This is a genomic window from Meiothermus sp. (genome assembly GCF_037443965.1).
Classification (GTDB): Bacteria; Deinococcota; Deinococci; order Deinococcales; family Thermaceae; genus Meiothermus.
Genome location: NZ_JBBINI010000030.1, coordinates 1 through 42,888 on the forward strand (window position 1 = coordinate 1; position 42,888 = coordinate 42,888).

The window sequence follows — 42,888 nt, forward strand, 5'->3', positions numbered from 1 at the left end:
CATTCCGGCAGTATCGTTCACTTTTGAAAGCCTAAACGATACTGCCGAAATGCTTTTCTACTCCCTTCGGTCGGCTTGAACCCCTCACCTTTGATTACATCCAAAGGTGAGGGGTTCAAGCGGAACCGGTATAAAACGGCACGATAAACCCATAAAGCTCCTTTGTGGCTTTTCTGAGTTATTCCTAAAGGCCACCCTGGCGAAAAGTGGTTGTAAATGGGCGCCCGGTGTATCATCCTGCTTGGGACGCAGGGTTTGTGCATCACGTTACGAGGATTCTATGGAGCTAAATGTGGGCGTTGTGGGCGTGGGCGTCATGGGAACATACCACGCTCAAGTATATGCAGGGTTGCCAGGGGTTCATTTGGTGGGTGTGGCCGATCCCGATCCCTTCCGCCAGGCCGCTATCGAGCAGGATTTAGAAATTCCCGCCTGTACCAATCCCGAAGATCTGCTGGGTAAAGTGCAGGCGGTTTCGATTGCTTCCCCCACCTCCTATCACTTCGAACAAGCCCGCATGTTTTTAGAAGCAGGGGTGCATGTGTTGTTGGAAAAACCCATGACCCGCACCATGCAAGAGGCGCGGGAGCTGGTGCGGCTGGCCGAAAAACGCGGGGTGGTCTTGCAGGTGGGGCACATCGTGCGTTTTTACCGGGCTGTGAACGACCTGATGAGCATGGTCAAAACCCCCTGGGTGCTCGAGGCCCGTCGCATAGGCAACAACCGTCGGATACGCGATATTGGGGTGGTACTCGACCTGATGATTCACGACCTGGACCTGGTGCTACTGCTGTTGCGGGAAAAGCCGCTGCGCTACAGCGTGGTGGGCCGGCAGGTGGAGGGGCTGGATGAGTACGCCCAGGCCGTGGTGGACTTCCCCTCAGGGGCCCGGGCGCTGTTTACTGCGAGTCGAATTTCGCCCCAGGCCGAGCGCTCCCTGACCATTACCCAGCCGGGAGAGGTGCTACGACTGGATTTTAATAGTGAGTTCACCGAGCTTTCGTTGCACCGCTCACCACCCGTACAACCCGACCCCGACCGGGTGGAGCCCAACGGGCGTACCCAGGTACAGACTGAGCGCATCGCCATTCACAACGACAACCCCCTACGGCGCCAGCTCAAGCATTTTGTGGACCGGATTCAGAGGGGGGAGCCGACGCTGGTGACCCTCGAGGACGACCTGCAGGCCCTCGAGCTGGCCCTGGAGCTCTCGCATGCCCTCCAGCCCGTAATGGCCAAGTGAAGGGTGGTAGCAGCGGTTCCCGGTAACAATCCGCACAAGGCCACCCGTGGCGTTACCCGGTTTTATCCTGCTCGAGCGGCGGCTGATACCGTTTCCGCTTGAATCCTTCACCGCCATGCGTAGTCAAAGGTGAAGGATTCAAGCCGACCGAAGGGAGTAGGAGTGCATTCCGGCAGTATCGTTTAGACTTTCAAAAGTGAACGATACTGCCGGAATGCGTATTATTCTCTTGATGGGACTGAAGGACAAGAAAAGCCCATATGCTCATGCCCATGACACTGCTCGAACATAAGCCTGCGGGCAACAGCATAACAAACCCCTCCGACCTCCCCTATGCCGTAGGGAAGGCTTTTGGGACAATACAACTTGGGTGGAAATATCTCGTGCGCTCCGGCCAGTTAATACTTAGCTGAATGTTCCAGAAGGATTTCATATGAGGATTCGTACCCTAACTTTGCAATAATCTAGCCAGCTCCACATGCAGCCGATGGGAGCCGCGATGCACCACAAAACGACCCTGGTAGGGTCTTCCTGCCAAGTACAAATCTCCCAGAAAATCCAGAGCCTTGTGCCACACCGGCTCGTGCAACATCCGGGGGGTATTGGCAAAATCGTGCTCGCTAAACACCAGCGCATTGTCCAGAGAGGCCCCTTTGATGAGGCCTTTGGCCCGCATCGCTTCCACCTCACTCAAAAAACCAAAGGTACGGGCCGGGGCAAGCTCTTCAAGCCTGGTGGGGGGGCACTGCACTTGCTGATAGCCAATCTTGGGATGCGTAAAAAGAACCGTTGTGGTGAGTGAGAAGGTCCCGGCTGGCTGGGCCAGTACGTTGCTACGGCCTTCTTCAATTCGGGTAGTTCCACTCAAGGGCTGGGGTTGGGGACCGCTTGCGGGAAAGCCCTGCAAAGCCGCCAGCCATTCCTGTGCGCTGCCATCCAGGATTGGAATCTCCGGGCCTGATACTTCGATCACCAGACCTTCCCAGATACCCCGAATATGGAGTGCTGCCAACAGATGTTCGACCGTCATCAGTCTGAGGCCTTGATGGCCAATGACCGTGCAGCGGGTGGTGTCTACCACTGTAGAAGCCAAAGGGCGAAGCTCGAGCGAACCCACCCGAAAGCGCACTGGGCCATCGGCTGGATGAAACCGTACCGTACCCTGTTCACCACTGTGGAGGCCAATTCCGCGAATCGTCATGGGTGCTTGCTGTTAAAAAGTCGTTTGAGGCTTATTTTTCCGGTTGCGTTCCTTTGAGAAGTTGCCGCAGCGTGCGCTCGGCACCCGCCAACCAGTCCAGTACGGCCAAGCGCCGCCAATGCTTGCGGATGGGCTGGGCAGGAATTCCACTGGCCCAGGTTTCGCCAGGAGGAACATGCTTGGAAATCCCACTACCACCCGTCAGGCGGGCTCCTTTACCTACCCGCACATGGTCGGAAAGCACCACCCAGCCTCCCATCAGCACCCCATCCTCCACCACCGAACTCCCACCGATGGCACTGCTACCCACCATCATCACACCCTTGCCAATCTGTACATTGTGGCCGATGTTGGTAAGATCCCCAATTTTGCTATGTGCCCCGATCCGGGTCTCCCCCACCACACTGCGCTGCACCACGCAGTTGGCTCCCAGTTCCACGCCATCTTCCAACACCACCCTGCCGGTGTGGGGAAGGCGCTGGTGATCCTGAAACCCGAACCCCATGGCACCCAGTACGGTACCGCCCCCTATTCGGCAATCCGCTCCAAGCCTGGTATGGCGGTGGAGCGTTACCCTGGGCTCTAAAACCGTTCGGGGACCAATTTCCACCTCCTCCCCCACGTAGCAGAAAGGGGCAATCACGGCATTTGCCGCAACGCTGGCACCTTTTCGCACCAACACATAGGCGCCAATCGAAGCAGTAGGATCTACGGTAGCCCCAGCTTCGACGGTGGCAGTGGGGTGAATTCCAGCCCTGGCCCAGGTCTCGGGCGCATCAAAAAGGGCCAGAACCGCAGGCCAGGCTTTTTGCATCACCGGGACTCGAATTCGACTCACCGTATCCGGACAAAAGCTGGTTTCGTCCAGCAGCAAGGCGGCCCTGCTCTGCAAGGCTGCCTCGAGAAACTTTGCCTCCCGCACCACCACGAGTTCACCGGCTCGAGCCTCCTCGGGTGGGGCTAGGCGAGCAATTTCTTGGTCAGCGCCCTCGAGGCGACCACCAATCTGACGGGCAATCTCAGAAAGCAGCATGGGGATTTATTGCCTTTGGTACTTGATTCAGGGTCATTTTGAGGCCCCTACAGTACGCCAACAGTCAACTAGCTGCTTCGCTTTACGGCCCTTGACCCTCGAGCCTCGACACACTGACCGCATGGGATAACCCATCAGCGCTTGAGCACGTTGTCCGAAGTGACCAACGCATCCCGCAGCACATGCAGCATGTCCAGTGCCTTGCCGGTACCCAGTGCAACGGCCTCCACTGCATTTTCCGCTACCACCACCGGTACCCCGGTGGCTTCTTGCAGCAGTAAGTCCAGGTTTCGCAGCAGAGCACCCCCGCCCGTGAGCAGGATGCCCCGGTCAATGATGTCGGCTACCAATTCGGGAGGGGTGGTTTCCAGAACGCTCTTCACACCCTGAACAATTTTTTCCAGGGGTTCTTTAAGGGCTTCCACCACGTCCTCGGTGGTCACCTCGATGCTCTTGGGCAGGCCCGAAATCAGGTCGCGTCCGCGCACCTCGGCTACTGCATCTTGTTCCCCAGGGGTACGCTTGGCGGCGCCAATTTTGATCTTGAGTTCCTCGGCCGTGCGCTCCCCAATCAAGAGGTTGTACTTGCCCCGAATGTAGCGGATGATGGATTCATCTAATTCGTTGCCGGCAATACGCAGGCTGGTCGAACGCACGATACCACCCAACGAGATCACTGCAATATCGCTGGAGCCCCCTCCAATATCCACCACCATGCTGCCGGTAGGTTCGGCAATCTTGATACCAGCCCCAATTGCAGCCGCCAGGGGTTCATCAATTAGGTAAGCCCGTTTGGCACCGGCCTCCACAATCGCTTGCACCACCGCCCGGCGTTCGACCTCGGTCACCCCGGAGGGCACCCCCACCATTACCTGGGGCCGAAAAAAGCGCAAGGGGGGCAAAACTTTCTTGATGAAGAGGGTGAGCATCCGCTCGGTCAGGGTGTAATCGGCAATCACGCCATCTTTGAGTGGTCGGGCCGCCACAATGTTGCCCGGCGTACGTCCCAGCATACGGTAGGCTTCGGCCCCCACAGCCTTAACTTCTTTGGTATCGCTGACCATCGCAATAACCGAGGGCTCCCGCAGCACAATACCTTTGCCGCGCATGTAAATCAGCACCGAAGCGGTGCCCAGGTCAATACCCACATCTTCGCCGCGAAACGAGAACATCCCAGCCATAGCGCTTCATTGTACAGGTTTGGATGAGAAGCACAAAGACCAAGCCATAAAGCTTCCGGACAAACGCAGAATCGCGTTCCTGACCAGACCTCGGGGAATAAGCGGACTGGAATCAATTCCAGTCCAACGGTGTAAAAATCTATGGCTAGCGGATGTAGAAGAAGGTCTCGGCTACGTCCCGCACCCTCGAGCCGCTGCGCTCGATATAGATCGAGGTCTGTTGATCCCATCCTGCCGAGCTATAGGTGCCGCGAAAGACGAAGCCCGAGGGATGGGGTGTGTCGGTGTAGATGGCCCGCACGCGCTGGATACCCAGGGGAGGACGCAACTCGTAGCGGAATCCGGGAGGGCCGGAGAGCAGGTGCGTACCCGGATTGAGAAAGACCCGGTCAAACTCGTACGTCACCCCATCTGGGTCAATGCCAACCAGGGTCACGTAGCCGGGGCGGGTTAGGCTGACCACAAAGCGCACACTATCGCCCACCCGGTAGCTGGCGGCCCGCCCACGGTCGGGCTCGAAACGGGTAATGATGGGGTTGAGTTCGAAGCCAAAGCGCAACCCCACCGTCACACCGGGGCGCACCACGGGAAAACAACTGGCGAGGAATAGGGCCACCAAGGCCAGCAAAACCATTTTGCGCATAGCAATCACCTTTCAAATTCTAGCGCACCTATTCGCAAAACCATCCCAGGCTCAAGAAAGCCTAAAACAACGTCAGTTCGAAGTTGTCCAACAAGCTGAAAAAGTTGAGCCGAAGGTTGAAAGCCCGTCAATCAGCCGAACGGCATCGTAAAGTCCACCCCTACCGCCTAGGGGTGGGTAGGCGGGGTTTGTTCCGCACCAGTCCACGCCATCACAGATTGCATGAACGACCTCGGAACCCACCCCTCCTAGCTGGCCGAAGGACAGCCAGTACCTCCCCTACCGCGTAGGGGAGGCTTTAGCGTGAGTCTGCCGTGCCGACAGGCTTATTCTGTTTTTCTATCTCCGAACTGACGCTAAAACAGAGAGCTTTGAGCTACCGGCGCAAAGGTACGGCGGTGTTGGGCGCACGGCCCAAGGTGTTGTAGTGCGCGCAGGTGCGAGGGCGTGCCATAGCCCTTGTGCTGGGCAAAGCCGTAGCCCGGATACCAAAGGTCGAGCTCCTGCATATGCCGGTCTCTGGCCACTTTGGCCAGAATGCTGGCTGCTGCGACGGTAGGGCTGTCGCGGTCGGCTTTGGGCGGACAGCGGAACAGGACGCGGGCCTCGAGAGGAGGGGTGTTGGGGTATTGGGCCTCGAGCGGCCTCTCGAGGTAGGCCCGCCATTCTCGCTCTATACGCAAATAGTCGGTCAGGAGCGCCTGGGGGCGGACGCGGAGTTGCTCGAGGGCCCGCAGAGCGGCCAGGTGGGTGGCCTTGAGAATGCCCAGCCGGTCTATTTCCTCCACTTCCGCAAACCCCGCCCCCCAGGCCAGGGCTGTCGCCTTTATTTGAGGTTCCAGCTCCTCTCGCACCGGGGCGCTCAGGGTTTTGGAATCGTTGAAGGGATACCCGGGCCGGCCCCCCTCGAGGGGCGGCAAAATCACGGCGGCTGCCACCACAGGCCCTGCCAGCGCACCCCGTCCGGCTTCATCTATGCCCGCAACCCTCAAGCCAAGCTGCCACCAGGCCGCTTCCAAGACCGGTCTCACCGCCCCAGCCTACCAAGCCAGGCTTTCGTCGCCCCAACACTACCAGCGTTACGGTAGCTACAAGCCGATTGACGAAACGGCCCCAAAGCCCGATTCTTTGGGGAATGGAAGGCACGGAGGTACTGATTGTAGGTGCGGGCCTGGCCGGTCTGGCAGCCGGGCGGGACTTGTCCCGAGCGGGGCTCTCCGCTCACATTCTAGACAAGTCTCGAGGGGTTTCGGGCCGGGCTGCGACCCGGGTGCTCGAGCTCGATGGCAAAGTGGTGCGCGTGGACCACGGCGCCCAGTATTTCACCGCCAAGAACGACCAGTTGCGCATCCTGATTCCCGATCTGGTACAGCTTGGCCTGGTGCGGGAGTGGACCCAGGGTTTTCCGATTCTGAATACACAGGGCATCAAGTCACGCACCGCCGGGCATCCCCGCTACATCTGTCCCGACGGCATGAGCACCCTGGGCAAGGTATTTTTGCAAGGGCTGGAGTCCAAAGACCAACCGCTGGCGCTGGAAACCCACGCGCTGGTGACCGGTCTGTACAAAAGCGAGTCGGATGCAGGCTGGAAGGTGCTGCTGGAGGATGGTCGGGTTCGTGCAGGCCGGGTGTTGGTGCTGAACATGCCCGCCCCCCAAGCCCTCAAGCTGGCCAGTGAATTTCTCAAGCCCGAGGTGCGGATGGCCCTCGAGGCCGTGCGCTATGCCCCCTGCTGGGCAGCCGTACTGGTTCTCGAGCATATGCCCTACCTGGACTGGGTTGGGCTGGAAATTGAGCACCCGGTGCTGGCCTGGGCCGCCCTCGACCACACCAAGCGGGCTGTACAAGACCCCCCGGTGCTGGTGCTGCATGCCTCGGCGGCCTGGAGCCAGGAGAACCTCGAGCTCTCCCCAGCCGAGGCCCTGGGTAAGATGATTGGAGCTGCCCAGGAACTTTTTGGTGACTGGGTGGGGCAGTGCCGCACCGCCATGGCCCATCGCTGGCGCTATGCCCTGCCCACCCAGACCCACCCCTGGCCGTATCTGGCCCAGGATGACCTAATTTTCTGCGGTGACTGGTGCGTCGGCCCCCGGATCGAAGGCGCACTCGAGAGCGGCTGGGCCACCGCCGAATACCTGATCGAGTACCTCAAACCCTAGCAGGGTTAGCTACCCCCAGCACTCGCCCCCAAGAATCCCGTGCATAAATCCTCGAGCCTCAATCACTTAACTTTGATGAGGGAGAACGCCAATACTCCACCGACACAAGCGATTTTCCCACCTGCACCCTATCCGATTCCTTGGCAAGCTATGCGTAGGAATAACAGGGTTTTTGCATGATATTGCACCTTATGCGTGGTTTTGCAAAACGCTGCCCTAAAACTTTACCCGGTTAAGTGCTAGGCTAGAGACAATAGGGCATGGGCTGAGAAATACCCGTGAACAACCCCATCAACAAAGCGCCCTCAGTAATGGTAGATTGTTCTAATCTCTCTCACTATGCCGCCTCGCCGTAAACTCGACCCTTACGCCACAATAGAGGTTGCCGACCCCCTCGAGGGCATGCGTATTCGCCTCACCCTCTGGCTGCTCCCGCTGGGAGCTGTTGCCGCCCTGACAGCCTGGGGTTTGTCGGTGGTATCGGGCAAGCTGTCGCTTCCCGATCAGTTTCTGCTGCTGCCGATGACCTTGGTTTTTTTGCTTCTGGAAGCCTACCTCTTGCGCAATCCCCAGAACATTCGCTGGGTCTGGCAAATCGCCCTGGGCACGATCGCGGTCTACGAAATTTTCAGCCTCTACTACGAGGCCGCCTACAAGCTGTACCAGCGTGATGGCATCACCCCCGCCGTCTTGTGGTTTCCAATGGTCTATCTGATGGCCTTCAACCTGCTCAGCCGAAGGCAAGCCCTGCGGTTCTCCCTGACCTACCTGGTTTTGGGATTGATGGCCGGAACCATCGGCCTCCTTTCCAGCCCGTCCCTCAACGTGTCCTCTGTCAACACCGCGCTTCAGTTCACCCTCTCCAACATCGTCTATCTAAGCTTGCTCTACCTCTTCGCCTATCTGCGCCGTCACTATGCCCAGATGCACCAGATGGCCCATACCGATGCCCTCACCAGCCTGACCAACCGACGGGCCATGCAGATTAAGCTCGACAATGAACTGGATCGGGCCCGTCGCTACAACCGTCCCTTTGTCGTTCTGCTGGCCGACCTCGACCACTTCAAACGGGTCAACGACACCTACGGGCATTCGGTGGGCGATCAGGTTCTGCGCGAGGCTGCCGGACGGCTGCAACAACATCTGCGTGAAAGCGACAGCCTGGCCCGCTGGGGAGGCGAGGAGTTCCTGATTTTGGCTCCCGAGACCGACCTTCATCAGGCCCACCACCTGGCCCAGCGCCTGCTCGAGGCCATCCGCGAAACCCCCATGTCGGGCGTGCAGGTCACCCTCAGCCTGGGGGTGGCCTGCTACCGCCAGGGCGATACGGTTGCGGCCCTTTTGAGCCGCGCCGACGAGGCCATGTACCGGGCCAAGGCCGCTGGGCGCAACCAGGTGGTACTCGAGGAGCAACTCGAAGACGTCATCATCCCGGCGCACACCACCATGCCGGATATGCAGGGATGATATCAAGCCAGGTAAGTACCCCACGGGAAGCTTTGCCCCTGGCCCAGTGCGACAAACAGTGTTTTCCTGTTTGAAAAACCTATTTACGCTTCCTGCGGGGCCCCAGGATACGGCACAATCAGTGGTAGGGCACTCAACAGCAACCCGGCCATCAAACCCAAACCCCGAAGAGGTATCGCCCAGAAGTTGCAGCCGATAGACTGAGGGCATGCAACTCGACCACCTCACCCCCGCCCAACTGCGTGACTCCCACGGCTACAGCAGCAAATGGCACTTTTACCCCGAAGATGTGTTGCCGATGTGGGTGGCCGACATGGACTTTCCCATCTGTCCGGCCATCTCCCAGGCCATCGCGGAGCGGCTCCAGGAGCGGGTGGGCTACCCACAGATGCGGGGGGACGAGCAGCTATTGCATCGGATTATCGAGCAACAAAGCAAGCACGGACTCACCCACCTAGCCCCCGAGAACCTGTTGCTCACCACTTCGGTGGTACCCGCTATCTACGCCAGCGTGCTGGCCTTGAGCAGCCCTGGGGATGAGGTGATTACCCAGGTGCCGGTCTACCATCCTTTTCTGAACGTACTGGCCGAGCACCACCGCATTGCCAAGCACAACCCTTTACGCCGCACTCCGGACGGCTGGGAGATAGATTTTGAGCAGCTCGAGCGCCTGATAACCCCCCGCACCCGGCTGCTGATGCTGTGCAACCCGCAGAACCCCACCGGGCGGGTCTTCCGGCGGGACGAACTGGAAAAACTGGCCGACTTTGCCCTGCGCCACCGGCTTTGGGTGATGTCGGATGAACTCTGGGCCGAGCTAATTTACGAAGGAACGCACATCCCCATCGCTTCGCTTGGCTCCGAGATTGCCCAGCGCACCGTCACCCTGACCGGGCCCTGCAAAACCTACAACACCGCCGGGCTGGGGGGTGGCGTCGCCATCAGCCACAACAAGCAGATTCTGGCCGCAATGGCAGCGGTGAGCAAAGGTCTGGGCGGCCACCCCAACGTGCTCTCGATGACGGCCTGGCGGGCCGCCCTCGAGCACGGTCAGGACTGGCTTCAGGAGGTACGGGCCTACCTGAAGGGCAACCGCGACTTCATCACCTCATTTATGCGGCAACACCTGCCCCAGGTAGGCTACCTGCCCCCTGAGGGTACTTACCTGGCCTGGCTCGATTTCAGCGCGACGCCCTTTGGCAAAAAAGCCCACCAGGTCATGCTCGAGCAGGCCAAGGTGGGCCTCAACGACGGCAAAATTTTTGGGCCGCAGTTCGAGGGCTGGCTGCGCCTGAACTTTGCCACCAGCCGGAACCTTTTGCAAGAAGCGCTCGAGCGCATTACGCGGGTGACCCAGGCCATAGATTGAGTCCAGCGCAACGAATCCATTGTGCTACTCATGCAGGAAGGGTGGGTTTAGGCTACCATTAGAAAAGGGTGAGCTACCTACTCGAGTGGTACAACTTTATCTTCGCGCTACCCCTGGCGGTGGGGCTTTTGCTCAGTGTGGGCATCGTATTTAGCGGCCTGGGGGCCTCTGGAGAGGCCGATCAAAGCGCCGAAGCAGGCCAGGAAACCCCCGACCCGGCCCACCAGGGCGACGGCCACACCCATCCCAGCTCGTTGCTGGGAACCTTGGGGGGCTGGTTTGGGTTCGGAAAAGGGGCCTCGCTGACCCTGCTCCTACCCATCCTGCTGGCAACCTGGGGCCTGGTGGGGCTGCTGGTCAACACCGCCCTGGGCCCCTGGCTGCCCCCGGCTGTTTTCTTCCCCATCGCGGCAGTGCTGGGCCTGCTGGGGGCCGGGCTGGTGGGCAATGGGGTGGCCTCGGTGGTACAGAGCCTGGTGCGCTCTCGGGGCCGTAACGTGCGCCAACAAGACCTGGTGGGGTGCGGTGGACGGGCCGCTTTTCGCATAGATGCCCACGGCGGAGCCGCCAACGTCCGCGACAAAACCGGCAATATTCACCGGGTGGTCTGCAAAACCCTGCCAGGGGAAGCCCCCATCGAAACCGGCAGGGAGATTCTGGTTGTGGATTTTGACCCCAAGCAGGGCACCTATTATGTGCAAGCCCACCCCTTCCCGGAGGAAATCCCGGCCCGCTCCTAGCTACCCCGTAACCCTGAATAGGCCCTTGTAGCCCTTCTTCCTAAAGACCCAGCGCTTCTTGAGAGCCGTTGCGGAGGACACATGCTGAGCACGATTTTGGTTCTGGTCTCGTTGGTACTGATTGGCCTGAGCTTGTTTGGCGGCGAATTCATTCGCGGTTGGTCGGGCATCAACAGCGCAGTGAGTGGTGTTTTGGGCCTGGTGATGCTCTCGGCGGGGCTCCTGGCCTGGCTGATCCAGCAGTTTTACATCAAGCCCTCGGCCAACCTGGCCTATGTAATGACCGGCCTGGGGGGGCGGCGGGTTCTGATTGACCGTGGCGGCTTCTTCTTTCCCATTCTGCAGCGCTACGTGCCGGTCAGCCTGGAAACCATGAAGCTCGAGGTCGAGCGCAAAGGCCCCGACGCCCTGATCACCAAGGACAACCTGCGCCTGGATGTAAAGGCCGAGTTCTACATCAAGGTCGAGCCCAAAGAGGACTCGGTGGTGAATGCCAGCCGCAGCCTGGGCGAAAAATCGGTCACGCCCCAGGCGGTCTCGAGCCTGGTCTTCGAGAAGCTGGTCTCGGCGCTGCGCTCGGTCGCGGCGACACAAGACCTGGTAGAAATTCACTCCCAGCGCGACCAGTTCGCCATCTCGGTACAGCAGTTGGTGCGCTCCGATCTGGAGCCTAACGGTCTGACGTTGGAATCGGTGACGATCTCCTCGCTCGACCAGACCAGCCAGGAACTGCTCTCCGATACCAACATCTTCGACGCCCAGGGCAAGCGCAAGATTACCGAAATTACCCAGTCGGCCCTGGTGGAGCGCAACCGCCTCGAGCAGGAAGCCAAACGGGCCATCACCCTCAAAAACGTGGAAACCCGCAAGGAAATCCTCGAGCTCGAGCGCACCCAGGCCGAGGCCGAGGCCACCCAACAGGCCGAAGTCGCCAAGGTCTCGACCGCCAAGCAGCGCGAGGCCGACACCTACCGCATCGAGCAGGAGCGTCTGACCCGCGAGGCCGAGATTCTGCGCGAACAGGCTGTGCAGGCCGCGGCCATCGAGCGTGACAAACTGCTGCTGCTAAAAGAACAGGAGAAGCAAACCACCGACGTGGAACGCGAGAAGGCCGTCACGCTGGCCGAGCGCGAACGCGAGATCGCCATCACCGAGGCCGAGCGCCGTCGGGCCGAGGCTGAAAAGCAGGCTCTGGAGGCCCAGGCCGAACGCGAAAAGGCCAACCAGCAAGTCCTCACAGTGCAGCAACTGGCCCAGGCCGAACGCGAGGCCCAGACCAAACTCATCACCGCCAAGCAGGCCATCGAGCAAGAGCGCATCCGCAAACAGACCGACGCCGAGGTAGCGGCTTTTGCCGAGGTGAAGAAAGCCGAAGCCACCAAAACTGCCGCCCAGCTCGAGGCCGAAGCGGCCATCACCAAGGCCAAGGCCGAGGCCGAAGCCCAGGAGCTCATCGCCAAGGGCCTCACCGCCAACAAGATGGTTGAAGTGGATGTGGAACGCGAGAGGGTAAACGTGGAGCAGGCCCGCGTAGAGGTCGAGCGGCAAGCCCTGGAAAACCGCCAAACCTACAGCGCGGCGGCCCTCGAGTTCGAGCTACAAAAGCTCAAAGTCCAGGCCGCCCGCGACGTTCAGGCCGAGATGGCCCGCAGCATCGGCAACTTTATGAGCAAGGGCAACATGAACATCTACGGCGACCCCACCACCTTGGCCAAGATGACCGAGCAGTACACCCAGGGGCTGGGCGTGGGCCAGTTGCTCGACGGCCTGAGCCAGGGCTCCAACGGCAAAGCCGACGAGCTCCTCCAGCAGATGTTCGCCCTCCTGCAACAAATGGCCAACAAGGACACCGCGACCGATAAAAACCCGGTCAAAGAGAGCTGAGAAACGGAGGGGAGAAGCAACAAACGGCCATGAGGGCCTGTAAGGCCTGAGTTTTTACCCCTGGCTATCTCTTCAGAATCTCCCGCCCCACCATCACGTACTCCTCCCAAGCCCGCTGCGCCCTGGGATCGGGCACGTTGTGTACCACGGTTCCGGCCAGCACCGCTTTTTCGTAGGCAGCCAGGCGATGGATGACATTCTTGAAGTGGGGAATTTTGTGGGCCTTGAGGTAGCCCAAGGTGCGCAGCGCATCCAGCGAAGGAAAGGGCGGCACCAGCGTGACCAGGGCCTTGAGCGGGAGGCCTCTTAACTCCTTCGCAAACTGCTCCAGGCTCACCAACGAGAGCATTCCGGGTGAGGTGGGAACCACCACCAGATCGGCCTTGTCGGCGTACTCGCGCAGGGTTTTGCCCTTGGGATGCCCCGCGGTGTCAATCACCACGTGCTCAAAGCGTTTGGGCCTGGCCCCCTCGGGGCTGGCCACCTCGAAGGGCAGCCCCGCCCCCTGCCGCGCCCACACCAAAGCCCCCTCTGCCGGGTCGGCATCCACCAGCAGGGTGGGGCCGCGCAGTTGCAAAAAAGCCGCAAGGTGAATGGCCGTGGTGGTCTTGCCCACCCCGCCCTTGAGCGATGTCACCAGAATGCGCATGGCTGGCCTTAGTCTAATACCAGCTCGTGTGTAAACGACCTATGCGGCGCCCCTTGTTTACTGCACGCCCAAAGGACTTTTTCAAAACATGAATTGCGCAATGCGCAGATGGGTTGGAATGGGTTTCGGATGCGCTATGGGTCAACCATGTCTTTGTTGCCAAACAAAAAGCGCATCATGTCGGGAAAACGCCGCGCCCAGTGAGCTTCGTTGTGCACACCTTCCTTATCTTCTACATAGAGGTAGTTGTGGCCCGGCTGCCAGCCTTTTTGCAAGAGCAAGCGGTGCATGCGCCGCACCCCTTCCAGATAGCGGCGGCTGCTCACGTGCGAGAGGGTGAGTTCGCGGAAGCCCACATCCATGTAGAGCCTGCCGGGCACCTGAGGCGCTTTTTCCACAAAGCTGTAGATGGCCCCATCGGCGAACCAGAACGCGGGACTTACCACCCCAGCTTTGCCAAAGACCTCGGGGTGAAAGTAGTAGGCGCTCAGGCTGATGAAGCCGCCCATCGAAGAGCCCATCACGCCGGTGTGCTCGCGGCCCGGCAGGGTGCGAAACTCATCGTCTATAAAGGGCTTAACGGTCTCGATTAGGAATTTGAGGTATTTTTCGCCCTTGCCACCGCCGTGCTTGGGGTCGCGGAAGGGGCTGTATTCGTTGAGGCGTTCCACCCCCATGTTGGGAACGCCCACCACAATAGCTTCTATCCCCTCTCGAGCCAGCATTTCCATGCTCTCGTCCACCTGCCACTCACCCACATAGCTGGTGGCCTCGTCGAAGATGTTCTGTCCATCGTGCATATACAGCACCGGGTAGTGGCGGCTGCTCTTGCGGTAGGAAGGCGGCAGGTAGACCAGGATATCGCGCTTGTTGCCCAGTTGTGGGCTGTGCAAGTCCTCGTACACCAGCACCTCCCCCACCACCGTGTGGCCGGGGCCGGTGGGATGCGGTTTCCATACTTGTGCCTGAGCGGAATAGCCCATTGGCGTATTGTACGGGCTTACCGCCAAAAGTCGAGCCCGTGCAAACAGGCTTGTCCAAGGGGCTACCCAGATATGCCGACGGATAGCTATTTTCCAACCCTTCCTGACCGCGATATTTTACTCAGAACTTGCAGTTATACAAAACCGTGCGAGAGGTGGAACTTATGCAAAAAGAATCCGTCACTCCGGTGCGTAGTGGGCGAGGAATCTGCTAGGGTGCGGTCAAGGGAATTGCCTGTTTCCGTGACGTATCAGATTCCTCCTTCGTCGGAATGACAGATGTTCAGTGTTTGGAGTTTGAGGATTCCTGCAGGGAATTCTTAGTGCTCCGGTAGTTTAATTCCTGGGATGGATCTGGCTCCCTTAATATCTGGGTGCTGCTTTGAGCGCTTCATTTTGGGAACTTCACCGTATATCTATCTGTAACTTACCAAACCACTTAGGTGCAAGTTTTGAGTTAACAAACTCTTTAGCGAGGGGGTTTTTGTCAGATGATTCCACATTGCGCGGCCGCCCTTTATCCACACTTGGCCTATGAAAGCCTGGATCTTTTGCGCAGCGGTGTGGCTAGGTAGTCTGGCATGGGGCAGTGTTTGCTCCAGCACCTTTTATCCCACCGAGGCCGATCTGCGCTGGCGTTACCGCAACCTGGGAGACAACCAAGTCTATACCCAGTCGTTCACGCGAACCGGTGCGGACTCTCTCCTCGAGCAACGGCGCTACACCGACCGCACCGAAACCACCCAGTGGACCTGTACACCCGAGGGGCTGCGTATTCTGCCCGAGGGCGAGATTTCCTTTCCGGGCGGTAGCATGCGCTTTACCAAGCTCACCGGCGTTATTATTCCCAAGAGCGAAACCTGGAAGGTGGGGGGACGCTGGGTTTACCGCTACGAGCTTAAAGGCCGGGTTGCGGTGTTTGACCTCTCCGGCTTCCTCGAGGTCGAAAACCGCATTGTTACCAGGGAAACCATCACCGTAGCAGCCGGCCAGTTCGAGGCCCTTCGGGTCGAGGCCGTATTCCGAGGCGAGTTTGGCATCGGCCTTAGCGGCAAGGCCACCTACTGGTTTGCCGAGGGGGTGGGGGTGGTCAAGCAGGTCAGCGAGAGCAATTTTGGCGGGCAGAGCAGTGAACTTATAGCATTTGGGCGATAAAGTTACGCCAAGGTAGATTGGCAAAACCAGCGGAATCGGCAAGGCGTACCTGACGCAATTCCCCACTGATCTTTGGGGATCGGATCTTGCATTTCAACTATGGAGACACTTAACCATTTGTTCTCATGCCGAACCCGCCAGAGACTCCGTAAGCAGGAGTTCACTCGAGGCCCCGATCAACTCTCGAGCCAGATCTTCCAGGCCGATCCAAGTGCCCTGTGGAATTGCTCCGGCTTTGTGTTTGAGTCGCCCGAAGGTATCCTGGCTGACTGGCGAAAGATGGTTGCCTGGCTGGCTTTGCCAGCAGTCAATGGCCCATACGATTTTCAGGGCTTGCTCCATATAGCCGACCTGCTCGAGCAAATTGGCATAGGCCAGCAACGCACTGGCCAGACGAGCCGGAACCCCCAGCTCTAAAAAAAGCGACAAGGCCTCGATATAGCGTACCTGAGCCAGGGCGTAGTTTTTTTGTTGCAAATAGATTCCCCCTAGGTTGTGCAGCGAGTTGGCGATACCCTGGTGGTCGTTGATTTTGCGCTTGAGCATCAGGCTTTCTTCCTGAGCGGCAATTCGCTCTTCGGCAGAGCCGTGAAAATGCCCGGCATTGGCAATGGCGTAGGCCATTCCCTGGATATCGCCTACCTGCCGCTTGACCTCGAGGCTTTGTAAAAACAATTCTTTGGCTTCGGCGTCCTGACCCAGATAGGCCTGCACAATGGCTAGGTCGTTGAGCGAGGTTCCCACCCCCCACAAATCCCCCGCGGCCTTGCGCAGTTGCAGGCTTTCGTCTAGCAGATGCTGGGCCTCATGCTGCTGTCCCATTTCGCGGGCAATGACCCCCAACAGGTGCAGTGCCGCAGCCGTACCCTGTACGTCTGCGATCTTACGAAATAGCTGGAGGCTCTCTTGTAGTTGTTGCTTGCTCTGTTCTACCCTACCCAATTCCTTGTTGAGCGAAGCCAGAGCCCGCAAGCCCGAAGCCTGGGTCTGTGTGGATAGCGCCGTCCCCTGCAAAAATTCTTGGAGCCATCCCACCCCTTCGGCAAACAGCCCCCGCACATAAAAAAACCACTCGAGCGCCACCATCAGCCGCAAACCTCCCTCGGCATCGCCCCTCTGCTGGAAGGTATTCAAAGCCACCCGGAGGTTGTCGAGCTCGATGGCTACCCGCTCCAACCCTTCCGCTTGCTGGGCCCCTTTGAGTTCGGGCGCCATGGCCTCGGCAAAATCTAAATAAAACGCGGCATGGGCTTGTTGGGCGCTGGCATGTATCTCTGGCATCTCGGAGAGCTTGGCCAGGGCAAACTGGCGCAACAACTCGTGCATCTGGTAGCGCCCCTCGCGTTGTAGATCGCGCTTAAGCAACGACAGGCTAATCAGCGAAAGCAGCGACGAAACCGAAGCCCCCGCCACCGCTTGGGCGGCCTTGCGGTCAAAGCCTCCCCGAAACAGCGCTAGCTTGGCTAGGATCATCTGCTGGGCAGGCTCCAGAAAAGCCCAGGACGAGCTAAAAGCCGCCTCGAGGCTATGGTGCCGCTGGGGGCGATTAAGGCCTATTTCGGGCAGGCTCAAAAAACCCTGGTTAAGCCTTATCTCGCGGGCAATCTCGCTGAGCGGCAACACCTTTACCCAGGCCGCTGCCAATTCCAGTCCCAAGGGCATTCCCTCTACCAGGCTGCATATATGCTGAGCGGCTCTTAGCTCTGGCTCCCCTAGTTGCAGGGTTGGCTCGACCCGCCGCGCAGCCTGCAACAAAAGCCGCATGGCTCCCGAGGTCATCGGCTTGGTTTCGTCTAGAACGAGATTCAAGCCCTCCAACTCGTAAACCCACTCCTCGGGCAAGCGCAAGCGCTCCCTCGAGGTAGTCAGGATGGTCAGGCCGGGCAGGGTCAACAAGCGGGATAGAAACTCCACCCCCTCCAACAGGTGTTCCAGATTGTCGAGCACCAGCAGCATCTCCCGCTGCGCAAAATGCAGCTTTAGGGCTTCGACCTCGTCGCCCCTGGGCTTGAGGCCCACTTCCTGGGCCAGTCGCATGGCCAACCCGGCCCCATCGGCCAGCGAGGCCAGCGAAAGGAACCGCACCCCATCACGGTACAGATGCTCCACTTCCAGCGCGACCTGGCTCACCAGATGGGTCTTGCCCATGCCGCCCTGCCCCACCACACTAACCAGTCGGCGCTCTCGCAACAGGCGTTTGAGTGCCATCACTTCACGGTCGCGGCCAATCAGGCTGCTGCTGGGCCGGGGCAAGGCTGGGGGAATTTCTGGTGCCAGGCCCTCGTAGCGCTGGGCATAGTCGGGCATCAGGGCATAGCCCTCACTACCAGGAATCAGGGCTTTGGCTCGGCGCAAATCCTGCACGATCTGCACCATGCGACCCGGCAGACCTTCGGACTTTTGCCACAACCAAGCAATAAATTCTTCCGGCGCTTCCCAATGCAGTTGGGTACGTGCAAAAACCCTGGTTGCACCGAGGGAGAACGGGGTTAGGACAACGTGCTCACGCGGCATCGAACCCAGCCAGGCTTCGGCCCTGGCCTCTGGTGTGCCCGCCAGCACCAGCCCCATCACCGGGCCTTCGCCAGCCTGGATCAAGCGTTGCAGGGCGTTTAGGCTGGCCGCATCCAGTAGTTCCAGCCGATCCACACACCAGACCACCCCTTGCGCAACCTCGGATAGTTTTTTGAGAAGCCCCGGCCAATCCCCTGCGATGGCTTGTTCGCTTTCCTCCAGACCCAGCCCATCCAACAAAGCCCCAAAGGGATGGGTGGCGTAGGCGCGCCGCCCCACCAGTTGCACGACAGCATAGCCCAGCAACTTGGCGGCCTGGCTCACCTCGCGCAAGAATCCGCTGTGGCCCGCCTTCTCCGGCCCTACCACCAGCAGGGCGGCCCGGCGCAACTGGGGCAGCGCTTGCAGGAAGCGGTGGGCAGTCTGGCTGGCTGCCTCCCGCTCCAGCAGCCGCCCCGATGCCCCTTCCTGCAGGGTTTGCGAGTCCGCCAGACGACCCCGGCCCGCCCTTTTTGCTGCATACAGGCTGAGGTCGGCCCGTTCAAACATGCCCTGAGGGTCTTCCTCGCCGGGCCTTGCGGAAGCCAGGCCAATGCTCACCGAGACCGACAGCGGCGGTTCCCCGGCAAAGGGCTGGTTTTTGATCAGGGCCAGCAAGCGTTCGGCCAGCCCTGCCGCCTGCTCTTGGTTGGTTTGCGGTAAGACCAGCACAAACTCGTCGCCGCCATAGCGAAACAGCAAATCCGAACCGCGCACCAGCTCGCCCACCCGGCCCACAAACTCGAGCAAAATCTGGTCACCTCGAGTATGACCAAACACATCGTTGATGCTCTTGAAGTGATCTAGGTCGAGAATTAGCAGCGAAGTATGTTGGCCCAACTCGCTGGCAGTTGCCAGAATTGCCCGCATCTCTTCCTCGAAACCCTGCCGTGACCGCACCCCCGTCAGAGGATCGGTTCGATGTAGCCCCCGCTCCATGTCTCCAGAATAGGCGATGTGAGGCTTGGTAAGTGGTTATTGGAACAACTGTTCACCTAAGTAGCCCGCATATATCTCGAGTGGTGAGACCATCGGCAGCCACTCATAGTACGGCTCAAACAACACGAGGCTAAGGCAGGTTCTCAAGGTCGGCCAAATCCTTAAGCCGTCTGCTGGCTTGCTTGTTGCGCTTGAGGTCGCCAAGCGAAATTAGGTTGACCTTCACTCCATCTATCTCCGCGATGACCCTGCGACTGTAGCAGTCAGAGAACTCTACACCGTCAATTCTGGTCATGACCTCGAGGCGATAAGGCTCCACCCCCATCCGCAGAATCAGCTTTTCATTTTGGAACAATTCAGGTGTGAGCTCCGGCGAGTCAAAACCAAACGCCCGCATCACCTCAACCATTCGCTTGGCATTTGCCGGATTGACCGCGATCCAAAAATTCATGTCGCCTGTGTAGCGCGGGTAACCGTAGTACCCGACCGCGTACCCGCCAATCAAGAGGTACTCCACCTCATGCTCGTTCAGCAACTTCAAAAACTCTTTGTAATCGCTCGAAAGCTGCATCGCCATGGTTGAGCCGCCGCAAAAACTCGATGTGATGAATGCGCTCGAGCGGGGTTTTGCCCCACCACTCGAGGCGGTCTTGAATTTCCATTTCCTCGAAGCTCGAGAATACCTGAAGTTTGCGCTCGAGCTTTGGCTTCATGCCATCAGTCTAGCAGAGGGCTTATGGCCCAAAAAAACCTGGGCGGGCCTTTACTAAATCCCCAAACCGCCTACGCGCTGTTTCTCCACCGGCGTCCCGGTCAGGCCGTTGAAGGCATCCACCTCTTCCAAGAAGCGGTGGAACAGGTAGATGGAGTCGTGGGGGCCGGGGCAGGCCTCGGGGTGGTACTGCACGCTAAACACCGGGTAGCGCAGGTGGGCCATGCCCTCGAGCGTCCCATCGTTCAGGTTGATGTGGGTGGGCTTGAAGTCCTTGAGGGTGTCGGGGTCTACCGCGTAGCCGTGGTTCTGGCTGGTGATCTCGATCTTGCCGGTGAGCAGGTTCTTGACCGGGTGGTTGGCCCCCCGGTGCCCAAACTTGAGCTTGAAGGTGCGCCCGCCCGCGGCCAGGCCCAGGAGCTGGTGGCCCAGGCAGATGCCAAAGGTGGGCAAGAGGCCCATCAGCTTCCAGAGGGTCTCGTGGGCGTAGCGGGGCATGCTGGGGTCGCCGGGGCCGTTGGAGACGAACAGGCCGTGGGGCTCCAGGGCCATGATCTGCGCGGGGCTGGTTTTGCCCGGCACCACGATCAGCTCGAAGCCCATCTCGGCCATGTAGCGCATCTGGGCGTGCTTGATGCCGAAGTCCATCACCACCACCCGGCGCTGTCCCTTGAAGGTGGGGAATTGGTAGGGCAGGGGGGTGGAGACCTCGGGGGTCATGTCGCGCCCGTCAATGTCGGTCCATTTGCGGGCTTCCTCGCGCAGGGCCGCGATGTCCTCGGGGGTGAAGCGGTAGCTGGGCGAGCCGAAGTGGGTGGCGTGAGCAATTACGCCTTTCATCACCCCGCCCTCGCGGATTTTGCGCACCAGGGCGCGGGTGTCAATGCCCTCGAGGCCCATCACCCCGGTGTCGCGCATAAACTCTTCCAGGCTCTGCTGGGCACGGGGGCCGGCGGTGTACTTGCTGAACTCCCGTGCCACGAAACCGCGCACCCAGGGGCGGTTGGACTCCATGTCGAACACATTCACGCCGTAGTTGCCCTGGTGGGGGTAGGTCATGACCACAATCTGCCCGTTGTAGCTGGGGTCGGTCAGGATCTCCTGATAGCCGGTCTGAGCAGTGTTGAACACCACCTCGCCCACGTTCTTACCGCGGTGTCCGAAGGCGTAGCCGTGGTAGGTGGTGCCATCTTCCAGAACCAAAACTGCGCGTTCTCTCATGCCAGCGCCTCACTTCCCAAGCGAACAATATACACGTTTTTTGCAAATCTATGCAATCTTCGCCCTCGAGCGCCCTACCACAGATTTTTCCTCGTCGTGGCAATTAGCCCAGCAGGCGCTCGAGCCGCTCGGGCAGGGTTTTCTCGTTGACGAAGGTAAAGCCCCACTGGCGGTTTAGCTCGTCCAGCACGGTCTCGGGCACACCCAGCAGCAGGTACATCACCTGCCTGGCGGGAATGCGTAGGTCGGCGGCAATGCGCTGGTGGCGCTCGAGGTTCTCCTCGTAGCCGCCGGTTTTACACTCCAGCAGCAAGAAGAGCTGCGGGGTGCGCAACAACAGATCTACCTCGAAGCGGTCGCCGTTGGGATAGAGCAGCACCGGGTTCAGGAGCAGGTCGTGGGGGATGTTGCGCCGCCGTAGGGTGAGCTGCACCACCTGGCGGGCGTAGCGCTCGAGCCAGCCCCCCGTGATTAGGCTGCGGGTCTTGCCATCGTCGGCCAGGCGGCCATAAATGCGGCGCTGCTTGGGGCTGTAGGTGTAGCTTTTGAGCAGGCCCCCCTCCTTGAGCAGGGTGCACAACTGGGTGTTTGCGCCAATGTCCTGCTGGCTGAGCGAGGCCAGCGAGTACTGAAACTCGCCGTTGTCCTTGTGGGTGGCGGCCTTGAGCTTCTGGTAGAGGCCCTCGAGCGAGCCGTAGCGCTCACCCAGGAAACTGCTCACCCGCTCGAAGATTTTTTCCTCGGCCTCGGTCAGGCCATTGTGGGCGGGCTGTAGCCCCAGTCCCACCTCCTGCACATACTCGGAGATACGCAGCGAGGGCCGCCGGGCCTCCGAGGCCCGTTGCTTTTCCGGGCTTCCGCCCCCGCGCCGCAGCAGCCGTACTTCATCCAGAATGGTGCGCGCGGTCTGGAGAATGGTCTGCTCGACCAGGCTGGCGCTGGGGTGAATCTCCAGGGCCAGGGTCTGCAGGGCGTTGGAGGCCCCCGGTATCTCCGGCAGGGCCTCGTGGGCCAGCAGGGTGCGGGCCAGGTAGAGCTCGAGTTCGTCCTGTAAACGCTCGCGGCACTCCTCAAAGGTGCGCCCCCGCACCATCACACCGGCCAGCCCCGGCACGCTGGCCTCGATAAACCCACCCTCGCTTGGTTTGTAGCGGGCCTGCCGCAGCGCCGCCGAGAGGTATTCGGTAATCAATCCCATACCTTCCGATTCTATAGGTTGGCCCAGGTGCGCCGAGCAGCACAAACCCTACATATTCGGGGTTTTTCGGTTCACGCTCCGGACTTGCGGAAGGCGTTTTCGGCGTCCAGCACCTTGGTCACCCCGATCTCCCGGCAGTTGTCGTAAAAAGGGCAGGCGCTGCACTCGGCGAACACCTTGGGCGGGAGCTGCTCGCGGGTGGTGACCTGGTAGCCCAGCGAGGTAAAAAAGCGAACCTGTAGCGTCCAGGCGAAAATCTGGGGGATGCCCAGGTCTTTGGCCTCGCGCTCGGCGGCCAGCGCCATCCAGCGCCCAAACCCCTGTCCTTGGCGCTCGGGATGTACCGCCAGACCGCGCACTTCAGCGATGTCGTGCCAGAGGATGTGCAAGGCCCCGCTGCCCACAATATGCCCGTCTTCGTCTTCCAGCACGAAAAAGTCGCGCAGGTTCTCGTACAGGTGGTTGTGGCTGCGCACCAGCATCAGGCCGCGTTCGGCCCAGTACTTGATGAGGGTGTAGATCGGCTCCACATCCTTCATCTTGGCCTTGCGAAGTTCAACGTTGGCGTCCCAACGCACCCGTGGCAAGATGGTGGTTCCCACTTCAATCACGCTGCTCATTCATCTCCCCTACCCCTCTGTGGAGGCGTTCTTTTCTGGCTCAACCTCGGATTTAGCAATTTTGATGACTTCCTTGACGGCCTCGGGTGCGGTTCCGCCATGGCTTCGTCGTCGGTGGATGGCGGTTTCCAGGCGGGTGAGCGGCAGGGCTGTCTCGTCGAAGAGTGGGTGGAAACCCTGCAGCTCGGACAGGCTCAGGTCGCGCAGCTCCTTGCCGTGTTCGGCGCAGTACCGCACGATGCGCCCCACCGCGTGGTGGGCCTCGCGGAAGGGCAGGCCGCGCTCAGCCAGGTAGTCGGCCAGCTCGGTGGCCAGCGAGAAGCCCGACTCGGCGGCTTTGCGCATGGGCTCCGGCTTCCAGGTCAGGCCCGGCAGCATCGCGGCCAGCAGCTTGACCGAGGCCCGGTAGGTATCCACCGCGTCGAAGAGGGGTTCTTTATCCTCCTGCAGATCCTTGTTGTAGGTGAGGGGCAGGCCCTTGGTCAGGGTAGCCAGGGTGACGAAGCTGCCCAGCACCCGGCCCGCCTTGCCCCGGATGAGCTCGGCGTGGTCGGCGTTTTTCTTCTGGGGCATGATGGAGGAGCCGGTGGAGAAGGCGTCGGGCAGCTCGGCAAAGCCGAACTCGAAGGTGGTGTAGAGGACGATCTCCTCGGCCAGGCGCGAGAGGGTGATCTGGCCGATGGCCAAAGCCGCCAGCACCTCGAGCACGAAGTCGCGCGAGGCCACCGCGTCCATGGAGTTGCGCATGGGGCGGGTAAAGCCCAGGGCCCGCGCGGTGGCGTGGCGGTCTATGGGGAAGCCCGTACCGGCCAGGGCCGCTGCCCCCAGGGGCGATTCGTTGAGGCGGTGGAGCGCGTCCTGCAGACGGCCCGCGTCGCGCGAGATCATCTCGTAGTAGGCCAGGAACCAGTGCGAGAGCAGCACCGGCATGGCCCGCTGCAGGTGGGTGTAGCCGGGCAGGATCAGGGGGGGCTCGAGGTGCTTCTCGGCCTCCTGCACCAAGACCTTGCGCAGCGCCTTTAGTTCGTCCAGCAGGCTCGCAAGCTCGCCCCGCACCCATAGGCGCAGATCGGTGGCCACCTGGTCGTTGCGACTGCGGGCGGTGTGCAGCTTGCCCCCCAGCGGGCCCACCCGCTCGGTCAGGCGGGCCTCGATGTTCATGTGCACATCTTCCAGTTCCTCGCGCCACTGGAAGCTGCCCTGCAAAATCTCCTGCTGCACCGCAAGCAGGCCCTGGCGGATCTGGACTTCTTCCTCGGGGGTCAGGATGCCCTGCTGGGCCAGCATGGCCGCGTGGGCTAGCGAGCCCTGAATGTCCACCAGGGCCAGGCGCTTATCGAAGCTCCAGGAGGCGTTGAACTCCTGGGCGATCTGGCTGGGGGCCTCGCTAAAGCGGCCACCCCAGGTTTTTTGGGTTTCCTGGCTCAAACCTTCCTCCTCGTCACGACTGCACCTCGAGCTTCTTCGACATCACAAAAGGGGGTGGGGTCTGGGGATTGGGTGTGCTGTAGCGCAGGCTGGGGTCGTAGGTAAAACCGAACTGGGTGTACCACTTCAGTAGTTTGGGCTGGTCGTGGCGCACGGCCAGGCGCAGCTCCCTGGCCCGCAGCTCGAAGGCCTGGCAGAGTAGCGCCTCCATCAGCCGGTGGGCCACCCCCTGCCGGCGGTACTCGGGTAGCACCCCCAGCTTCCGCACCTCCCACACCCCCCGCTCCAGCGGGTCGGGGTGCCGCACCAGGCGCACCGTACCCACCACTGCTTCTCCATCCAAGGCCACCCAGGCGTAGCCGCGCTCGAGGTCACCCCGCACCTGCTCAGAGCTTTCTTTATGCCCCGAGGAGTCCCTTGCCACCCGGTCGGCCCAGGCCTGCCGCACCACCAGAGCAATGGCCGTTGCATCGGCGGGGGTGGCGGGGCGAATGCGTACCTGGGCGGCCATGCTGGGCTCCGCTAGTCCTTGGGCTGGGCCTTGGCCCGCACCCGCAGGCGCAAGGAGTTGAGCTTGATGAAGCCGTCGGCGTCGGCCTGGTTGTAACCGCCCTTCTCGTCGAAGGAGACCAGGCTCTTGTCGTAGAGCGAGAGGGGCGACTTGCGCCCAGCCAGGATGATGTTGCCCTTATACAGCCTGAAGCGCACCGTGCCGGTGACGGTCTTGGCCACGTGATCCATGTAGGCCTGCAAAGCCTCGCGCTCGGGGGCAAACCAGAAGCCGTTGTAAACCAGCTCGGCGTACTTAATCCCCAGTTGATCGCGCTGGTGCAGCACCTCGCGGTCGAGGGTGAGGCTCTCCACCGCCCGCCGGGCATGGTAGATCAGGGTGCCGCCGGGGGTCTCGTAAACCCCGCGCGACTTCATCCCCACGTAGCGGTTCTCCACCAGGTCTACTCGCCCGATGCCGTGGCGGCCGCCAATTTCGTTGAGCCGGGCCAGCAGTTGGGCGGGCGAAAGCCGCTCGCCGTTCACCGCCACCACATCGCCGCCCTCCACCTGAATTTCCACCAGCTCGGGCTCGTCGGGGGCCTGCCAGGGGTCCTGGGTCAGGCGGAACATCCCGGCGGGCGGCTCGGCCCAGGGGTCTTCCAGCACCCCGCCCTCGAAGGAGTTGTGCAACAGGTTGGAGTCCACGCTGTAGGGCTTCTCGAGGGTGGTGGGCACCGGAATCCCGTGCATGGCCGCGTACTCCATCATCTGGGGGCGGCTCACCAGGTTCCACTCGCGCCAGGGGGCGATGACTTTGATATCGGGCTTGAGCGCGTAGGCGGTGAGCTCGAAGCGCACCTGGTCGTTGCCCTTGCCGGTCGCACCGTGGGAGATGGCCTCGGCCCCCTCCTCCTGGGCGATGCGCACCAGGTGCTTGGCAATCAGCGGGCGGGCGATGGAGGTGCCCAGCAGGTAGTAGCCCTCGTAGAGCGCCCCCGAGCGCATCATGGGAAAAACAAAGTCGCGCACGAACTCCTCGCGCAGATCCAGGGCGTAGGCCTTGCTGGCCCCGGTCTGGATGGCTTTGCGCCGGGCCTCCTCGACCTCCTCGCCCTGGCCGATATCGGCGGTGAAGGTGATCACCTCGGCGTTGTAGTTTTCAATGAGCCACTTCAGGATGATGCTGGTGTCCAGACCGCCGGAGTATGCAAGCACGATTTTCATTCATTCACCTCGGCGTGGGCCACAGGCCCCACACAAAGCCATACAGTACCGCCAAACCGCCCTGGATACAACCCAGGCGTGAAGTATAAGGATACATACCGCGCCCGGCCCGGTCAAGGTGGTTTTGGCCGGAAATTAGCAGGCTGTGCGGCAGCGGTCAGCAAAATGGGCTTGCATCAAGATACCATCATTTGTCTATGTGCACACGCATAAGCAAGGGGTAAGGTTGCATAAATGTTCAAAACTTCGGCGCGCCCAACCTACGGCCGTTTGATAGCCTGAAGGCTATGGAATGGCTTTATGCTGGCCTGGCCGGCTATCTGCTGGGTTCACTGCCCTTTGCCTACTGGTTTGGGGTGCTGCAAAACAAAAACCTGCTGCTCGAGGGTTCGGGCAACATCGGGGCCACCAACGCCTGGCGGGTGTTGGGGGCCGTGCCGGGGCTGATGGTGCTGGTGCTGGACGTTTCCAAGGGCATTATGGCAGTGGCGCTGGGCGAGTTTTTGGCGCGCGACCCAGGGGGCGGGCTGCTGGCCGGGGCCCTGGCGGTGCTGGGGCACTGCTACTCGCTATGGCTTTTAGGGCGCGGGGGCAAGGGCATCGCCCCTTCAGTGGGGGTCTTGTTCGCCGTCCAGCCCACGCTGCTCGCAGCCGCTCTGGGGCTGTTTGGGCTGGCCTTTTTGCTTACCCGCAGCCGCTACCGGGGCGTGGTGCTGGCCGCCTTGGCTTTTCCACTGGCGGCGCTTTTTATCGGGGGCAGCCTCCCTTACCTGTGGTTTGGCTTTGGCCTGGCGGCGCCGGTGGTGCTCCGCTATCTGGGCGACTGGAACCGCCAGGCCGGCCCACCTACCTTAAGGCCTCCACAAAGCGGGCCGAGGTCTTAGCCCTGACCTCCTCGAGGGTTGCCCCCGGCATCAGCTCCTGCAGGGTCAGGCGCCCGTCGGGATAGCCAAACACCGCCAGCTCGGTAATGACCAGGTCTACCGCGCCCACCGCGGTGAGCGGCAGGGTGCACTCCGGCACGATTTTGGGCGAGCCGTCGGGGTTGGTATGGGTCATGGTGATGATCAGCTTTTGTGCCCCCGAGGCCAGGTCCATGGCCCCCCCAACCCCCAGCAGGGGCTTGCCCGGAACGGCCCAGTTGGCCAGGTTGGCCCGCTCGTCTACCTGCAAACCGCCCATCACCGCCACGTCCACGTACCCCCCATGAATCATGGCGAAGGGGTCGGTGTTGTCGAAGTAATACCGGTTCCGCTTGAAACCTTCACCTTTGGGTGCAGTCAAAGGTGAGGGGTTCAAGCCGACCAAAGGGAGTAAGAGTGCATACCGGCAGTATCGTTTAAGCTTTCAAAAGTGAACGCAGTATCGTTTAAGCTTTCAAAAGTGAACGATACTGCCGGAATGCGTATAAGACGCCCCGGCAGGGCTGTGACGGGATTTTTTCCCACGTAGATGGGCTAGTCCATCGCACCGTCTGTGCGGCTTAACCGTTGCGCAATAGCTGCCCATTCTCAGCCCGGCTCAGCTACGTTATTGACCACAGCCGCACAACAACATGCCGATACACCATCAAGAAATAACTTCCCGGTCCGCACTAAAACGGTCTCCACATCGGGTATCAGTCCACAGCAGCGTTGATCAACAAAGACTTAATGCGAATGATATGCTGCTCAATCAGTTCCAGGGCCTCGGCCTGTGCGCCCTCGAGCAAAAACTGCAATAGGCGCTGGTGCTCAGCAATGCTTTGCTCACGGCGGGAAGGGTGCTTTTGATAAACGCGGTGCGCGACCCGGTACAGCATGTCCTGCTGGCGCTCGAGGGCCTGCACAATCTGGCGGTTGCCCAGGGTGACGGCCAGTTGCCGGTGATAGGCCATATCGGCGTAGACCAGTTGCTCGGTCTGGGTCTGGGGGCTTTTGGCAAGGGTTTGCTGCTGCTCGATGTGCTCCTGCAAAGCTTTGGCCTGGGAACGACTCAGACTTCCCGCCAGGCTCTTAACCACAAAGCTTTCCAGGGCCAGGCGAAAATCAATGTGCTCGAGCACCTCTTCAAAGCTAAGGGCCAGTACCACAATGCCCTGCTGGGGCGAGACCCGCACAAAACCCTCGTTCTCGAGGCGGGCGATGGCCAGCCGCACCGGGGTTTTGCTCATACCAAGCTGCTGGGCCAGGCTCCGTTCCGATAAAAAGCTGTTGGGTGGTAGCTCCTCGTTGAGAATCAGGCGCTTAATGTGCAGGTAGGCCTGTTCCCGTAAGGGCAGCTCCTCCACATCGCCAGATTGGATCATGAGCCCAGTCTAGCAAGATGCTTACTAAAATACAACTGAGATGTCAGTTGCATCTTTAGAAGAACTGTGTTAGATTGTCCACCGTCCCACAGGACATCCACAGCGCGGTTCACCTTTGATGCTATCGAGCAAGGGAGGAGTTCACATGAAGCGAGTGTTTGGCATCCTGGCGGTTGTCGCAGTTCTGGCGCTTACCCTGGTGGCGCTGGGACAGCGCTACCCAGTTCGTCCCATTACCCTGATCGTGCCCTGGTCGCCCGGCGGCAGCACCGATCTCACCGCCCGTTCTTTAGCCCCAGTGCTGGGCAACATCCTGGGCCAGCCGGTACAGGTGGTCAACCGCACCGGCGGTGGAGGGGCCATCGGCCACGCTGCCATCGCCCAGGGCGACCCCAACGGTTACACCGTTGGCATCATCACCCTGGAAGTGGTGCTACCGGCTTGGGTCAACCAGACCAAAATTAGCGCCGATGCCTTCACACCCATCGCGCTCCTGGTGCTGAACCCCGTCGCCATCGTGGTGCGCAAGGACGCCCCGTGGAGAACCGCCCAGGAGTTCATCACCGATATCAAGGCCAACCCCGGCAAGTACAAGGCCTCCGGCACTGCCCGCGCGGGCTCCTATGACTATGCCCGGCTGGGCTTCCTCAAAAAGCTTGGCCTGAAAGACGCGGCCTTGCCCTGGGTACCCGCACAGGGTGCCGCCGCTGCCTTGCAAGAGCTCATCTCAGGCGGAATCAACGTGGCCTTCGTTTCCATTGGCGAGGCCAGCGCGCTGGTCAAGGCTGGTGAGGCCCGCTACCTGGCCTTTATGACCGACCGGCGCTTCCCGGCCTTCCCCGATATACCGACCCTGAAAGAGCTGGGCATTGACTGGACCTTTGCCTCCTTCCTGATGGCCGCGGCCCCCAAGCACACCCTGCCCTCGGTGGCCCGCCAGCTCGACCAGGCCTTTGCTAAAGCCGTGCAAGACCCGGAGTTTGTCCGCTTCATGAACAACGCCAACCTAGTCATCAACCACCTCAACTACGAGCAAACCAAGGCCTTCCTGGCCGAGCGCACCCGGGCCATGGCCGACCTGGCCGACGAGCTGAAATAACCCCTGCATGTGCGAACCCCCTGGGCAGACCTTTTTGTCTGCCCAGTTGTGTTGGGGAACAGCGGCAATTTGATACCAGATTCGGTTAGTTCGTCACCAAACGGTGGCGAACTAACCCGACCGAAGGGAGTGCTCTAGGATTCAAAAAGATAGCCACTCAAAGATTATTGTTCGATGACTATCTTTTTGAATCCGGTATGAGTACCCCACGGGAAGCCTCGCAGCTTAGCCCGTCGCTGCAAACAGCGTATTTGCCCTTCTCACGGGGGCCCCAGAATGAGGAAAATCGGTGGTCGGGCGCTTAGTGGTCAAACTTAATCAAACCTATAGTTTTTCCAACAGGGATATATTGGAAGCGCCACAGAAAGGAATATCCCCATGGTTAACCCGACCCGCCCTTTTGAGCTTTTGGTCTGTCTGATCGCCCTGGCCCTGGGGCTCGCTGCCTGGTTCATCAGCGATGGTTTTCCCCGTACCGAAGAAGGGTATCTGGGGCCGGCGCTCTTCCCCAAACTGCTGGCGGTGGGTTTGGCCGTGGCCAGCCTGAGCCTGCTCTACCGCAACCTGCGCCAGCCTGGGCTAGGGGCCTCGTTCGGGCTGCTGGCCTGGGGCAATCTTTTGCGCATCGGCGGGGTTCTGCTGGCCTTGCTGCTGGCCCCCTGGGCTTTGGACAAGCTGGGCCTGCTGGGCTCCGCCGGGTTGCTGGTGTTGTTATCCAGCCTGCTGCTAGGCGCGCGCTGGCTCGAGGCCCTGCTCACCGCATTGTTTATGGTGGCCTTGGTGTATGTGGTCTTCGTGCAGTTGCTCAAGGTGCCGCTATGAGTTTTTTTAGCCTCGAGTCCTTCCTGGCCATGATGCTGGGAGCCCTGTACGGCGCCTTGTTTGGTTCGCTTCCAGGGCTTACCGCCACCCTGGCCATCAGCCTATTCATCCCCATCGCCATTTTCCTGGATCCGGCGGTGGCCTTTTCAGCCATCATCGGCATTACCGCCACTGCCATCTTCGCCGGGGATATCGGGGCTACTGCCATGCGCATCCCCGGCACCCCGGCCTCGGCAGCCTACACCGAGGAAATTCACCAGATTGGCAAGGAGCGCTCCCCCGCTTTTGCCCTGGGCATCTCGGCCCTCAGCTCGGCCCTGGGTAGCCTGGTGGGGGTGGTCATTCTGATTGGGGGCTCGCTGGGCCTGGCCCAGGTGGCCAAGCAGTTCTCCTCCTTCGAGTACTTCTGGCTGGTGCTCCTGGGCATTGTGAGCGGCGTGTTTGCGACACCCTCCATGGCCAAAGGGCTGATCGCCTTTGGGGTGGGCATGCTCATCGCCACCATCGGCTACGACCCCGCCCTGGGTACCCCCCGCTTCAACTTCGGCAACCCCAACCTGCTGGGAGGGATTTCCTTCATCGTCGCCCTCATCGCCTTCTTTGGCGTGGCCGAGGTGCTCAACAACATCTACAGCTATAAGAAAGGCCCCCAGCCGACGGCCAGTCCCAACCAGAATCGCTCGGTGGCCCAGGAGTTCTTTGGTGCAGGGGGCCGGCTGGTCTGGAAGGAACGTCGGCTCTTGTTGCGCTCGAGCCTGTTGGGTACTTTTATCGGTTTCCTGCCGGGGGCCGGCTCCGACCTGGCAGCCTGGATCAGCAGCAACTTCACCCGGCTGCGCCGGGGCAGCAAAGAACAGGTCACCCTCAGCGGGGCCTCCTCCAACAACGCCGCCGTGGCCGGCACCTGGATTCCAGCCCTTTCGCTGGGCATCCCCGGCGACACCCTGACGGCCATTGTGCTGGGCATGTTTCTCACCATGGGCATCACCCCCGGCCCCGACCTGTTCGCCAAAAACCTGGGCTTTGTGGTGCAGCTTTACATGGCCTTTATCCTGGCCAGCCTGCTCATGATGCCCCTGGTGGGCTACCTGGGGGCGGCGCTGATCAGCACCCTGCTGCGCATTCCCATGCGGCTGCTGCTGGGCGCGGTGATGGGTTTGTGCCTGGTGGGCGCCTACGCCATCAACCGCAACCCCTTCGACCTGTACCTGCTGGTGGGGCTGGGCCTGCTGGGGCTCTTGATGCAGCGGGGCGGTTTTCCGGTGGGGCAGCTCATTCTGGGCATGGTGCTGGGGCCCCTGCTGGAACAGTACTTGATGATGAGCCTGATCAAAACCCAGTGGGACCTAACCGCCTTCTTCAGCCGACCCGTGGCGGTGGGGCTGGCCGTGTGCAACCTAGTGCTTATTGTGGCCATGCTCTGGCTGCGCAGGCAACAAGGCCAATCTGCACGGGCGCTGAGGTGACGTGATGCAGGCGTGGGTGTTAGAAGACTTCGGACAACTTAAGCTAAAATGCTACGAAACCCCAAAGGGCGAGGGGGTGCTCTTGCAGGTCGCGGCCTGCGGCATCTGTGGCAGCGACCTGAGCGTGTACAAGGGGGCCCCGGCCATGCGGGCCCGCTGGAAACCGCCTTTGGTTTTGGGGCACGAGATTGCCGGTATCGTGCAGGAGGGCCCCCCGGACTGGCTGGGCCAGGCCGTGGCGGTCAACCCGTTGGTGGCGTGCGGCCAGTGCCCGGCCTGCTGGGAAGGGCTGAGCAACCTGTGCGCTCATCGCACCAATATCGGTTTCCACTACTGGGGGGGCTTCGCCGAGCAGATCCGGGTGCCCCTGGCCCAGCTCCACCGGCTACCCGACGGGGTACCGCTGTGGAAAGGGGCCCTGGCCGAGCCGCTGGCGGTTGCGTTGCGCGCTGTGGAGCTGGCCGGGCCGGTACTGGGCCGGGCGGTGCTGGTGCTGGGCGGGGGGGCCATCGGCACCCTGGTCGCCTGGCTGCTGGCCCAGGCCGGGGCGCGGGTGACGGTCAGCGAGCGCAACCCACTGCGCGCAGCCTGGCTCGAGGGGTTGGGCTTTATCGCCGAGGTGGTTCCGGTCCCCAGCGGACTCTACGACCGGGTGCTCGAGACCGTGGGGGCCCAGAGCACCCTGGCCCTGGCCGTACAGGCCGCCCGGCCTGGGGGCAGCGTGGTGCTGGTGGGTTTGAGCGACCTCGAGGCCCCCCTCCCTTTGCAGCGCGCGGTCTTGCAGGAGATTCGCATACAGGGCTCGTATGTGTTCACCCAGGCCGAGTTTGCCCGGGCCACCGGACTCCTGTCCAGCCTGCCGGATAGCCTGGCCATCCAGCGGCCTTTTTCCCTGGCCCAGGCCAGCTTCGAGGACTTGCTGGCCGGCCGGCTGGCCGAGGCCAAGGTGGTGCTGCTCCACGGAGGTTAAGATGCGTAGATCCATGGCCACGGTTTGTTTGAGCGGCGACCTTCGGGGCAAGCTCGAGGCCATTGCCGCCGCGGGTTTTGAGGGCTTCGAGCTGTTCGAGAACGACTTGCTGAGCTTCGAAGGCTCCACCCAGGAGATCCGGCAGATGGCCCAAGACCTGGGGCTTAGCATCGTCACCCTACAGCCCTTCCGCGATTTTGAAGGCCTGCCCGAGCCCCAGCGCAGCCGGGCCTTCGACCGGGCCGAGCGCAAGATGGACGTGATGGCCGAGCTGGGCACCGACCTGTTCTTCGTCTGCGCCAACACCTCGCCGCAAAGCACGGGGAGCCTCGAGCGCATCGCCGAAGACCTCTATGAGCTGGGCGAGCGCGCCCGGCAGCGGGGTATGCGGGTCGGCTACGAGGCGCTGGCCTGGTCCAAGCACATCTACGATTACCGCGACGCCTGAGAGGTGGTGCGCCGGGCCAATCACCCCGCGGTGGGGCTGATCCTCGACACCTTCCATATTTTCTCCAGAAACCTCGAGCTCTCCACCATCGCCAAGATTCCAGGCGAAAAGATTTTTCTGGTGCAGATTGCCGACGCTCCCTTGCTGGAGATGGGGGTGCTGCCCTGGAGCCGGCACTTCCGCAGCTTCCCCGGCCAGGGGCAGCTCCCGCTGGAGCGTTTTATGCAGGTGCTCAGGGAGACCCGCTACGACGGCTGGCTCTCCCTTGAGGTCTTCAACGATCAGTTTCGCACCACCCCGCCCAAGGAAACCGCCCTGGACGGCTACCGCTCACTGGTCTACCTGCAGGAAAACCCGCTGGAAAAGCTCCCCATCCAGACCGGCGGGGTGGCCTTCGTGGAGTTCGCCGTCAGCGAGGAGATGGCCCCCACCCTGGCCCAGTTCCTCGAGGCCCTGGGCTTCCAGAAGCGCGGCCAGCACCGCTCCAAGGAGGTAAGCCTGTGGCAGCAGGGGCAGATTAATTTCATTCTCAACAGCGAGCCGGGCAGCTTTGCCCAGGCCTACAACCAGGTGCACGGCACCTCGGTCTGCGCGGTGGCGGTTCTGGTCGAGGGGGTGGAGGAGGTGCTGCAGCGGGCCCAGACCTACAAGGCCTCCATCTTCTACGGCCCAACCGGCCCCGGCGAGCACCAGATCCCGGCCCTGCGCGGTCTGGATGGAAGCCTGCTGTACCTGATCGAAGCCCAGCAGGAGATGGACGCCTTCTGGGCAGTGGACTTCGAGCTGGCCGCACCCGCCCCGGCCCCCAGCGCCGGCCTGCAGCGCATTGACCATCTGGCTCAGGTGATGCCGGCGGCGGCGGGGTGCAGCACATTGCCCTGGCTACCTCCGATATCTTTAGCACCCTCGAGCAGCTACAAAAAAACGGCCTCCAGCTCCTCCCCATTCCCCAGAACTACTACCACGACCTCGAGGCCCGCTACGCGCTGGAGCCCGCCCTGCTGGAGCGCATGCAGTCCCTCAACGTGCTGTACGACCAGAGCCCGGAGGGTGAGTTCTTCCACGCCTACACCCAGACCTTCGACGATCTCTTTTTTATCGAGATTGTCGAGCGCCGGGGTGCGTACCAGGGCTACGGCGCGGTCAACGCCCCCATCCGCATCGCCGCCCAGACCCGGCTGTACAAGGAGTCCCTGCGCACCCTATCCACACCCCCTCGGTTCCGGCCCGACTAGCACCCCTCCCCCACCCACCCACGCCTTTTTTATCCCCGCGCGAGAAATCTCCAAGGCTCTCTCCACTAGAGTGGAGCCATGCAACTGGCCCAACATCAGCGCCGCCCCGGTTGGAACTCCAACTGCAACACCATCTGACCCAGCCAGCGCTTACCCAGGGCTACACCCTATTTCACTGGGCAAGCAAAGCCGCCACAGTGTCAGAAGCAACCGTAAAGTTGCCCAGCACAAGCAAATGACCCGCCAATACAGGCGCTAGAATACCTGCCACGGCGTTGATGGTCTCGAGCCTCGAGCCCAGTCCTAGCAAACCCTGGCGATCAATGAACCGAGGAACTGCGCTAAAGAAAGCCGTCGAGTACAGAAACTCGGTGAAACCCACCAGCCCCACCAGCAGGCAAACCAACCCGATAGATTCAAGCTTTACAAAGCTGACAAGCGCAATGACCGCCAGTAAAAGCACCGTAAGGATGCGAGCAGTCTGTAGCAGGCGGAGCGGGTCAGACTTGTCCACCAGATGCCCCACCAGGGGGCCAGGAAGCGTATTGGCCAGGGTTATGGCCAGGAAGATGCCAATATAGGTGCCAAGGGTGACTCGGTGAACCCTAGAGCCCACCACGGGGCCACGAACATGAACAACTGCAAGCCCACATAGGTGGTGGTTTGTGCGAGCAGAATGCCGGTGAGTTGGGCTCGAGCCATCCCATTGATCCCATCATAAGGTTTCCGGCCTTGGTAGACTTCCTGCTGGCTGATCGGTAGTAAGCGACTACATCGTTCAGTTCAGCTTGATTACTTGTCGGTCAGGTCGGGGCGGTAGAGGTCAGCTTGCAAGCGCCAAAGCTCGGCATAGGCACCCTGCTGGCCCAGCAAGGTGGCGTGATCGCCCTCCTCCACCAGGCGACCCCCGCTCAGCACCAGGATGCGGTCGGCCATCCGCACCGAGCCCAGGCGGTGGGTGATGAGGAGAACCGTCTTCCCCTGGGCCAGCTCGGCAAAGCGGGCGTAGAGGTGGGCCTCCTCCTTGGGATCCAGGGAGGCCGTGGGCTCATCCAGAACCAGCAGCTCAGCCTGGCGGAAAAAGGCCCGCGAGAGGGCCACCCGCTGCCACTCCCCCAGGGACAGTTCAGTGCCCCCAAAGGCCCTGGAGAGCAAAGCTTCCGGCCCCAGCCGGAGGAGTAGCCCCTCAGCCCCTCCGGCCCGGGCCGCTTCCTCTAAGCGCTGCGGGTCGTGGAGGTGCTCGAGGTCGGAAAGGGCGATGTTTTCTCCAAGCGTCAGGGCGTAGCGGCCAAAGTCCTGGAAGACTGCGGCCACCAGGCGGCGCCAGGCCGCAAGATCCAGCTCGCGCAGATCCACCCCGTCCACCAGGATGCGCCCTTCGCTGGGATCGTAGAAGCGCAGGAGCAGCTTGACCAGGGTGGTCTTGCCCGCCCCATTCTCCCCCACCAGGGCCAGGCACTCCCCCCGGCGCAGGGTGAAGCTAACCCCCTGCAAGGCCCGCCTTCCGTCGGGGTAGGTGAAGCCCACCTGCTCAAAGCGAACCTCCTCGAACGAGCGCACCTCCCGGGGCTTGGGGGGCTGTCGCAGGGTCGGCGGCAGGGCCAGGAACCGCTCCAGCCGTTCGAAGTACAGAAGGCTCTCATAGAGCATCCCCCCGTCCTGCACCAGGCCAAACAGGTTCTGCTGCAGACTGCCCACCGACTGGAGCACCAACACCAGGTTGCCCAGGCCGCTGGCCCCCGAAAGGGCCTGCCGCAGGGCCAGGAAGAGGGCCGCAGCCGTCGCCAGGGCGCCCAGCAGCACCAGGGCGCTGGCCCCCAAAGCCTGGCGGCCCCGTGCGCGACGCACCGCGCGGTAAAGGGCCCAGAAGGCCTCGAGGTAACGCCCGCGAAAAAAGGGCAACAGGCCGAACAGGCGCACCTCCCTGGCCGTGTCGGCCTCGAGCAGGGCCTCGGCAAAGTAGCGCATCCGGCGGGCCTCGGGCGCGGTGAACAACACCGCTTCCCACACCCCCTTCTGCAGCCGGAAGGTTAGGATGGCCTGCGGCAGGGTGGCGAGCAGCAGCAACAGCGGGAAAAAGGGCGCCACGCTCAGCAAAAGCAGCAACACCCCGGCCACGGTGACGCTCCCCCGGAAGGCGCTCCCCAGAAAGATGAGCAGGTTCAGGGGCTGGTAGGGGGCCTGATCCCGCAGCACCTGCAGTTCATCGTGAAAGCTGGGATTCTCGAAAGGGGTCAGGTCGGGCAGGCCGCCCACCTTATCCATCAGCAGGAGGTGCACCCGGGCCGTGAGCCGCTCGTTCACCGCCCCCTGCAGATAGGCCACCCAGGGGGCCAGCAGGAAGTCCAGGGCAAAGGCCAGGGCCAGCCCCAGCAGGGGCCACCAAGGCCAGAGGCCCCACACGCCCTCCCCCAGACCGGCCACCAGGCCGTCCACCAGGGCGCGGGTAAAGCCCAGAACCCCCACCGGCACCAGCCCCCCCAGGGCCAGCAGCAGCAGGAGTAGGGTGGCCTCGAGGGGCGCCGCCTGGATCACCTGGCGCAAAGCCAGCCCAACCAGGCGCCATCGAAAAGTTCTCCTATCCAGCTGCGACCACCTCCTGCCGGGCTTTGGGTGCCAACCAGCACTTGGGGTTCATGAAGTTGGAGGAAATGTAGTCCCATTCATCTGCTGCAACAGGAGAAACTTCCTCGACGGTATAGCGCTTTTGCATGGGTTGGAGTGGGTCGTGGTGAATAATCGCTTTTAGGCCTTCAGGTATCGTGACGATATAAAACGGCCTCCCTTCTTCATCCCACTCCCAGACTGGAACCTCCCCTGCTAGCGCGTAATAGGCATCCCTGCTGGCATCGAGATTGCGGACATAGAAACTGGATGGACAATACCAGCACGAGGTTCGGTACTTTCCGCAAGCCATCACTTCTAATGGTCGGACATAGTGGCGAAATTTGAACACCTCTCCATACAGAACAATAGAGGGGCGTTTCACAGGATGAGAAATGACTCCTCCAAAGGGATCAAACTCATATTAAAACTCCGAAGAAGGTCCCAGTCGAACAACCAAACCATCGCGATCCCTTACTTCCAGCCAGCCGTCCAAGGTTTCTAGCCGATCGCCCACACTCAATGTTATTCCCTCTTCTAGGTTGTACCTCTTATCTTGCCGCAAAAGTACTGGCCCGTTCCCAGTGCTGTTTGCAATGATTCGTGTAACCCTGTAACCTTCCATAGCTCCTCCTTTTGCTTTCCAGCCCTAAAGGGCTGTCTTTTGTCTTTATTTTCAGCCCCCCAGGTAACCAAACCCCCTCTCAGAATGGTTACCTTCTTGATTCATTTTGGTTACCTTTTCTCTCATTTTGATTACCTTCTGACCGTGTTGGTTACCTTGCCCTTGCTAGGGTGAGGGTATGCGCAGGGGAAGATGGTTTTTGTTGTGGCTGATCCTGCTGGCCTTGGGTTGGAAGGAGTTGGGCTACGCCTGCAACCGCCCCGACTGCCTGCCCCCAGGGGTGGTGCGCTCCGGCGGGCCTAGCGGTACTGGGCGCTGAGCCGTCGCACCCAAGCCCGCACCGCCGGGCGGCGGGGGTCTTGCTCGGGCAAGCGTTCCAGCAGGGCCTCCCAGAGGACGAGGTCATCCGGGATCTTCTGGGCCAGGCGGTAGAGGCGTTCCGGGCCGGGCTGTTGGAGGACAGCCTCCTTGAGTTGCTCTTCGAGCTGGTTCCGCATTCGTTCGATGCCGGGGGCCTGGCTTCTGGGTAGCAAGGGGCCCTGGTAGAGGCTGAGGGCCTCGGTCAGGCGGTGATGTTGCAGGGCTTCCTGGAGCTGGAGGAAGTCGGCTTCGATGGGGGTGCAAAGCCGGTAGGGGCGGCGCTGGACTTCGAGACCCAGTTGGCGCAGGCGGCAAAGCTCGCTTTTGAGAGCCTGGGGGTTGGGCGCGGGGTAGAGGGCCTGGGCCAGGGCCACCTGGCCCAGCGCCAGAAGCGACAGGGCCGCAGCCCGCACCTCGGCTTGCTGCCGGGCCAGCGAGAGGGCTTCCCAGTAGCGGCCCTGGTGGTAGAGGGCCAGGGCATTCATGGAAGGAGTATAGCAAGCACCGGCTATGGGGCGTGCTAGACTGAAGCCGTGACGGACCCATCGGCCCTGCTTCAGCGCATCACCCTCGAGCCCGAGCTCCACCACGGCCAGCCTACCGTGCGGGGGTTGCGCTACCCGGTGCGGGTGATCCTCGAGCTCCTGGCCGGGGGTATGACCCCGGAGGAGGTTCTGGCCGATTACCCCAACCTCGAGCCTGGGTGGCGCTGGTACATAGAGCAAGCCTAAGCGGTCTCGAGGTTGTTCTCTTCCAAATGGCTGTAAGCGGCAATGGTCACAAAGTGGGCATCGCCAAAGTGCCACAGTTCGCAGCCGTGCACCAAAGCCGCCCCAGCAATCAGCAAGTCCACCGTGGGTACCCGCTGGCCTGTTCGGGCCAGTTCGTAGGCCAACCTGCTTGCTACCAAGGCTTCCTCGCTTCCCAGAGGCAGCCAGGTTAGCGCCTGCAGGTCGGTGGTAAAAAGCCCGTAGCCTTTCTCGTTCTTTGCGCCGGACAGGAGCTCCACGGCAATCGGCGTCACAACCGCGATTTCGTGTACCTACAGGGCTTGGCTCAGAGCTTGCTTGACCCGGGTAGCACCCCTGGGGTGGTAGAACTCGATCCAGGCCGAGGTATCCACCAGAAGGCGGGCCATTAGCGCGACTCCCGCAACGCGCGCAAGGTTTCCTGGGTGAGCTCGAGCTCCACCTTACCGGCGTGGACCCGGATGGCCCGGCGGCGCTGCTGGCGCACCAGCTCCAGCAAGGCTCGTTCGATGGCCTCGCGTTTGGTGTGCACGCCCAGCGTTCGGCGGGCTTCCTCCAGCAGGGCGGCATCAATTTCGATGGTCATGCGGGGCACGGTGCTCCGAGCACACACCTGCCCGCGTGTATTTAAATGTGCTTCCAAGGAGTGAAAATGCCACCTGGCCTTCCAGAACGCGAGTTCGTGTGCTATTGCAGCCCTTTGGCGTGGAAATTACCCCCAGGATGGGGGTTTATGTTGGTGAAGCACCAAAGCTGTAGCCCGGCTCCTGGGGGTGGAGCGGTATTACCTCCTGGCCTTATGGGGGCGCGGAAGTTGACACTATCCTCTTTTTAGGATATTCTCCAACAACCAATAGGCCGCACATTAGTTGCGCCCAGGATTGGGGGTTTCATGTTGAGCAAGCGCGGTTTATTGTTGCTGGCGAGTGCAGGGCTGGTTCTGACCCTAGCTTCGTGCTCATCGGAGGTTGTGTCAACGACAAAGAAAGGCTCCTAAGGACTACCCCTTCACCCCTCCGGCTTACACGGGCCTGCCGGCAAAGCGCCCCGCTACTAAGGTGCTCACCGATTTTGCCCAGAAGACCATAAAGGACTTCTCGATAGACGGCAAGCTCACTACTGACACCCGCGCCGTGCCGCCGCTCCGCAAGCAGGGTGAATTGGGGGCGATGAGCGTGGACGAGGTAGATTAGGTTGAGCCGGGCACGGTGATCGTCAGCCCGCCTACCGACAAGGCCCCTTACGGGGTGCTGCGCAAGGTGGACTCGATAACGGAAAATCCCGACGGAACCGCCACCGTAGAGACCTCCCCGGCCACGCTGGCCGAGGCCATCGCAGGCTCTGACTTGAAGCCGGAGGACATACAGCAGACCAGCTTCACCGTGCCGGTGAACGTCTCGGTTTTGGCCGTTCCCAAGGCGGGTGCACCGCAAAACCTGACCCTGCCGGATTACCTCACGCCCGAATCAGCCCAACAACTCGCTCCGCAGTGGGATTTCTTTCCCGTCGATGGGGGGCGCTGCGAGACCCCACCCCCTGCGGCGATGCCTCTAGGAATCGTCAACCGCAGCGCGTGCATTCAGCTAAAGCTTTGGATGACCATGAATGTGGACATCGGCTGGTGGTTCATCTTCCCCTACCTCAAGGGTTTCGGCGCGTGGGCCAATGGCTGGGCAAGAGTGGAGACCTCCATCGCCTACAACGTACAGGCCCCTGGTCTCAGCCAGACCGTGAATCTCCCCGGTGTTAGCCAGACTTTCCTCGACACTACTGGTGGGGTAGGAGTGTTCTGGATCGGCCCTATCCCAGTGGTTGTCACCCCTAAAGTGATCCTACAGGGTGGGCTCAGTGGCACTTTGAGCATCCAAGGGAACGCGGGCGTGGCGGTGAGCAGCAGCATACCCAACGTCTCTTTCAACCTTGGAACCGAGCAGGGCCCGGTGCAGTACGGCTTCTACTGTGGGAATACCGTTGCCAACGGTTACTGGGGGTGCAAGCCGGTGAACAACGTCGCCGAGAAGGTAGAGGCGCTGCGACAGCAGTTCACCACCTGGAACCCCTACTCCAACCCTTTGGCCTTGTCGGGAACGGCCAGCATTACCACCCTCAGGTACAGGGCTAACCTGAGCATACAGGCCGGGGTTTATCTCTACGGTACGGTGGGGCTAGCGGCGGCCCTCGAGCCCTATGCCGGACCAAAGATCACTGCTGGAGTCGAATATAACATTCAAGACCCCAACCAGCCCGTGACCCGCTTACAGGCGGGAATCTACGGCGGGCTGGATGGCAGAGTGATGGCAGGAGTCAACATCCTGGGGATTAGCCTGAGCGGAGACGTCATTCCCCAGGGCGCAATTGTCCCCGAAACCCCCCTGCTGCCCGAGTTTTCCAGGTGCTGGCGCGGAGTTGGGCTCACCCCTTGTCCCTAAGGAGGTGTTGTGAGAGCTGCGACCTTGATATTGCTAACCCTTAGCCTAAGCGCGTGCAGCTTGGTGTACCCGGCTTACCCCATCGAGGCCGAGGTAGTGGGCGGCACTTACTCCCGCTCCATTTTGGAGAGTGATGGCTACTGGGTGATCACCAAACCCTTCGACAGCTACAGCTTCTATTTCACCCTGCGCAAGACCGACACCGCTGACCCTGCTCTGGACAACCAGTGGTTCTGGCTCACCCCTGAGTCCTCGGGGTATGACGTCAGCCTCAACCAGCGGCAGGCGCGGTTCGGCGAAATGCTGGTGCTCAACGTTAAGAACAAGCTGGGCCAGCCACCCCCTCCCACAGGTCAGCGGGGCGTGGTGGTCTTGGTGAGTTTCACGGAAAAGGGGAAAGGAAAAACACGGTCCATACGCTTCGTGGTGAACGACCTCAGCGCGAGAAGGTAAGGCCGGCATGTTTAGGAGGAGAACGGTGAAAGCAGTGGGTTTAGCGGTGTTGGCGGGTTTGGCCTTGTTGGTGGCCGGTTGTGGCACGCAAAAGGCCACGGACTCGGTGGGCAAACGGGTGATGACAGCCTCGGATTCCCTCGACTATTTCAACGTCAAAGACATTGGAGAGGTAAAACCACGCCCTAAGGGCAAGCTTTACCTGACGGCACAGGACATCCGCGCCAGGGGCGATCTCAGCACCCAGTCGCTCCACGTCCTCTCGACCAACCCGAACGAGGGATATATCGAGGTCGGAGACTGGTACATACCAAGCGGCGTGTACCAAGGTTTGCAGGAGACCACCCCGTATAACGTGAGTGTGGAGGCGATGAACGTGCTCGAGGGGTCGGAGCTCCAGTTCCTGTTCAACGCCACCCCCGACGAGATGCGATCGGAGCTGGAAAAGGTCGGGTTGAGTGTGCGCGACGTGCGTGAGCTATCGGTGGACGGCGAGTTGAGCATTGACGACTTGAGAACGCTCGCGAGTATGGCCGACCAAAGGAGCGCGCCTGCAAGGCTAGCTGTGATGAGCGGCCGTAGCTTCCGCACCATTCTCGAGAGCCGGATCGCTGCGCGTCAGGGAGGGGTGTGCGATCTGCATCCCTGCGAACGCGGGTATTGAGGTCCGGCAGCATGTCTGCGAGTTCCTCCCAGGGCCAAAGCCGCTGGGTTTTATAGTCCCCCCACGCCCCCTCGCTTTTATAACCCTCAGGCCAGACTCCTCCGGTAGGTCAGCGCCTCGGCCAGGTGGGCTTCTCCGATCCCCTCTGCCCCCGCCAGGTCGGCGATGGTGCGGGCCACCCTGAGGATGCGGTCGTAAGAGCAGGCGGTGAGTGCGAGCCGCTTGGCCGCCGCGTGGAGCAGAGCTTCCGCGGGGGCCGAGAGGGCAACGTGCTGGCGCAGGGCCCGGCCCAGCAGCTCGCTGTTGAGCTTCCCCTGGCGGGCTTTCATCCTCTCTCGGGCGGCAAGCACCCTTTCTCTGACGATGGCGGTGGGCTCGCCCTCGGGGGCTCGAGCCAGCTCCTCGGGGGTGAGGCGGGGCACTTCCACCACCAGGTCGAAGCGGTCGAGGAGGGGGCCCGAGATGCGGCCGGCGTAGCGCATTCGCTGGGCGGGGGTGCAGGCGCAGTTGCGCTCGGGGTCGCCGAACCACCCGCACGGGCAGGCGTGTGCAGGGCAATCGGGGTATTCAAGGTAACTTGA

Annotated in this window: 44 protein-coding genes and 1 pseudogene; 20 read left to right on the forward strand and 25 right to left on the reverse strand. The window is 61.3% G+C overall.

Annotation, left to right across the window (positions count from 1 at the left end):
* The first annotated feature begins 280 nt into the window (after positions 1-280).
* Positions 281-1,243, forward strand: a complete 963-nt coding sequence (locus WKI89_RS14065; RefSeq protein ID WP_337870657.1) for a Gfo/Idh/MocA family oxidoreductase — start codon at positions 281-283, stop codon at positions 1,241-1,243.
* Positions 1,244-1,691: 448 nt separating this feature from the next.
* Here WKI89_RS14065 and WKI89_RS14070 read toward each other — a convergent pair whose 3' ends face one another.
* From WKI89_RS14070 to WKI89_RS14090, 5 genes are all read right to left on the reverse strand, one after another.
* Entirely contained in the window at positions 1,692-2,444 is a 753-nt protein-coding gene (locus tag WKI89_RS14070; protein ID WP_337870660.1) for a UDP-3-O-acyl-N-acetylglucosamine deacetylase, read from the reverse strand.
* 31 nt (positions 2,445-2,475) lie between these two features.
* Positions 2,476-3,477 carry a UDP-3-O-(3-hydroxymyristoyl)glucosamine N-acyltransferase gene (locus WKI89_RS14075; protein ID WP_337870662.1) on the reverse strand — a complete coding sequence of 334 codons (1,002 nt, stop codon included), beginning with the start codon at positions 3,475-3,477 and terminating at the stop codon, positions 2,476-2,478.
* A 134-nt stretch (positions 3,478-3,611) separates the two neighbouring features.
* On the reverse strand, positions 3,612-4,658 hold the full coding sequence (locus WKI89_RS14080; RefSeq protein ID WP_337870664.1) for a rod shape-determining protein: 1,047 nt from the start codon (positions 4,656-4,658) through the stop codon (positions 3,612-3,614).
* A gap of 145 nt (positions 4,659-4,803) precedes the next feature.
* Positions 4,804-5,301, reverse strand: coding sequence for a DUF4384 domain-containing protein (locus WKI89_RS14085; protein WP_337870666.1), 498 nt, complete (start codon positions 5,299-5,301; stop codon positions 4,804-4,806).
* 356 nt (positions 5,302-5,657) lie between these two features.
* Positions 5,658-6,332 (reverse strand): ribonuclease HII, encoded by a 675-nt coding sequence (locus tag WKI89_RS14090; protein WP_337870668.1) that lies wholly within the window; start codon positions 6,330-6,332, stop codon positions 5,658-5,660.
* 104 nt (positions 6,333-6,436) lie between these two features.
* On the opposite strand from WKI89_RS14090, the gene WKI89_RS14095 reads away from it, so the two are divergent.
* From WKI89_RS14095 to WKI89_RS14115, 5 genes are all read left to right on the forward strand, one after another.
* Positions 6,437-7,462, forward strand: a complete 1,026-nt coding sequence (locus WKI89_RS14095) for an NAD(P)-binding protein (protein WP_337870669.1) — start codon at positions 6,437-6,439, stop codon at positions 7,460-7,462.
* A 339-nt stretch (positions 7,463-7,801) separates the two neighbouring features.
* On the forward strand, positions 7,802-8,929 hold the full coding sequence (locus WKI89_RS14100; protein ID WP_337870671.1) for a diguanylate cyclase: 1,128 nt from the start codon (positions 7,802-7,804) through the stop codon (positions 8,927-8,929).
* A 208-nt stretch (positions 8,930-9,137) separates the two neighbouring features.
* Positions 9,138-10,298, forward strand: coding sequence for a PatB family C-S lyase (locus tag WKI89_RS14105; protein ID WP_337870673.1), 1,161 nt, complete (start codon positions 9,138-9,140; stop codon positions 10,296-10,298).
* 68 nt (positions 10,299-10,366) lie between these two features.
* Positions 10,367-11,038 (forward strand): hypothetical protein, encoded by a 672-nt coding sequence (locus WKI89_RS14110; protein ID WP_337870674.1) that lies wholly within the window; start codon positions 10,367-10,369, stop codon positions 11,036-11,038.
* Between the two features lie 81 nt (positions 11,039-11,119).
* Positions 11,120-12,922 carry an SPFH domain-containing protein gene (locus tag WKI89_RS14115; protein WP_337870675.1) on the forward strand — a complete coding sequence of 601 codons (1,803 nt, stop codon included), beginning with the start codon at positions 11,120-11,122 and terminating at the stop codon, positions 12,920-12,922.
* Between the two features lie 64 nt (positions 12,923-12,986).
* On the opposite strand, the gene WKI89_RS14120 is transcribed toward WKI89_RS14115, so the two are convergent.
* Both WKI89_RS14120 and WKI89_RS14125 read right to left on the reverse strand, forming a co-directional pair.
* Positions 12,987-13,571 carry a ParA family protein gene (locus tag WKI89_RS14120; protein WP_337870676.1) on the reverse strand — a complete coding sequence of 195 codons (585 nt, stop codon included), beginning with the start codon at positions 13,569-13,571 and terminating at the stop codon, positions 12,987-12,989.
* 134 nt (positions 13,572-13,705) lie between these two features.
* Positions 13,706-14,554 carry an alpha/beta hydrolase-fold protein gene (locus tag WKI89_RS14125; protein ID WP_337870677.1) on the reverse strand — a complete coding sequence of 283 codons (849 nt, stop codon included), beginning with the start codon at positions 14,552-14,554 and terminating at the stop codon, positions 13,706-13,708.
* Between the two features lie 534 nt (positions 14,555-15,088).
* On the opposite strand from WKI89_RS14125, the gene WKI89_RS14130 reads away from it, so the two are divergent.
* Positions 15,089-15,709 (forward strand): hypothetical protein, encoded by a 621-nt coding sequence (locus tag WKI89_RS14130; protein ID WP_337870678.1) that lies wholly within the window; start codon positions 15,089-15,091, stop codon positions 15,707-15,709.
* A 123-nt stretch (positions 15,710-15,832) separates the two neighbouring features.
* Here WKI89_RS14130 and WKI89_RS14135 read toward each other — a convergent pair whose 3' ends face one another.
* From WKI89_RS14135 to WKI89_RS14175, 9 genes are all read right to left on the reverse strand, one after another.
* Complete coding sequence (locus WKI89_RS14135) at positions 15,833-19,201, reverse strand: diguanylate cyclase (RefSeq protein WP_337870680.1); 3,369 nt, start codon at positions 19,199-19,201, stop codon at positions 15,833-15,835.
* Positions 19,202-19,331: 130 nt separating this feature from the next.
* A complete protein-coding gene (locus WKI89_RS14140; protein WP_337870682.1) occupies positions 19,332-19,742 on the reverse strand; it encodes a hypothetical protein in 411 nt (136 codons plus the stop codon).
* Positions 19,720-19,914, reverse strand: coding sequence for a hypothetical protein (locus WKI89_RS14145; RefSeq protein WP_337870684.1), 195 nt, complete (start codon positions 19,912-19,914; stop codon positions 19,720-19,722). The genes WKI89_RS14140 and WKI89_RS14145 overlap by 23 nt, the downstream gene beginning before the upstream one ends.
* Before the next feature lie 53 nt (positions 19,915-19,967).
* Positions 19,968-21,134, reverse strand: a complete 1,167-nt coding sequence (gene carA / locus WKI89_RS14150) for a glutamine-hydrolyzing carbamoyl-phosphate synthase small subunit (protein WP_337870686.1) — start codon at positions 21,132-21,134, stop codon at positions 19,968-19,970.
* A 103-nt stretch (positions 21,135-21,237) separates the two neighbouring features.
* Positions 21,238-22,332, reverse strand: coding sequence for a type II toxin-antitoxin system HicB family antitoxin (locus WKI89_RS14155; protein ID WP_337870688.1), 1,095 nt, complete (start codon positions 22,330-22,332; stop codon positions 21,238-21,240).
* 71 nt (positions 22,333-22,403) lie between these two features.
* Positions 22,404-22,952: an N-acetyltransferase gene (locus WKI89_RS14160; RefSeq protein ID WP_337870690.1), complete on the reverse strand. Its 549-nt coding sequence runs from the start codon at positions 22,950-22,952 to the stop codon at positions 22,404-22,406.
* 9 nt (positions 22,953-22,961) lie between these two features.
* Positions 22,962-24,380, reverse strand: coding sequence for an argininosuccinate lyase (gene argH / locus WKI89_RS14165; RefSeq protein WP_337870692.1), 1,419 nt, complete (start codon positions 24,378-24,380; stop codon positions 22,962-22,964).
* A 13-nt stretch (positions 24,381-24,393) separates the two neighbouring features.
* Entirely contained in the window at positions 24,394-24,891 is a 498-nt protein-coding gene (locus tag WKI89_RS14170; protein ID WP_337870694.1) for a GNAT family N-acetyltransferase, read from the reverse strand.
* 11 nt (positions 24,892-24,902) lie between these two features.
* Positions 24,903-26,096 carry an argininosuccinate synthase gene (locus WKI89_RS14175; protein ID WP_337870696.1) on the reverse strand — a complete coding sequence of 398 codons (1,194 nt, stop codon included), beginning with the start codon at positions 26,094-26,096 and terminating at the stop codon, positions 24,903-24,905.
* A gap of 287 nt (positions 26,097-26,383) precedes the next feature.
* On the opposite strand from WKI89_RS14175, the gene WKI89_RS14180 reads away from it, so the two are divergent.
* Positions 26,384-26,980 (forward strand): glycerol-3-phosphate acyltransferase, encoded by a 597-nt coding sequence (locus WKI89_RS14180; protein ID WP_337870697.1) that lies wholly within the window; start codon positions 26,384-26,386, stop codon positions 26,978-26,980.
* On the opposite strand, the gene WKI89_RS14185 is transcribed toward WKI89_RS14180, so the two are convergent.
* Together WKI89_RS14185 and WKI89_RS14190 are read right to left on the reverse strand one after the other, a co-directional pair.
* Positions 26,943-27,380 carry a CoA-transferase gene (locus tag WKI89_RS14185; protein ID WP_337870698.1) on the reverse strand — a complete coding sequence of 146 codons (438 nt, stop codon included), beginning with the start codon at positions 27,378-27,380 and terminating at the stop codon, positions 26,943-26,945. The genes WKI89_RS14180 and WKI89_RS14185 overlap by 38 nt on opposite strands.
* A 334-nt stretch (positions 27,381-27,714) precedes the next feature.
* A complete protein-coding gene (locus WKI89_RS14190; RefSeq protein WP_337870700.1) occupies positions 27,715-28,383 on the reverse strand; it encodes a GntR family transcriptional regulator in 669 nt (222 codons plus the stop codon).
* 145 nt (positions 28,384-28,528) lie between these two features.
* Here WKI89_RS14190 and WKI89_RS14195 point away from each other — a divergent pair, with 145 nt between their 5' ends.
* The 6 genes and pseudogenes from WKI89_RS14195 to WKI89_RS14220 all read left to right on the forward strand — a co-directional run bounded on the left by WKI89_RS14195 (position 28,529) and on the right by WKI89_RS14220 (position 34,423).
* Positions 28,529-29,482 carry a tripartite tricarboxylate transporter substrate binding protein gene (locus WKI89_RS14195; protein WP_337870702.1) on the forward strand — a complete coding sequence of 318 codons (954 nt, stop codon included), beginning with the start codon at positions 28,529-28,531 and terminating at the stop codon, positions 29,480-29,482.
* A gap of 378 nt (positions 29,483-29,860) precedes the next feature.
* Positions 29,861-30,304 carry a tripartite tricarboxylate transporter TctB family protein gene (locus WKI89_RS14200; RefSeq protein WP_337870704.1) on the forward strand — a complete coding sequence of 148 codons (444 nt, stop codon included), beginning with the start codon at positions 29,861-29,863 and terminating at the stop codon, positions 30,302-30,304.
* Positions 30,301-31,770, forward strand: a complete 1,470-nt coding sequence (locus tag WKI89_RS14205; RefSeq protein ID WP_337870706.1) for a tripartite tricarboxylate transporter permease — start codon at positions 30,301-30,303, stop codon at positions 31,768-31,770. Before WKI89_RS14200 ends, WKI89_RS14205 begins: the two co-directional genes overlap by 4 nt.
* Before the next feature lie 4 nt (positions 31,771-31,774).
* A complete protein-coding gene (locus WKI89_RS14210; RefSeq protein ID WP_337870726.1) occupies positions 31,775-32,740 on the forward strand; it encodes an alcohol dehydrogenase catalytic domain-containing protein in 966 nt (321 codons plus the stop codon).
* Positions 32,741-32,753: 13 nt separating this feature from the next.
* A pseudogene (locus WKI89_RS14215) lies at positions 32,754-33,911 on the forward strand (TIM barrel protein); the annotation flags it as partial.
* A 140-nt stretch (positions 33,912-34,051) separates the two neighbouring features.
* Positions 34,052-34,423, forward strand: a complete 372-nt coding sequence (locus tag WKI89_RS14220; RefSeq protein WP_337870729.1) for a hypothetical protein — start codon at positions 34,052-34,054, stop codon at positions 34,421-34,423.
* Positions 34,424-34,595: 172 nt separating this feature from the next.
* On the opposite strand, the gene WKI89_RS14225 is transcribed toward WKI89_RS14220, so the two are convergent.
* From WKI89_RS14225 to WKI89_RS14235, 3 genes are all read right to left on the reverse strand, one after another.
* Positions 34,596-35,042: a hypothetical protein gene (locus WKI89_RS14225; RefSeq protein WP_337870708.1), complete on the reverse strand. Its 447-nt coding sequence runs from the start codon at positions 35,040-35,042 to the stop codon at positions 34,596-34,598.
* Between the two features lie 173 nt (positions 35,043-35,215).
* Positions 35,216-36,958 carry an ABC transporter ATP-binding protein gene (locus WKI89_RS14230; RefSeq protein WP_337870727.1) on the reverse strand — a complete coding sequence of 581 codons (1,743 nt, stop codon included), beginning with the start codon at positions 36,956-36,958 and terminating at the stop codon, positions 35,216-35,218.
* Between the two features lie 43 nt (positions 36,959-37,001).
* A complete protein-coding gene (locus WKI89_RS14235; protein WP_337870710.1) occupies positions 37,002-37,412 on the reverse strand; it encodes a hypothetical protein in 411 nt (136 codons plus the stop codon).
* Between the two features lie 418 nt (positions 37,413-37,830).
* Between WKI89_RS14235 and WKI89_RS14240 the strand changes: the two genes are divergently transcribed.
* The gene (locus WKI89_RS14240; protein WP_170159521.1) at positions 37,831-37,971 is read left to right on the forward strand and encodes a hypothetical protein; all 141 of its coding nucleotides are present in this window, start codon (positions 37,831-37,833) and stop codon (positions 37,969-37,971) included.
* Here the strand turns inward: WKI89_RS14240 and WKI89_RS14245 are convergent.
* The gene (locus WKI89_RS14245; protein WP_337870714.1) at positions 37,952-38,497 is read right to left on the reverse strand and encodes a hypothetical protein; all 546 of its coding nucleotides are present in this window, start codon (positions 38,495-38,497) and stop codon (positions 37,952-37,954) included. The genes WKI89_RS14240 and WKI89_RS14245 overlap by 20 nt on opposite strands.
* Positions 38,498-38,545: 48 nt before the next feature.
* Here WKI89_RS14245 and WKI89_RS14250 point away from each other — a divergent pair, with 48 nt between their 5' ends.
* Entirely contained in the window at positions 38,546-38,743 is a 198-nt protein-coding gene (locus WKI89_RS14250; RefSeq protein ID WP_337870715.1) for a DUF433 domain-containing protein, read from the forward strand.
* Here the strand turns inward: WKI89_RS14250 and WKI89_RS14255 are convergent.
* Together WKI89_RS14255 and WKI89_RS14260 are read right to left on the reverse strand one after the other, a co-directional pair.
* Entirely contained in the window at positions 38,740-39,036 is a 297-nt protein-coding gene (locus tag WKI89_RS14255) for a PIN domain nuclease (RefSeq protein ID WP_337870716.1), read from the reverse strand. The genes WKI89_RS14250 and WKI89_RS14255 overlap by 4 nt on opposite strands.
* 113 nt (positions 39,037-39,149) lie before the next feature.
* Positions 39,150-39,347 (reverse strand): type II toxin-antitoxin system VapB family antitoxin, encoded by a 198-nt coding sequence (locus WKI89_RS14260; protein WP_337870717.1) that lies wholly within the window; start codon positions 39,345-39,347, stop codon positions 39,150-39,152.
* 382 nt (positions 39,348-39,729) lie between these two features.
* On the opposite strand from WKI89_RS14260, the gene WKI89_RS14265 reads away from it, so the two are divergent.
* The 4 genes from WKI89_RS14265 to WKI89_RS14280 are packed head-to-tail and all read left to right on the forward strand — an operon-like array spanning position 39,730 to position 42,307.
* Positions 39,730-39,954, forward strand: coding sequence for a hypothetical protein (locus tag WKI89_RS14265; RefSeq protein ID WP_337870718.1), 225 nt, complete (start codon positions 39,730-39,732; stop codon positions 39,952-39,954).
* Between the two features lie 15 nt (positions 39,955-39,969).
* Positions 39,970-41,190: a hypothetical protein gene (locus WKI89_RS14270; protein WP_337870719.1), complete on the forward strand. Its 1,221-nt coding sequence runs from the start codon at positions 39,970-39,972 to the stop codon at positions 41,188-41,190.
* A gap of 9 nt (positions 41,191-41,199) precedes the next feature.
* Positions 41,200-41,643, forward strand: coding sequence for a hypothetical protein (locus WKI89_RS14275; protein WP_337870720.1), 444 nt, complete (start codon positions 41,200-41,202; stop codon positions 41,641-41,643).
* A 7-nt stretch (positions 41,644-41,650) separates the two neighbouring features.
* Positions 41,651-42,307, forward strand: coding sequence for a hypothetical protein (locus tag WKI89_RS14280; RefSeq protein ID WP_337870722.1), 657 nt, complete (start codon positions 41,651-41,653; stop codon positions 42,305-42,307).
* 86 nt (positions 42,308-42,393) lie between these two features.
* On the opposite strand, the gene WKI89_RS14285 is transcribed toward WKI89_RS14280, so the two are convergent.
* Positions 42,394-42,888: ATP-binding protein (locus tag WKI89_RS14285; protein ID WP_337870724.1), on the reverse strand; the 495-nt coding region annotated here is incomplete at its 5' end.

What these genes read in the sequence shown, in the direction of transcription:
- WKI89_RS14160 (WP_337870690.1), bottom strand. Translation starts at nt 22,952, where the DNA reads ATGAGCAGCGTGATTGAAGTGGGAACCACCATCTTGCCACGGGTGCGT.
- WKI89_RS14105 (WP_337870673.1), top strand. Translation starts at nt 9,138, where the DNA reads ATGCAACTCGACCACCTCACCCCCGCCCAACTGCGTGACTCCCACGGC.
- WKI89_RS14245 (WP_337870714.1), bottom strand. Translation starts at nt 38,497, where the DNA reads ATGAATGCCCTGGCCCTCTACCACCAGGGCCGCTACTGGGAAGCCCTC.
- WKI89_RS14145 (WP_337870684.1), bottom strand. Translation starts at nt 19,914, where the DNA reads ATGAAGCCAAAGCTCGAGCGCAAACTTCAGGTATTCTCGAGCTTCGAG.
- WKI89_RS14280 (WP_337870722.1), top strand. Translation starts at nt 41,651, where the DNA reads ATGTTTAGGAGGAGAACGGTGAAAGCAGTGGGTTTAGCGGTGTTGGCG.
- WKI89_RS14170 (WP_337870694.1), bottom strand. Translation starts at nt 24,891, where the DNA reads ATGGCCGCCCAGGTACGCATTCGCCCCGCCACCCCCGCCGATGCAACG.
- WKI89_RS14095 (WP_337870669.1), top strand. Translation starts at nt 6,437, where the DNA reads ATGGAAGGCACGGAGGTACTGATTGTAGGTGCGGGCCTGGCCGGTCTG.
- WKI89_RS14115 (WP_337870675.1), top strand. Translation starts at nt 11,120, where the DNA reads ATGCTGAGCACGATTTTGGTTCTGGTCTCGTTGGTACTGATTGGCCTG.
- WKI89_RS14085 (WP_337870666.1), bottom strand. Translation starts at nt 5,301, where the DNA reads ATGCGCAAAATGGTTTTGCTGGCCTTGGTGGCCCTATTCCTCGCCAGT.
- WKI89_RS14195 (WP_337870702.1), top strand. Translation starts at nt 28,529, where the DNA reads ATGAAGCGAGTGTTTGGCATCCTGGCGGTTGTCGCAGTTCTGGCGCTT.
- WKI89_RS14210 (WP_337870726.1), top strand. Translation starts at nt 31,775, where the DNA reads ATGCAGGCGTGGGTGTTAGAAGACTTCGGACAACTTAAGCTAAAATGC.
- WKI89_RS14120 (WP_337870676.1), bottom strand. Translation starts at nt 13,571, where the DNA reads ATGCGCATTCTGGTGACATCGCTCAAGGGCGGGGTGGGCAAGACCACC.
- WKI89_RS14100 (WP_337870671.1), top strand. Translation starts at nt 7,802, where the DNA reads ATGCCGCCTCGCCGTAAACTCGACCCTTACGCCACAATAGAGGTTGCC.
- WKI89_RS14260 (WP_337870717.1), bottom strand. Translation starts at nt 39,347, where the DNA reads ATGACCATCGAAATTGATGCCGCCCTGCTGGAGGAAGCCCGCCGAACG.
- WKI89_RS14155 (WP_337870688.1), bottom strand. Translation starts at nt 22,332, where the DNA reads ATGGGATTGATTACCGAATACCTCTCGGCGGCGCTGCGGCAGGCCCGC.
- WKI89_RS14135 (WP_337870680.1), bottom strand. Translation starts at nt 19,201, where the DNA reads ATGGAGCGGGGGCTACATCGAACCGATCCTCTGACGGGGGTGCGGTCA.
- WKI89_RS14190 (WP_337870700.1), bottom strand. Translation starts at nt 28,383, where the DNA reads ATGATCCAATCTGGCGATGTGGAGGAGCTGCCCTTACGGGAACAGGCC.
- WKI89_RS14175 (WP_337870696.1), bottom strand. Translation starts at nt 26,096, where the DNA reads ATGAAAATCGTGCTTGCATACTCCGGCGGTCTGGACACCAGCATCATC.
- WKI89_RS14130 (WP_337870678.1), top strand. Translation starts at nt 15,089, where the DNA reads ATGAAAGCCTGGATCTTTTGCGCAGCGGTGTGGCTAGGTAGTCTGGCA.
- WKI89_RS14200 (WP_337870704.1), top strand. Translation starts at nt 29,861, where the DNA reads ATGGTTAACCCGACCCGCCCTTTTGAGCTTTTGGTCTGTCTGATCGCC.
- WKI89_RS14080 (WP_337870664.1), bottom strand. Translation starts at nt 4,658, where the DNA reads ATGGCTGGGATGTTCTCGTTTCGCGGCGAAGATGTGGGTATTGACCTG.
- WKI89_RS14070 (WP_337870660.1), bottom strand. Translation starts at nt 2,444, where the DNA reads ATGACGATTCGCGGAATTGGCCTCCACAGTGGTGAACAGGGTACGGTA.
- WKI89_RS14065 (WP_337870657.1), top strand. Translation starts at nt 281, where the DNA reads ATGGAGCTAAATGTGGGCGTTGTGGGCGTGGGCGTCATGGGAACATAC.
- carA (WP_337870686.1), bottom strand. Translation starts at nt 21,134, where the DNA reads ATGAGAGAACGCGCAGTTTTGGTTCTGGAAGATGGCACCACCTACCAC.
- WKI89_RS14205 (WP_337870706.1), top strand. Translation starts at nt 30,301, where the DNA reads ATGAGTTTTTTTAGCCTCGAGTCCTTCCTGGCCATGATGCTGGGAGCC.
- WKI89_RS14180 (WP_337870697.1), top strand. Translation starts at nt 26,384, where the DNA reads ATGGAATGGCTTTATGCTGGCCTGGCCGGCTATCTGCTGGGTTCACTG.
- WKI89_RS14075 (WP_337870662.1), bottom strand. Translation starts at nt 3,477, where the DNA reads ATGCTGCTTTCTGAGATTGCCCGTCAGATTGGTGGTCGCCTCGAGGGC.
- WKI89_RS14125 (WP_337870677.1), bottom strand. Translation starts at nt 14,554, where the DNA reads ATGGGCTATTCCGCTCAGGCACAAGTATGGAAACCGCATCCCACCGGC.
- WKI89_RS14240 (WP_170159521.1), top strand. Translation starts at nt 37,831, where the DNA reads ATGCGCAGGGGAAGATGGTTTTTGTTGTGGCTGATCCTGCTGGCCTTG.